The organism is Paracoccus sp. NIOT.M2S5SZ12, from assembly GCF_057748165.1.
In genome coordinates this window covers 1-54,712 of record NZ_JBYLFR010000006.1, presented here as the reverse complement: position 1 = coordinate 54,712, position 54,712 = coordinate 1, and the positions used below count along the sequence as shown (strand labels likewise).

Here is a 54,712-nt window from a genome sequence, read left to right as displayed (position 1 = left end):
TCACCAAGATCGCGCAGCGCCTGCCGGTGCGCATCGCCATCGACCCCGGCCAGGACGTGGCCGGGCTGACCGCGGGCATGTCGGTCGTGGTGCGCGCGACGCCCTAACCCGCGTCCTGCACCCGGTGCCGCCGCCGTCGCCCCGCGATGCCGGCGGCCACCGCGCCCGCGATCTCGGCGCAGGCGGTGATGCCCTGCACGAAGGGCCGGTCATGCATCAGCCAAGGCAGCGCCACCAGGCACAGCCGCCCCGTGAAGGGCCCCGCGTCCAGCAGGCTGTAATCCTGCCCGATCTCGGGGATCTCCTGCCCGCGCGCCACCAGTTCGGCGCGCAGCGTGGGCCAGGGCAGGTCGGCGCTGTCCATGGCCTTCTGCCCGCGCGCGTCGATGAAGACGTCGAAGGCCTCCTCGCGCCCGTCCAGCACGATGCGGGTCGTGTCACCGTCGCGGCGCAGGTCGTAATCCTCGCCCAGGGCCAGCAGCGACAGCACCCCCGCATCGCGCAGCGCCAGCAGGCGGCGGATCGATTCGGGCGGCACCGCGGAATAGTTGTCGACAAAGACCTTGCGCAGCCCCGCATCGAAGCGCGCCCGGTCCTCCTCGGACAGGTCCGGGACGACCTCCTCCACCGCCTCGTGCATCCGCAGCAGCGCATAGCGCCAGCCGACCGTGACGCGGTCGCGGTGGTTGCGGACCACCTCGGCCAGGTTGTCGCGCGCCCACCGGAAGGGGCAGGCCGCGTTCCGGGCCGCGAAATAGGCCTCGGCAAAGCCGTCCGCATCCAGCCCGCCCAGACCCATGCGCAGCGCCCAGGCCGGATCGGCCTGCATGATCTCGGCGCGCATCAGCGCAAAGATCCCGTCCAGCCCCTCGCCCGCCGCGATCCGCGCGGCCATGGCCTGCGGCGTCGCCACCGCCAGCGGCAGATAGGGGATCGGGCAGTAGAAATCCGCCTCGGGCAGGATGCCGCTGCGCGACATCAGCACGATGCGCAGATCGCCGGCCTCGGGGTCGCGCTCGAAGACCAGGGGTGCGGCGTCGTCGCCCTCGTCGTGGAAGCGGCCATGCTGGCAGGCGACGGCCATGGCCGCGTCGATCGCGCTCAGCGAGGTGCCCATGACGCCGACCCGCGCGGGCGGGATCTCGGCCTCGATCAGGCCCGACCAGGGGCTGGGAAAGAAGCTGTCGCTGGCCTTGTCGGCGCCCGGAAAGCGGTGGCCGGTCGCGACGATCACCCGGTCGAACGGCCCCTCGGACCCCGCATCGGTGACGACCGACAGGCCCTCGGGCGCGGCGGTGACATCGCGCATCGCGGCCCCCTCGCGCAGGCGGATGTCATGGCCCGCCGCTCGCCCCTCGCGCACCAGCCCCGCCAGCCCCTCACGGTAATAGGCCCCCAGAAGCAGCCGCGGCGTGAAGCTGCGCCGGTCCAGCGCCTCACGCTCCAGCCCAAATTCGGCCAGCCGCGCATCGGACTGCGCGCGCAGCCAGTCCAGATAGGTGGGACCCACCGGCGGAATTTCGATGCTGGCGATGTTGGCCAGCATCATGCGGGTGGCGCTTTTCGGAGAATAGGGCATCCCCTGCCCGGCCACCGGCGCCTTCTCGAACAGGGTCACCGACAGGGGCGTGCCGGCGGCCAGCAGGGATTGCAGGGTATAGATGCCGGTGGGTCCGGTTCCGACGATCGCGATGCGCGGGGATGTGCTGTCCATGCCGCCGAACGCGCCGTGCGGGCGGACGTTCCGGCATCAAATGTCAGGCGTCACCGGCGGGATGCGAAAGTTCAGCCGCGCGACGGCCCCGCCCCGCGGACCTGTCACCAGGTCCAGCACCCCGTCCAGCGCGGTCGCGAACTGGCGCGCGACGATCAGCCCCAGGCTGTCCGTCCGCTCCAGCGAAAACCCCTGCGGCAGGCCCGGCCCGCGGTCCGCGATCTCCAGCCGCGCGGTGGTGGCGCCCGCGCGGTCGGGCGCGTCGGCGGCCAGGGTCACCGCGATATGCACCTGCCCGTCGGCCGAGGGGCCGTGCTCGATCGCGTTCATGGCCAGCTCGCTGGCGATCAGGCCCAGGGGCACGGCCGTGTCATGCGGCAGACCCACCGGATCGGCACGCACCTGCAGATCGACATTGCCGGCGCCGGTGACCTCGACCACGTCGCGCAGCACCGCCGACAGGTATTCCGCGCCGTCCAGAACCTGCATGTCGGGCGAATGCAGCCGCCGCTGCAGCATCGAGATGGATCGGATGCGCGTCTGCGCGGCGATCAGCGCCTGGCGCGCGGTGTCGTCGGCCACCGCCTGCCCCTGCAGCCGCAGCAGCGCCGCCACCGTCGAGAGGTTGTTCGAGATCCGGTGCTGCAGCTCCGAGAACATCAGGCTGCGCGCATGGGCCAGCGCCGTGGCGCGCTGCTCGGCCGCCTGCCGCTTGCGCAGCGCCCGCTTCGCGGCGGTCAGGAACAGCACGTCCGTGCCGATGATCAGCAGATAGAAGCCCAGGGCCAGGATTGCGCCCGGCGTCAGCGCGAGGCTGTTCAGCGGCAAAACGAAGGCATGCCACGCGATGACGCCGCACACCGCCCCCACCACCAGCCCCGACCGCAGCGACGAGAAGACCAGCGTCAGCATGACCGCCGGAAAGAAGGTCAGGAAGGGAAAGCCCGGCGGCAGCACGTCGTCCAGCGCGTAACGCAGCGCGGTCGACACGGCCACGGCCAGCGTCGCGAAGACGATCTCGTGGCGCGGCGAACGTCGCGCCAGCAGCGCCCCCTCCAGCCCGCGCATCAGCCGGTTGCGCAGCCGCGCGGCAAGGATCGGTCTGCGGCCTGTCATGATCCCCCCTGCGCGCCCGGTGATTCGGGCGATTGAACCCTAGCAGGAATGATGACGGGGGGAACGCCCTGCCCCTGCGTCACCTCAGTCGTCACCGAACAGGCCCGGCGACATCTCCTGCCAGAAGGCGGCGATGCGGGCGGCGTTCAGCGGCGACATCCAGCCGTGGCGCTCGAAGTCGGCGCGGGCGGCGCGGTCGGTCAGCTGGCTGACGAACAGGCGGCGGTCGGCGTCGCGCTGCGTGGGGGTGCGGGCGCGGATCACCTCCTGGATGCGGCGCAGCCGTTCGGCCTGCGGGCTGGGCGCGGGTTCGGCCGGCGCCGGGTCGGGCGTCTCGAACCGCCCCTCCAGCGCGGCGCTCAGATAGCCGACCTTGCTGACCACGTTGCGCCGCCCCTCGACGTAATCCAGCTTGGCCGCGACCTGCGCCTCGCCATGCGAGGCCAGCCACTGCCGCGCCAGCCGGTCGCCGACGCCCAGCTCGCGCAGCCGCGCATAGACCGCGCCGTGGCGCGCGCCCTCCCCGTCATCCATGTCCAGGATGGCCAGCTGCGGGTTCTCGCGGATCAGGAAGCGGATCTGCGTGACGGCGCGCCCCTGCTTGCGGATGTCGGGGGTCAGGATGATGTTGCTGGTGCGGTTCACCTCGGCCACGGCGGGCTTGATGATCTTGGCGTTCAGCTGCTTGAAGACCTCGTAATAGGCCGACCCCTCGACCCCCATCAGGCGGCGGAACAGGTCCAGGTCCCACCAGCCCGTCGATCCGGTCCGCACGAAGCGGTAGCAGTTCTCATAGAGCGCCAGCGCATGCCCCGAGGTGAAGCGCCGCTGCATGTTCAGGTTGATCAGCGCAAAGACCTTGGGGTCGTGCAGCTTCTCGGCCAAGGCCGGGGAATAGGCGTATTCGCACACGCCCCCCTTCAGCTTGGCATAGCTCAGCAGGCTGGAGACCCCCCATTCCTGGCGGCCCTTCTCGTCCAGCATGTCCCATTCCGCGACCGTCTCGACCAGGCCGCGCAGCGACTGCTTCAGCGTGTCCATGTCGTTGCTGTTGTAGCCGATCATCAGGCACAGGGTGCGCGCGTCGATCTGGTGGCTCGGGCGCGTGGTCAGCGTGTCATAGGCGTTCAGCAGCAGGACATTGGACAGCTTGCGCTGCAAGAGCGTCAGCTTGCCCGAGACGTGGATCGCGGCCACGTGCTTCTTGACAGCACCGCGGCGCAGCGCGCCCGACAGCTGATCGCGGGGAATGTCGTCCATGGTCCTGCCCGGCGCCTCTGTTGCGCTCTCTCCTGCCCCATGCTGCCCCAAAAGGCACCCGTTCACAAGCGCGTTGCAGGCACCATCGGACGGCCGCGCCACGTCCCGGAAACGGGCACCCATGCGGTCGGGGGTCTCCGGAAGGGTGCCCGTTTCCGGGACCGGCAGGTCGCTTCGGGTCCGGTTTCGGCCCATCTCCGCGCCTTCGGGCCTCCATCCCGCCGATGGGAGCCCCTCCTCCCGAGAATCAGCCCCGCTGCCCCCGTATCCGGGCACCCGCCGTCCCGAATGCGGGTGCCATTTAAACCGTAAACGGGTTCCGGATTGCCGATAAACTTATAAAATAAAACAATATTTCGTTCTCAAAGATTCTAAAGCCCTTATACTTCTTACAAGCTTTGTGGGGTCTTTTTGCATCGAACAGGGCAGGGTTTCGCCGCGAAACCGGCCTTCGGGATTCCCATGCGAGGGTTGATGTGCGATAGTTTGCGAGGGACGCGTCCCCAATCGATACATCGCAGCAGGAACGAGATGTCAGGCAAAGAGCCTCTTCCCCCCTATTTCAACATCGATCCCGCCCGCGCCGCGCACCGCCTGTCCGAGCCGATCGGCACCGCCCGATTCGCCAAGGCCGCCGCCTTCGCGGCCCGGGGGCGGCAGGATCTGGCGGAGCGCGGCTATGCCCCGGACGGCCGCAAGCGCCTGCGCCGCTTCTCGACCTGGGAGGTGTGCCGTTACCTGATCCCGGTCGCGACCGCCCATTTCCGCCGCGTCCTGCGCAAGCATCCCGACCTTCCGCAGGGCGTTGGCGAGGGTAATTCGAAATGGTTCACGCTGGAGGACGTGCTGCGCCTGCGCGACCACTTCGCCCAGGAGGGTGCGGCCGACCGGGAATACCGCCCCTGGCGCCCCGAGGGCCTGCCGGCCAAGGTGCTGGCCGTCGCCAACTTCAAGGGCGGCGTGGGCAAGACCTCGACCGCCGCGCATCTGGCCATGTCGGCCGCGCTGGACGGCTACAAGGTACTGGTGATCGACCTGGACAGCCAGGGCAGCATGACCTCCATCATGGGCGGGCAGGTCAGCGACGAATGGTCCACCGCCTTCCCGCTGCTGGCCCGCGACTACGCGCTGGCGCTCCAGGATGAGAACCGTGTCCGCGAGGCATCCGGGCGCCCTGCCCTGCCCTTCGACGAGACGCTGACCGAGGCCCTGGGCATCGGCGCCCGTGACCTGATCCAGAAGACCCACTGGCCGAACATCGACCTGCTTGGCGCGCAGCTGAACCTCTACTGGGCCGAGTTCCAGGTGCCGGTCTGGCGCATGGGCGTGCGCGGCTGGCCGCTCTGGGACGCGCTGTCGAACGGGCTCGCGCGCGACGGGGTGCTGGACGACTATGACATCGTCATCATCGACACGCCCCCGGCCCTGGGCTACCTGACCATCAACGCGCTGGCCGCCGCCGACATCCTGCTGGTGCCCTTGGGCGCGACCTTCCTGGAGTTCGACTCGACCGGGCGCTTCTTCGACATGCTCTATTCGACCTTCGCCAGCGTCGAGGATGGAGAGAACAGCGCCCGCCGCCGCGACGGCCTGCCCGAGATGCGCTTCGAATGGGACGCGGTCCGCGCGATCATCACCCGGTTCGAGGCCGGTCAGCAGACCGATCTGGCCAATGTGATCCAGGCCTATTTCGGCGACTTCATGACCACTTACCGGCAGGAGCTGACCGCCATGGTCGGCCAGGCCGGAGAGCAGGTGAACGGCATCTACGAGGCCGATTACCGCGAGTTCAACCGCGACACCTATGTCCGGGGGCGCGAGACCTTCGACCGCACCTGGGCGGAGGTCAAGGAGCTGATCCTGGGCGCGTGGTGGCGCGACCTTCAGATGGCAGAGCAGGACGCAGAGGAGCCCGGACATGGTTAAGCGCAGGCGGCTGGAGACCCCCAGCACCGACGATCTGGACAGGATCGAGGCGCAGTTTCGCAGCGAAACCTTCGATCGTTCCGGCGCCGCCCGGGGCGTGGCGCCCATCGCGCAGGTCGCCGCCGACAGCGCGGCCCATGTCCAGACCGCGGGCGGCGATGCCCGCGCCGCCCGCGCGCGGGCCGAGGCCGATGCCGCGCGGCTGGAAGAGGCGCGTCAGGCCGGACTGCTTATGGTCGAGCTGCCGGTGGCGGCCATCGACGCGGATGCGATGATCCGCGACCGCATGACCATGGGCGAGGCCGAGATGATGGAGCTGCGCCAGTCGATCGCGGCGCATGGGCTGCGGCTGCCGATCGAGGTCTTCGCGCTGGAGGGCGAGGGCAGGGAGGGTCACACCCACGGCCTGCTGTCGGGCTATCGCCGGCTGCTGGCGACGCGGGCGCTGCTGGAGCTGACGGGGCAGGACCGCTATCGCACGATCCGCGCCATCGTCCGGCCGCGCGAGGAGGCGGGCGGGGCCTTCGTGTCGATGATCGAGGAGAACGAGGTCCGCGAGAACCTGAGCCATTTCGAGCGGGGCCGCATCGCGGTGATCGCCGCCAATCACGGCGCCTTCGCCAATACCGAGGATGCGGTGGACCGGCTGTTCGCCAGCGGGTCCAAGGCCAAGCGGTCCAAGATCCGGTCTTTCGCGCTGATCTTCGAGGAGCTGGGCGACATGCTGGAGTTCCCCGAACAGCTGACCGAGCGGCGCGGGCTGCAGCTGGCGACCGCGCTGCGGCAGGGAGCCGAGGCGCAGCTGCGTCAGGCCCTGTCCCATGCCAGCCCCCCGGATGCCGAGGCCGAATGGGCGGTCATCGAGCCGGTGATCCGCCGCGAGGAGCAGGGCATCCGCGACCCGGCCCGCGGCGGGCGGCCCAAGCGGGCGGCGTCGCCCCGCGCGCCGGTCCATGGCTGGATCGACGACCAGACCCTGCGGACCTCCAGCGGGGTGACGATCCGGCGGTCCTCGGACGGGCGCGGGCATCTGCTGCGGCTGGAGGGGGACGTGCTGACCGCCGACCTGATGGACAGCCTGATGCTGGAGATCCGCGCGCTGCTGGAGCGCTGACGGTTTCGCCGCGAAACCGCGGGGCAGGGGGCCGGACCCCCGCGCGCCGCGGAGAGGAAAGGGACGACCATGGACGAGGACGACAGCCCGGCCCGCCCGCGCCTGACCAGCGACACGCGTCAGGCGGGCTGGCGGCGGGCCAATCCGCTGAAATACAGCGCCCATCTGGAGGTGCAGAAGGCGCTCGCCTCGGGCGCCCTGGTCCGGCAGCCCTGCGAGGTCTGCGGGGCCGTTGCGGTGGACGCCCATCACGACCGCTATGACCGGCCGTTGGAGGTGCGCTGGCTGTGCCGCAGGCACCATATCCGCCTGCATCACTATGGCGAGGACATGTTCCCGGTCAGACGGCAGGCCGACGAACAGACATAATTCTCCATGAAATCATCAGGATGACCGATCTGGGAGAATAATAATCTCTTTTCACGACCGAAATAGGCGTTTTTATTCTGTTGCTAAACACGACTTTCTCGGTCGTTATTACGGTATGGAAACGCCGCATGCGGCCTGCAACGAAAGGGAAGACCCGATGACCTCGACCCATGCCCTGACCGAGCCCCGCCCGACGCTCTGCGCGGTCACGCTGATCGACCGGCGCACCGGGCGTCCGCATCGCGTGAACGGCGCCGCCCTGGTGGCGCTGAGCCGCGATCCGCATGCCGCCTCGGCCGACCTGCTGACCGGGCGCGACCCGCTGATCTGGTCGACCCGCATCCAGCCCCTGACCGCCGCGGCGCGCTGATGCGCAGCCTCCGCACCCGAAAGGACCGACCCATGCAGATCGTCACCATCTCGACCGGCACCCGCTCCTCGGCGCAGGGGCCCGAGGTCTCCACGGCCCCGGACGGGCGCGTCACCGTCCAGACCGGACGCGGCACGCTGACCGGCTGGCCCGTCGGCCGCCTGACGCCCACCGGCATCTGACCCCGCCGTCCCGTCGGCCGTCCTGTCGCCGGCGGGACCGCGCCATCCCCATTCCGATCCACGTCACGAGGACCCCGATGTTTCTTCGCCCCCTTGCCCTTGCGCTGGTGCTGCTGGCGCCCGCGGCCCAGGCCCAGAGCCTGCTGAACGTCAGCTATGACCCCACGCGCGAGCTGTATCGCGAGTTCAACGAGGCCTTTGCCGCCCATTGGGAGGCCGAGGGCAACCCGGCCCCGCAGATCGAGACCAGCCATGGCGGCTCGGGCGCGCAGGCGCGCTCGGTCATCGACGGGCTGGCGGCGCAGGTGGTGACGCTGGCCTTGGCCTCGGACATCGACCAGATCGCGGCGACGGGCAAGCTGCCGGAGGACTGGCAGACGCGGCTGCCGCACAATTCCAGCCCCTACACCTCGACCATCGTGTTCCTGGTGCGCGACGGCAACCCCAAGGGCATCCGCGATTGGGGCGACCTGACCGCCGAGGGCGTCGAGGTCATCACGCCCAACCCCAAGACCAGCGGCGGCGCGCGCTGGAACTATCTGGCGGCCTGGGCCTGGGCCGAGAAGAACGGCCTCGACCCGGCCGAGTTCCTGGGCCAGATATTCGCCAACGTGCCGGTCCTGGACACGGGCGCACGCGGCGCGACCACGACCTTCGCGCAGCGCGGCATCGGCGACGTGCTGCTGGCCTGGGAGAACGAGGCCTATCTGGCGCTGGAGGAGCTGGGCGAGGACCAGTTCGACATCGTGGTGCCCAGCCTGTCGATCCTGGCCGAGCCGCCGGTGGCGCTGGTCGATGCCAACATCGCCGATGACGCGCAGCGCGCGCTGGCCACGGCCTATCTGGAATACCTCTATTCGCCGGAAGGGCAGGCGCTGGCCTTCAAGCACTTCTACCGGGCCTGGGACGACAGCGCCGCCGACCCCGAGGATGTCGCCCGCTTCCCCGAGCTGGAGCTGGTCACCATCGACGAGATGGGCGGTTGGGCCAAGCTGCAGCCCGAGCATTTCGGCGACGGCGGCATCTTCGACCAGATCTACGTGGCGAAATGAGCGGCAGGCCCCTCGTCAGCCGCACGGCGATGCCCGGTCTCGGCCTTTCGGCCGGGATCACCCTGTTCATGCTGACGCTGGTGGTGTTCCTGCCCATCGGCGCACTGCTGTGGAAGGGGGCCCAGTTCGGGCCCGCCGCCATCTGGGACACGATCAACCGCGAACGGGTCTGGGCGGCGCTGTGGCTGTCCTTCCGGCTGTCCTTCCTGGCGGCCTGCTTCAACCTGGTCTTCGGCGTCATCCTGGCCTGGGTTCTGGTCCGCTACCGCTTTCCGGGGCGGCGCATCGTCGATGCCGCGGTCGATCTGCCCTTCGCCCTGCCCACCGCCGTGGCGGGCATCGCGCTGACCGCGCTCTATGCGCCGAACGGGGTGCTGGGCAGCCTGGCCGGTGATCTGGGCTGGCGCATCGCCTATACGCAATGGGGGATCTGGCTGGCCCTGGTCTTCGTGGGCCTGCCCTTCGTCACGCGCACCGTCCAGCCGGTGATCGAGGAGATCGAGACCGAGGTCGAGGAGGCGTCCGCCACGCTCGGCGCCAGCCGCGCGCATACGCTGCGCCGCGTGATCGCGCCGATGCTGATGCCCGCGGCGCTGACCGGCTTCGCGCTGTCGCTGGCGCGTGCGGTCGGCGAATACGGGTCGGTCATCTTCATCGCGGGCAACATCCCGCTGCGCACCGAGATCGCCCCCCTGCTGATCGTGATCCAGCTGGAGGAGTACAATTACGGCGCCGCCGCCGCGATCGGCCTCGCGATGCTGGCCATCAGCTTCGCCATGCTGCTGGCGATCAACCTCATCCAGATCTGGTCACGCCGGAGGATCGGTCATGTCTGACGCCACCCACGCCTTCCGCCGCGCGACCGAGGAGGCCCCCCTGGCCCGGTGGGCGCTGATCGCCGTCGCGGTGGGGGGGCTTCTGCTTCTGGTCGGGGCGCCGCTGGTCGCGGTCTTCGCCGAGGCCCTGTCGCGGGGCTGGGCCGCCGCGGTGGAAGGCCTGGCCAGCCGCGACGCGCAGGCCGCGATCCGCCTGACGCTGCTGATCACCGCCATCGCCGTGCCGCTGAACGCGGTCTTTGGCATCGCGGCCGCCTGGTTCATCACCAAGTTCGACTTTCGCGGCAAGGCCTTCCTGATCACGCTGATCGACCTGCCCTTCAGCGTCAGCCCGGTCGTGGCGGGCCTGTGCATCGTGCTGCTGTTCGGGGCGAACTCCGCCATCGGCGGCTGGCTGGTGGCCAGCGGCCATCCGATCGTCTTCGCTGTGCCGGGCATCGTCCTGGCCACGGTCTTCGTGACCTTCCCCTTCGTCGCGCGCGAGCTGATCCCCGTGATGATCGAGCAGGGCCGCGCCGAGGAGGAGGCCGCGCTGACGCTCGGCGCCTCGGGCTGGCGGGTGTTCCGCACGGTGACCCTGCCCAACATCCGGTGGGCGCTGCTCTACGGCACGCTGCTCTGCACCGCCCGCGCGATGGGCGAGTTCGGCGCCGTGGCCGTCGTCTCGGGCAAGATCCGCGGCCAGACCGCGACCATGCCGATCACCATCGAGATGTTCTACAACGAATACCTGTCGGTCGCGGCCTTCTCCATGGCGGCGACGCTGACGGGGCTGGCACTGCTGACGCTGCTGCTGAAGACCGCGCTGGAACTGCGCCATGCCGACGCGCTGTCGGCCACCCGCCGCCATTAGGGAAGGACTACCCATGCATATCCAGATCGACGAGATCGCCAAGGAATTCGGGACCACCACCGCGCTGCACCCGGTGTCGCTGTCCATCCCCTCGGGGGCGCTGGTGGCGCTGCTGGGGCCGTCGGGTTCGGGCAAGACCACGCTCCTGCGCATCCTGGGCGGGCTGGAGTTCCCGACCTCGGGGCGGGTGCTGTTCAACGGCCAGGACGCCACAGGCCTGTCGGTGCAGGACCGCCGCGCGGGGTTCGTGTTCCAGTCCTATGCCCTGTTCCGGCACATGACCGTCTTCGAGAACATCGCCTATGGCCTGCGCGCCCGGCCCCGCGCCAGTCGCCCCCCCGAGGCCGAGATCGAGCGTCGGGTGCTGAAGCTTCTGGACCTGATCCAGCTGCCGCAGATCGCCTCGCGCTATCCGACGCAGCTGTCGGGCGGCCAGCGCCAGCGCGTGGCCCTGGCCCGGGCGCTTGCGATCGAGCCGCGGATGCTGCTCTTGGACGAGCCCTTCGGCGCGCTGGACGCCAAGGTCCGCAAGGAGCTGCGCCAGGGCCTGCGCGACATCCATGACGAGACCGGGCTGACCTCGGTCTTCGTGACCCATGACCAGGACGAGGCGATGGCGCTGGCCGATCTGGTCGTGGTCATGTCGATGGGCCGGATCGAGCAGATCGGCAAGCCTGCCGACATCCGCGCCCGGCCCGCCACCGATTTCGTGCGCGACTTCATCGCCGCCTAACAGGGCGCGAACGCAGACCGCCCGACGGGCCGGAAGCACGCCGCTTCCGGCCCGTCGTCGTCAGGGGGCGGGGCAGGGGGGGATGAATCTTCTGCATGGGCGGGCTGCGGCCACCGCGATCTTCCAGGATCGGGCCGGCCTTTGGAATCGCCCGGACGGGCGCGGTGCGGTAATAAACGACTGCACAAGTCGTGTATTAGACCGACGCATTCCAGAGGGGACCGACATGACCCGCAAGATCCGCCTTGGCGCCTTCCTTCCCGGCGGCGGCCAGCATATCGCCAGCTGGCGCCATCCCGACCAGCCCGCCGACGGCGCCGTCGACCTGCAGTTCCATGTCGATCTGGCGCGCGAGGCCGAACGGGGCCTGTTCGACGCCTATTTCCTGGCTGACGGGCTGTCCGTCACCACGACCGAAGGCGGCGCGGCCCGCGTCGCGGGGCTGGAGCCGCTGACACTGTTCGCGGCGCTGTCCACGCAGACCACGCATCTGGGCTTCATCGCCACCGCCTCCACCACCTATGAGGAGCCCTACAACACCGCGCGCAAATTCGCCTCGCTGGACCTGATCTCGGGCGGGCGCGCGGGGTGGAACGTGGTGACGACCGCGACGGAAAGCTCGGCGCGCAACTTCAACCTGGACCGCCAGCACCCCCATGCGCATCGCTATCAGCGCGCGGCCGAGCATGTGGCGGTGGTGCGCAAGCTGTGGGACAGCTTCGAGGATGACGCGTTCATCCGCAACAAGGAGAGCGGCGCCTTCATCGACCGGGCCAAGCTGCACCGCGCCGACCACCGGGGCGCGCATTTCAGGGTCGAAGGCCCGCTGAACGTCGCGCGCTCCCCGCAGGGGCATCCGGTCATCGTGCAGGCCGGCCAGTCCGAGGACGGCCGGGGGCTGGCGGCCGCCACCGCGGAGGTGATCTTCACCGCCCATTCGCGCATCGGCACCGCGCAGGCCTTCTATGCCGACATCAAGGCGCGGGTTGCGGGGCAGGGGCGCGACCCGGACCATGTGCTGATCATGCCGGGCGTTTCGCCCTTCGTCGGCCGGACCGAGGCCGAGGCGCGCGAGAAATACGACCGCCTGACCGCCCTGATCCTGCCCGAGGAGGGCATCGCGCTGCTCAATGGTCTGACCGGCGGCACGCTGGACCTGACCGGATATGACATCGACGGCCCCCTGCCGCCCGCGCCTCCCACCGAAGGCATGAAGTCGCGCCAGGCCCTGATCCGCCAGATCGCGGACGAGAACGGCTATTCCATCCGCCAGCTCTACGAATGGGTCGCCTCGGCGCGCGGGCATTACACCATCGTGGGCAGCGCCATCCAGGTGGCCGACATGCTGGAGGAATGGTTCACCGGGGGTGCAGCCGACGGGTTCAACATCCTGCCGCCCTGGCTGCCCACCGGCCTGACCGATTTCGTGGATCTGGTGATCCCGGAGCTGCAGCGGCGGGGCCTGTTCCGCACCGCCTATGAGGGCCGGACCCTGCGCGCGAATCTGGGCCTGCCCTTCCCGGTGAACCGCCACGCCGCCGCGCGTGCGGCCGCCCAGGCCGCGGAGTGACGCCATGACGCTTCAGAATCTCGACACCCCCGCCCGCCGGGCCCGCGCGATCCCCGCGCCGCCTGTCCGCGCCTTCCTGTCCCGCTACGGGCTGGTCATCGCCTTCCTGGCCCTGTGACAGGTGGCGGGCCGCGCCGGATGGGTCAGCCCGGCCGTGTTCCCGCCGCTGGACCGGATCGCGGTCGCGCTGTGGACGGGCCTCGCCAGCGGCGCGCTGCTGGACGACATCGCGATCAGCCTGCAGCGGGCGGGCCTGGCCTTCGGCGCGGCGGTGGGTCTGGGCATCCCCTTGGGCCTGCTGATGGGGCAGCTGCGCCCGGTGGAACGCGCGCTGGACCCGATCCTGCAGATCTTCCGCCAGACCTCGGCGCTGGCGCTCTATCCGGTGTTCATCCTGCTGATGGGCCTGGGAGAGACCTCCAAGGTCTTCGTGATCTTCTGGGCGACGCTGTTCCCGATCCTGCTGGCGACCATCGGCGGCGTGAAGCAGGTCGACCGCAAGCTGGTCGAGATGGCCGAAAGCTATGGCGCGACCCGCCTGCAGGTGTTCCGCCGGGTGATCCTGCCCGCCTCGGTGCCCGCCATCTTCGTGGGCCTGCGCCTGTCGGCCACGACCGCGCTCCTGCTGCTGATCGCGGCCGAGATGATCGGCGCGAACAAGGGCATCGGATTTCAGGTCATGAATGCCCAGTACAATTTCCAGATCCCGCTGATGTTCGCGGCCATCTTCCTGATGGCGGGCCTGGGTCTGGCCGCCAACGGCATCCTGGTCCTGCTGCAGCGGCGGCTGTGCCGCTGGTCGCAGGACTGATCCCGCCCATTCTTCTCAAAGGAACCATCATGGTCATTCGTATCACCACCGTCGCCCTGCTTCTGTCCACCGCCGCGCAGGCCGAGGACGTCACCCTGCGCTATCTGGCCAGCCATGGCGGCCTCGGCGCGCATGAACTGGCCGAGGAGCTGGGTTACTTTGAGGGCACCGGCATCACGCTGGAAAACGTGGGCTATGCCTCGGGCGGGCCGGAATCGCTGATGGCGCTGGCCGGAGGCTCGGTCGAGATCGGCTCGGCCGCGACCTCCGCCGTGCTGAACTCCATCATCGGCGGCAACGACTTCGTCGCGGCCTATCCGACCCAAGGCATCAACGATCAGGTGCAGTCGATCTTCTACGTGCTGGAGGACAGCCCGATCCGGGGGGTCGCGGACCTGGAGGGCAAGACCGTCGCCGTGAACACGCTTGGCGCGCATCTGGACTATACCGTGCGCGAGGCGCTGCATCAGGCGGGCCGGGACCAGGCGGCCGTCAATCTGGTGACCGTGCCCGGCCCGCAGCTGGAACAGGTGCTGCGGTCGGGTCAGGTCGATGTCGCGGCCTTCGGCTATTGGCAGACCACCTTCGAGGGGGCGGCGCGGCAGGGCGGCGGCCTGCGCGCGATCTTCGACGATACCGACGTTCTGGGAGAGATCGCCGGCGGCTTCACCGTGCTGCGCCGCGATTGGGTCGAGGCCCATCCCGAGGCCGCGCGCATCTGGGTCGAGCAATCGGCCCGCGCGCTGGATTACGCCCGCGAGAACCCCGAGGAGACGCGCGAGATCCTGGCCCGCGCGCTGGAGGAGCGGGGCGAGAACCCCGAGGTCGCGGCCTTCTTCGCGGGCTACGGCGTGCGCGAGGGCGGGCGCGCCATCCCGCGCGACATCGACTTCTGGGTCGAGGTGCTGGAGCGCGAGGGCAAGGTTGCGCAGGGTCAGCTCTCCGCGGCCGACATCCTGCTCTCCGACGACACGGTGGCCGCGAAATAAGCGTCGCCACGATCCGCGGCGAGGTCGCCGTGCGCGGCCTGTCGAAATCCTATCCTCTGAACGGGGTGATGCGTCCGGTGCTGCGCGGGCTGGACCTGACGGTCGCGGGCGGCGAGGTGCTGGCCATCGTCGGCCCCTCGGGCTGCGGCAAGACCACGCTGCTGCGCCTGCTGGCGGGGCTGGAGGCGCCCGACCGGGGCGAGGTGCTGATCGACGGGCGGCCCGTGGCGGGCGTGGGGGCCGAACGCGCGGTGATCTATCAGGAGCCGCGCCTGCTGCCTTGGCTTTCGGTGCTGGACAACGTGGCCTTCGGGCTGGACCTGCGCGGCGTGCCCCATGCCGAGGCCCGCGAGCGGGCCCGCCAGTCGATCCGGCTGGTCGGGCTGTCCGCCTTCGAGGGGGCCTGGCCGCGCCAGCTGTCGGGCGGCATGGCGCAGCGCGTAGGCATCGCCCGCGCCCTGACCGTGCACCCCGAGATCCTGCTGCTGGACGAACCCCTGGGCGCGCTGGACGCGATGACCAAGCTGACCATGCAGGAGGAGCTGACCCGCATCTGGCGCGAGGAGGGCGTGACCATGATCCTAGTCACCCACGACCTGGAGGAGGCGATCTTCCTGGCCGACCGGGTGCTGGTCCTGTCGGCGGACGGCACGGCGCCCGCGCTGCTGCCGGTCGATCTGGCGCGGCCGCGCGAGCGCAGCGCGCCGGGCTTCGTGGCGATGCGCCGGGCGCTGATGGCGCGGTTCGGCCTGCATTGAGGACAAGGGCCGGCCGCCGCGCCGAGGGGGCGGGCGGCCGGAGTGACCGGCCCGGAGGGAGAGGACCGGGCCGGATCGGGGTCAGGCCAGGATGAAGTCGTCCTCGGCCAGCTGCGACAGGCGGGTGTTCTCCAGCGTCAGCACGTCCTCGTCGCCAAGCGCGATGACCGTGTTGCGCCCGATCTGGGTGGCGGCGTCCCACAGGTCGGCCATGTCGTCGAACAGATCGCCCGCGAACTCGATCACGTCGGCGGGGCGGAAGTCCAGGATGCGGTCCATGCCGAAGCCTTCGGCGAAGACGAAGCGGTCCGCCCCCGACCCGCCGGTCAGCGCGTCGTCGCCCGCGCCCCCCGTCAGGGTGTCGCGGCCCGCGCCGCCCTCCAGGCGGTTCGCGCCCCCGTCCCCCGTCAGCCGGTCCGCAAAGCCCGAGCCGATCAGGTTCTCGATCGAGATCAGCACCTCGCCGGTGACGACGCCGTTGACCGGTCCCTGCGCATGCCCGCCCGAGGCCGTGCCCGCGCCCAGGTCGATGCGCACGCCCGCATCGCTGCCCACATAGGAGGCCGTGTCATTGCCCGCGCCCCCGTCCAGCCAGTCATAGCTGGCCCCGCCGATCAGCAGGTCGTCGCCCGCCTCGCCGAAGGCCACGTCCGCGTCGCGGCCCATGTCCAGCGTGTCGTTGCCCGCGCCGCCGTTGAACCAGTCGCCGCCGCCCAGACCCCGCAGCAGGTTGTCGGCATCGTTGCCGATGAAGCGGTCGATGCGGTCGTTCGATCCGATCAGGTTCTCGATCGAGCTGAACGTGTCGCCGGTGGCGGTGCCGCCATAGGCCTCGTTGCGGGCCAGGTTCACCAACAGCTGGAACGGGCTCTCGCGGCTGTAATCGACCGTGTCGATGCCGTCGCCGCCGCGGAAGGCGTCCTGGCCCGCGCCGCCGCGCAGCAGGTCGTCGCCGGTGCCGCCCTGCAGGATGTCGTCGCCCGCGCCGGCCTCGATCGTGTCATTGCCCGCCCCGCCGACCAGCAGGTCGGCCCCGTCCTGCGATTCGACCGCGTCGGGGGGCGTGGGCTGGGTGTTGTTCTGGTCGCGGCTGGCCAGTAGGTCCAGACCGCCGATGATCAGGTCGTCCCCCGCGCCGCCCTGGATGGTGTCGCGCTGATTGCCGCCGTCCAGCGTGTCGTTGCCCGCCCCGCCGATCAGCAGGTCGTCGCCGTCAAAGCCCGCGACGCGGTCGTTGCCCGCATTGGCGATCAGTTCGTTGTCGCCCGCATTGCCCAGGACGACGTCGGCAAAGCGGCTGCCGATGCCGCGTTCGATGATGTATTCCCCCTGATCGGCATTGTGGCCGTCAAAGATCGCCACGTTGTCCTGATGCCCGTTCACGCTGGACCAGCGCCCGGCGCGCAGGTCCAGCACCGTGCGGTCGGTCGAGCCGGAGAAGTCCAGCGTGTCCGTGCCGCCCGTGTCGTGGATCACGAAGCCCGCATCGTTGGCCCCCCCTTCGGCGGCCAGGACGAAGCTCGTCTTGGTCGCGCCGAAGCCGTAGACGTCGTCGCCGGTGTTCAGCTGGATGTCCTGATAGGTCCGCGTGCCCTGCGCATCCACGGTGGAGAAGAAGCGGCGGATCACCGCCTCGATGTCGGCCATCATCGGCGTCGTCGCGAACCAGCGCGAGGTGGCGCCCACGTTGATGCCGTCATTGTAGGACATCATCGAATAGCGCTGCTGGTCATAGACCCAGATCGCCTGGTGCAGATAGGTGATCTGGTCGCCCGCGGGACCGGCATAGTTGTAGAAGCCCGGATGGTTCAGGCCGAATTCATGGCCGAATTCATGGATGAACGTGTCGAAGATGTAGCCGCCCGGTTCGGTCAGGAAGGGCTCGGTGTCGTGGAACTTCTGCCCCACGCTGACCAGCCGCCCGGCGGAGAAGGCCGAACCGTCGTTGCGCTCTCCGACCTCGGGGCTGACGACGGTCAGGTATTCGTCGCCGGTCACCAGCTCGAACTGCAGCGGCGTCACCGCCGACCAGGCCGCGAGCGCCCCCTCGGCCGCGGCGCGGTAGCCGGGATGGTTGTTCAACTCCTCCAGGTTCACGGTGATCGGCTCGGCCGCCATGGCCGGCGTCAGCGGCCGGTTCAGGCTGCCGAGACGGTCCATGAACGCCTCGTAGTCGGTCGACTTGCCGAAGGGGTTCTCGGGGGTCTGGTCGATCTGCTGCCAGTCCTCGGCGGTGAAGGGGTCGGCGCGCGGCACATAGGGGACGGGCACGACGGTGGGGTTGGCAAAGGCCTCCTCCAGCGCCTGGTGGTCCTGGGGCGTGTTCATGACGCAAATCACGCACATGGCGGTTCTCCTGTCTGTCGGACTTTTTCTTGGTGATGCAGGTCACGGGACTTGCACGATGTGCAGGCTGCGCGCGTTGCCGCTGTTCCCGCAACGGTTGTGACGACCCGGTCGCGGCCATGCGCTGAAAGGCGCCATACCGCGCGGTTCGAAACGACGGTTTCCTGCTCATGACGCTAGGGCATCCGGCCGGCGGATGGGCCGCCCTGCGCGGAACCGGCCTGTGGCGCGGCCCGTTCCCTAGGGTCCGGGCGATCGTCGCCCGGCGCGTCAGGAAAGACCGACCATGCCCGATTCCCAGCCCCGCCCCTCCCAGCCCCGCCCCTCCCAGCCCCGCGAATCCCGGACCGCCGCCGGTCCTTTGGAGCAGGCCGACAAGGATGCCGCCGCCGATGCCGCGCGCCATCGCCACCATCCCGTGGTGCGCACCCTGGGCGCGCTGAGCGAGGTGGCCGATCAGGTGCCGCTGTCGCTGGTCTGCGGGGCGGTGGGTCTGGGTGGCGCGCTGTCGGGGCGGGACGACATGCTGCGCGCCGGGGCGCGGATGATGGCCGCGCATGTGCTGGCCAACGTGGTCAAGCGCGCGATCAAGGACCGCTTCCGCCGGACCCGGCCCGTGGAGATGATCAAGGGGCGGCCCTATCGCTGCGAGCCGGGAGAGAGCCGGGGCGGGCACGAGACGTCCTTCCCCTCGGGGCACACGGCGGGGGCGGTGGCGGTGGCCGCGGTCGCGGCCCATGACCTGCCGCGCGCGGCGCTGCCGGCCTGGGGGCTGGCCGCGATGATCGCGGGCATCCAGGTGCCGCGGGGCAAGCACTATCCGGTCGACGTGGTGGCGGGCGCGGTCTTGGGCCTGGCCGCCGCGGGGGCGGTCCGGGCGCTGTGGCCTGCACGCGGGAAGGGCTGAATCGGGCCGGGTGACGCGCTGCGGGCGGGTTGTCATGGAACCGTCACACAAATACTGCACAAGCGTCACACGGAATCGATAGGTGGGGCGGGCATCGACCCATCCCACAGGAGACGACAGATGAAACATCTTGGCCTTACCGCCCTGTCCGTGATCGCGCTGACCGCGACCGGCGCCATGGCGCAGGCGCGCGAGCAGGTCCAGGTTGCCGGTTCGTCCACCGTCCTGCCCTATGCCACCATCGTGGCCGAGCTGTTCGGCGAGAACACCGATTTCGGCACGCCGGTCGTCGAATCCGGCGGCTCGTCCACCGGTCTGCGCCGCTTCTGCGAGGGCGTGGGCGAGAACACCATCGACATCGCCAATTCCAGCCGCGAGATCCGCGACAGCGAGATCGAGGAATGCGCGGCCAACGGCGTGACCGACATCATGGAGGTCCGCATCGGCTATGACGGCATCGTCTTTGCCAGCCCGGCCGGCGGCAACAGCTTCGCCTTCACCCCCGCCGACTGGTTCAACGCGCTCTCGGCCAAGGTCGTGCGCGACGGGGCCATCGTGGACAACACCGCGACCACCTGGTCCGAGGTGAACCCCGAGCTGCCCGACCAGGAGATCCTGGCCTTCGTGCCCGGCACCCGCCACGGCACCCGCGAGGTCTTCGACGAGAAGGTCATCGCGCAGGGCTGCGAGGACAGCGGCGCGCTGGAGGTCTTCACCGCCGAGATGGGCGAGGAGGAGGCCGAGGCCGCCTGCATGACGCTGCGCACCGACGGCCGCTCGGTCGACATCGACGGCGACTATACCGAGACGCTGGCCCGCATCGGGTCCTCGCCGAACGGCATCGGCGTGTTCGGCCTGTCCTTCTACGAGAACAACATGGACACGCTGCAGGTCGCGACCATGGGCGGCGTCACGCCCTCGACCGAGACCATCGCCTCGGGCGAATACCCGGTGTCGCGCCCGCTGTTCATCTATGTCAAGAAGGCGCATATCGGCGTCATCCCGGGCGTCAAGGAATTCGCCGAGTTCTTCGTGAACGACGCGATCGCCGGTCCCGACGGCCCGCTGGCCGCCTATGGCCTGGTGTCGGACCCCGAACTGGCCGCGACCCAGCAGGCCGTGGCCGACGAAACGACCATGCAGTGAGGCATGACCGGCCCGGCGCGCGCATCCCGCGCGCCGGGCCGACCCCTTTCGCGAAACCCCGAGGTTGATCCATGCCAATGTCCTGGGCCCTGCTGGCTGCCATCCTTCTGGCCGCGGCAGGCTTTTTCGTCGGACGCAGCCGCGCCTTCGCCGCAGGCGCCGGTGACGTGCGCACCCTGCACAGCCGCCCGACCTATCACGGCATGAACGCCGCGCTGTCGGTGATGCTGCCGGTGCTGACGGTCATGGTGCTGGCCTCGGGGCTGCGCATGGCCGGGGTGATCGGCCCCGAGGCCGCGGGCGTGGCGGGCCTTTTGGGCCTGGGGGCCGCGGTGGCGGGCCTGGGCTGGGCGGTGACCCGCGACGGTCGCGCCTTCCGCGCGCGCAACACGGTCGAGCGGATGGTGCTGGGCCTGATGGTCTTCTGTTCGATGATCGCCATCGCCACCACCATCGGCATCGTTCTGTCGCTGATCTTCGAGACGGCCAGCTTCTTCCGGCAGTACGACGCCCGCGACTTCTTCCTCAGCACCACCTGGTCGCCGCGCTTCGAGGGGAACTCGCAGCTGGGCGTGCTGCCGCTGCTGTGGGGCACGCTCTACATCAGCCTGATCGCGCTGCTGGTGGCGGTGCCCATCGGCCTTCTGGCCGCGATCTACCTGTCCGAATACGCAAGCCCCCGCCTGCGCGGCATCGCCAAGCCCGCGGTCGAGGTGCTGGCCGGCATCCCGACCATCGTCTACGGCCTCTTCGCGCTGGTCACCGTGGGGCCGCTGCTGCGCGACTGGATCGCGCAGCCGATGGGCCTCGGCTCGTCGGGATCGTCGGTGATGACTGCGGGGCTGGTTATGGGGATCATGCTGATCCCCTTCGTGAGCTCGCTCTCCGACGACATCATCAACGCGGTCCCCCAGAGCCTGCGCGACGGCGCCCTGGGCCTGGGCTCGACCCCGTCCGAGACGGTGCGCAGCGTCGTGCTGCCCGCCGCCCTGCCGGGCATCGTGGGCGCGATCCTGCTGGCCGCCAGCCGCGCCATCGGCGAGACGATGATCGTGGTCCTGGGCGCCGGCGCCGCCGCCACGATCAGCGCCAACCCCTTCGAGGCGATGACCACCATCACCGTCAAGATCGTCAGCCAGCTGACCGGCGACAACGACTTCTCCTCGCCCGAGACGCTGGTGGCCTTCGCCCTGGGCCTGACGCTGTTCGTCATCACCCTGGCCCTGAACGTCATCGCGCTCATCATCGTGCGCAAGTATCGCGAGCAGTACGAATGACCGATCATCCCCGCGCCACTGGTGCCAAGTCGCTCTATGTCCAGGACGCCCGCACCCGCCGCCGCAACGCCGCCGAGAAACGCTTCCGCGCCTACGGGCTGACGGCCATCGTCATCGCCTGCTTGATGCTGGCGGTGCTGGTCTTCACCATCGTGCGCGACGGCTCGGGCGCGTTCCGCCAGACCTACCTGTCGATCCCGGTGGCGCTGGACGCGCAGGTCCTGGACCCCAAGGGCAACCGCGACCCGGCCGAGATGGCGGGGGTGCTGACCCTGTCCTATGGCCAGGTGCTGGACCGCGCGCTGGATGCGGCCGTGGCCGATCTGGACCTGCGGATCGAGGGGCTGGAGAGCGGCGACATCGACGGCCTGATCTCGCGCGATGCATCCGCGCAGCTGCGCAACCGCGTGCTGGACGATCCCGAGCTGGTGGGCCAGACGGTGGACGTGGACGTCCTGGCGAACGGCCGCATCGACGGCTACTTCAAGGGCCGCGTCACCATGCAGTCGGCCGAACGCGACGGCAACACCTCGCCCGCGCAGCTGATGCTGGCCGACGCCCTGGCCGAGGAGGGGCTGCTGGTCACGCGCATGAACTGGGGCTTCCTGACGCTGGCCGACGCGTCCGACCAGCGCCCCGAGGCCGCGGGCCTGGGCGTGGCCATCCTGGGATCGCTCTACATGATGCTGGTCGTGCTGGTCCTGTCGGTGCCGATCGGGGTCGCGGCCTCGATCTATCTGGAGGAGTTCGCGCCCAAGAACCGCTGGACCGACCTGATCGAGGTCAACATCTCGAACCTGGCGGCGGTGCCGTCCATCGTGTTCGGCATCCTGGGCCTGGCGGTCTTCATCAACTTCGCGGGCCTGCCCGCATCGGCGCCCATCGTTGGCGGGCTGGTGCTGACGCTGATGACCCTGCCCACCATCATCATCGCCACCCGCGCGGCGCTGAAGGCGGTGCCGCCCTCGATCCGCGACGCGGCCCTGGGCGTCGGCGCCAGCCGGATGCAGACGGTGTTCCACCACGTCCTGCCGCTGGCCGCGCCCGGCATCCTGACCGGCACGATCATCGGCCTGGCCCAGGCCCTGGGCGAGACCGCGCCGCTGCTGCTGATCGGCATGGTGGCCTTCGTGCGCGAGTTCCCCGCCGCCCCGCCGGAGGGTCTGTTCGATCCGGCATCCGCCCTGCCGGTCCAGGTCTACAACTGGACGCAGCGCAGCGATCCGGCCTTCGTCGAGCGCGCCTCGGGCGCCATCATCGTCCTGCTGATCTTCCTTCTGTGCATGAACCTGCTGGCGATCTTCCTGCGCCGCAAGTTCGAGCGCCGCTGGTGATCGGCCCACAGGAGAGCCACCATGTATGACACCATCCGATCGGAGTGCGCCTTGAGCCAGCAGGACATCAAGATTTCGGCCCGCAACGTCCAGGTCTTCTACGGCGAGAAGCAGGCCATCAAGGACCTGAACGTCGAGATTCTGGACAAGACCGTCACCGCCTTCATCGGCCCGTCGGGCTGCGGCAAGTCGACCTTCCTGCGCTGCATCAACCGCATGAACGACACGATCGACAGCGCCCGGATCGAGGGCGAGATCACCATCGACGGCGAGAACATCTACGACCGCCGCATCGACCCGGTGCAGCTGCGCGCCAAGGTCGGGATGGTGTTCCAAAAGCCGAACCCCTTCCCCAAGTCGATCTATGACAACGTGGCCTATGGCCCGCGCATCCACGGCCTGGCCCGCAGCCGGGCCGAGCTGGACGAGATCGTGGAACGCAGCCTCCGCGGCGCGGCGCTGTGGAACGAGGTCAAGGACCGCCTGTCCGAGCCGGGCACCGGCCTGTCGGGCGGCCAGCAGCAGCGCCTGTGCATCGCGCGCGCGGTGGCCACCTCGCCCGAGGTGCTGCTGATGGACGAGCCGTGTTCCGCGCTGGACCCCATCGCCACCAGCCAGGTCGAGGAGCTGATCGAGCAGCTGCGCACGCAGTTCTCGGTCGTCATCGTGACCCACTCGATGCAGCAGGCCGCCCGCGTCAGCCAGAAGACCGCCTTCTTCCACCTGGGCAGCCTGGTCGAATACGGCGATACGGACGACATCTTCACCAAGCCGCGCGACAGCCGGACCGAGGCCTATATCTCGGGCCGGATCGGCTGATCGAAAGGATCTGACATGAACCGCGACAAGCATATCTCCTCGGCCTTCGACCGCGACCTGGAAACCATCCAGGCGATGGTTGTGAAGATGGGCGGCATGGTCGAGGCGGCCATCACCGACGCCGCCGCTGCGCTGGACACCCGCGACGAGGAGCTGGCCGACGAGGTCCGCCGCCGCGACAAGGCCATCGACGCGATGGAGATGCAGATCAACGAGGACGCCGCCCGCCTGATCGCGCTGCGCGCCCCCACCGCGACCGACCTGCGCATGGTGCTGGCCGTGATGAAGATCTCGGCCTCGCTGGAGCGGGTGGGCGATTACGCCAAGAACATGGCCAAGCGCACCGAGGTCCTGTCGCAGATGCCCGCCATCAACGGTTCGGGCATCGCGCTGCGCCGGATGAGCCAGGCGGTGAACAAGATGCTGCAGGACGCGCTGGACAGCTACATCCGCCGCGATGCCGACCTGGCCCATGACGTGCGCCAGCGCGACCTGGAGGTGGACCAGATGTACAACGCGCTGTTCCGCGAGTTTCTGACCCACATGATGGAGGACCCGCGCAACATCACCCCCTGCATGCACCTGCATTTCATCGCCAAGAACGTCGAGCGGATGGGCGATCACGCGACCTCCATCGCCGAGCAGGTGGTCTATCTGGTGACCGGCGACCTGCCCGACGACGCGCGTCCGAAAAGCAGCAGCGTCGTGGCCCCCGCGGCGGAGGCCTGACCCGTGTCGCGCCAGGCCCCCTGTGTTCTGGTCGTCGAGGATGAGGGCGCGCAGCGCGAGGTCCTGCACTACAACCTGGAGGCCGAGGGCTTCGACGTGGTGGTGGCCGACAATGGCGAGGACGCGCTGCTGCTGGTCGCCGAGGAGCAGCCCGACCTGATCGTGCTGGACTGGATGCTGCCCAAGGTGTCGGGAATCGAGGTCTGCCGCCAGGTCAAGGCCGACCCCGCCACCCGCGGCATCCCCATCATCATGCTGTCGGCGCGCAGCGAGGAGGTGGACCGCGTCCGCGGCCTGGAGACCGGGGCCGACGACTACGTGGTGAAGCCCTATTCCGTGGTCGAGCTCTTGGCCCGCCTGCGCACCCAGCTGCGCCGCACCCGCCCCGCGACCATGGGCGAGCGGCTGACCTTCGACGACATCATCCTGGACGCGGCCGAACACCGCGTCTTCCGCGCGGGCCAGCCGCTGCATCTGGGTCCGACCGAGTTCCGGCTGCTCTCCACGATGATGGAAAAGCCGGGCCGCGTCTGGACGCGCGAACAGCTGCTGGACCGGGTCTGGGGGCGCGACATCTATGTCGACACGCGCACCATCGACGTGCATGTGGGCCGGCTGCGCAAGGCGCTGATGAAGAACGGCGGCGACGATCCGCTGCGCACGGTGCGCGGCGTGGGCTACGCTCTGGGCTGACGCGCAGGCTTGCTTCCGCCCGCCGTTGGGCATAGTCGCGGCCCTGACCACGGTTGGGATGATCGACATGATCCGACGCGCCTTGCGATCACTGGGCCCCGCCATCCCGGCAGGCCGCCCCGCAGAGGCGCTGCGCGCGGGCGCGGGTGCGGGGGCGCTGATCGGTCTGCTTGCCGCGGGCGCGGTCGTCGTCGCGGCCTCGGCCGAGGTGCATCTGGGCCTGTTCCTGATCGCCCCCTTCGGCGCCAGCGCCGTCCTGATCTTCGCCGTGCCCAGCAGCCCGCTGGCGCAGCCCTGGTCGGCGGTGGTGGGCAACACCGCCTCGGCGGCGGTGGCGCTGGTCGTCTGCGCGCTGGTCGCCCACCCGATGCTGCGCATCCCCTGCGCGGTGGGCGCGTCCATCGCCACGATGATCGCGCTGCGCGCCCTGCACCCGCCCGGCGGCGCGGTGGCGATGACGGTCGCGCTGTCGCCCGACGTGGTCGCGCAGGGCGGCCTGTGGTTCCCGCTGTGCCCGGTCGCGCTCGGCACCGCGATCCTGGTGGCGGCGGGCATGATCTACGGGCGCGCGACCGGGCGGCGCTATCCGTTCCGCCAGTTCGACCAGCCCAATCCCCAAGGGACCGCCGACCCCCCGCCGGCCGAACGTCTCGGCCTGTCGGAGGAGGAGCTGGAGGGAATCCTCGCGCGCTATCGCCAGTCGCTGAACCTGGGCGTCGAGGACCTGGCCCGGCTGATCGCGGCGGCCGAGCTGACCGCAGCGGGGCATCGCACCGGCGACGGCCGGGTGTGGGACATCATGTCGCGCGACCTGGTCACGGTCGGCCCGCGGACCCCCCTGCACGCGGTGGCGCAGCTGTTCCTGCGCCACGGCTTCACCGCGCTGCCCGTCGTGGCGCCGGGCGGCGACTGGCTGGGCGTGATCTATCAGCGCCACCTGCTGGCCGGGGCGCGGTTCGGGCGAACCGGCCCGTGGCGGCCGGTGCCGCGTGCCGATGCGATCATGCAGCGCGACGTGCCGGTGACGTCCCCCGACACGCCCATCGCCGCGCTGCTGCCGCAGATGGCGGACGGGCGCTGCGACGCGGTCCCGGTCCTGGAGGAGGGGCGCATCACCGGCATCGTCACCCGGACCGACCTGATCGCCGCGCTGGCCCGGCTGAGCCTGGGCGGCGTCTGAGCCCCCGGCTGCTGCCGAAAAAGAACGCCCGTCCGTCCGCCGCGCCGACCGCCGGAACGCCGTCGCGACCGCCGGCGCCTGTCCCGTCCGCGCGTTTCGCGTGCCCCGCGTGCGGTGGAACGGCGGCCCTGACCGCCGGGCGGGGGCTGGGCGGAGCGCCCTTGTCCGGCGCGCGGGCGCGGCCTAGCTGGCGGGAACAGCAGGGAGGCGCGCCATGTCGATCGAAATTGCCGGACTGACCAAGCGGTTCGACCGGACCGATGTCCTGCGCGGCATCGATCTGTCGGTCGAACCCGGAGAGCTTCTGGCGCTGCTGGGCCCGTCCGGGTCGGGCAAGACCACGCTTCTGAAGATCATCGCCGGGCTGGAATGGCCCGATGCCGGGCAGTTGCGGGTCGAGGGGCAGGACTGGCTGGCGCTGGCCGCCCGCGACCGACGCATCGGCTTTGTCTTTCAGCATTACGCCCTGTTCCCCCACATGACGGTGCGCGACAATATCGGCTTCGGCCTGTCCGTCCTGCCGCGCGGTCAGCGCCCGACCCGCGCCCAGATCGCCGCCCGCGCGGACGAGCTGATGGCGTTTCTGCAGATCGACCACCTGGCCGATCGCTTTCCGGGGCAGCTGTCGGGCGGTCAGCGTCAGCGGGTGGCGCTTGGCCGCGCGCTGGCGATCAAGCCGCGGGTGCTGCTTCTGGACGAGCCCTTCGGTGCGCTGGACGCCGCGATCCGCCGCGACCTGCGCCGCTGGCTGCGCGGCGTGCACGAGGCGACCGGATCGACCACGATCTTCGTCACCCACGACCAGGAAGAGGCCTTCGAGCTGGCCGACCGCGTGGTGGTCATGGGCGAGGGCCGGATCGAGCAGATCGGCCATGCCGACGCCATCCACGATGCCCCGGCCACCCCCTTCGTCGCGCGCTTCATGGGGGCTACGGTCCAGCTGCCCGTCACCGTCACGGCGGGCCGCGCGCAGGGGCCGGGGCTGGATCTGTCCGCGCTGCCGCAGGTCGCATTGCGCGACGGCGCGGCGCAGCTGTTCGCGCGCCCGGCCGATCTGCGCGTCGCGCCGGACGGGGATGGGCCTTGGCGCGTCCAGACCCTGGCCAGCACCGGTGCCGAGCTTCGCCTGACCGTCGCCCATCCGGGCGGCGCCGAGGCCGAAATCCAGATGCCCCGCCGCGGCGCCCCGACGCTGAGCCGCGGCGCGCCCGTCACGCTGGCCGTCCAGGCCGCAACGATCTTTGCCGATGCCCCGATGCAGAAGGAAACCGCCTGATGAGACTGCCCCTGATCGCCACCGCCCTGGCCCTGACCCTGTCCGGCCCCGCCCTTGCGCAGGACAAGCTGCTGAACGTCAGCTATGACATCGCGCGCGAGCTGTTCGAGGCGCTGAACCCCGTCTTTGCCGAGAAGTGGCAGGCCGATACCGGGCGCAGCCTGACCATCGACATGTCGCATGGCGGATCGTCGCGCCAGGCCCGCGCCATCCTGGAGGGGCTGCCGGCCGATGTCGTGACCTTCAACCAAGAGACCGACGTGGACGTGCTGGCCGAGGGCGGCCTCTTGCCCGAGGACTGGCGCGACGCGCTGCCCAACGGGGCGTCGCCCTATTACTCGCTGCCCGCCTTCCTGGTGCGCGAGGGCAACCCCAAGGGGATCGAGGATTGGGACGACCTGGCCCGCGACGACGTGGCGCCCGTGTTCCCCAACCCCAAGACCAGCGGCAATGCGCGCTATACCTACCTGGCGGCCTATGCCTATGCGCTGGCGCAGAACGGCGGCGATCAGGCGGCGGCGCAGGAGTTCGTGCGCGCCGTCTTTGACAACGTGCCGGTCTTCGATACGGGCGGGCGCGCGGCCACCCAGACCTTCGCCGAACGCGGCATCGGCGACGTGCTGGTGACCTTCGAAGCCGAGACCGGCCAGATCGCCAAGCAGTACGAGGCGCAGGGATTCGAACGCGTGACGCCCTCAATGAGCCTCTTCGCGGCCTTCCCCGTGGCCGTGGTCGCCGAGAATGCCGAGGACAACGGCACGACCGATCTGGCCACCGCCTATCTGGACTGGCTCTACACCCCCGAGGCGCAGCGCATCCTGGCCCAGAACCACTACCGCGTCACGGATGAGACCGTCGCCGCGGAAGTCGCCGACACCCAGGCCCCGGTGGAACTGGTCACCGTGGACGACGTCTTTGGCGGATGGGACCGCGTGCGCGAGGAGCACCTGGCCGACGGCGCGATCCTGGACCAGGTCTTCGTGAACCGATGACCACGGCCACGGCCCCGATCCGCGCCAAGCGCGTCCTGCCCGGCTTTACGCTCAGCTTGGGCACGACGCTGCTGTACCTGGTGCTGATCGTCCTGATCCCCATCGCGGCGCTGATCCTGAAGGGCGCGCAAATCGGGCCCGCGGGTTTCTGGGCCATCGTCAGCAGCGACCGGGCGCTGGCCGCGTTCCGCGTCACGCTGACGGCGGCGGCCATCGCCACGGCCTTCAACGCGGTCTATGGCCTGCTGATGGCCTGGGTGCTGGTGCGCCACGACTTTCCGGGCAAGCGCATCCTGGACGCGCTGATGGATGTGCCCTTTGCGCTGCCCACCGCGGTGGCGGGTCTGTCGCTGACGGCGCTGTTCTCCGCCAACGGCTGGTTCGGGCAGGTGCTGCACCCCCTGGGCGTGCCGGTGGTCTACACGGTGCTGGGCATCGCGCTGGCCATGGCCTTCACCTCGATCCCCTTCGTGGTGCGCACGGTCCAGCCGGTGCTGGAGGATCTAGACCCCGCGCTGGAACAGGCGGCCGAGACCCTGGGCGCGACGCCGTGGCAATCCTTCGCCCGCGTGGTGTTCCCCGCCATCCTGCCCGCCTGGCTGGCCGGCTGCACGACCGCCTTCGCCCGGTCCCTGGGCGAATTCGGCGCCATCGTCTTCATCGCCGGAAACCTGCCCGGAGAGACCGAGATCGCGGCGCTCCTGGCCTTCATCCGGCTGGAGGAGTTCGACTACAACGGCGCGGCGGCCATCGCGCTGGTGCTGCTGGGCTTCGCGCTGGTGCTGCTGGTCCTGTCGAACATCCTGCAATCCTGGGCCGCCCGCCACCGCGAGGCCAGCCGATGACGCCCCGTCGCCCCGCCCGGTCGGGCCGCCTGCTGGTGGCCACGGCCGTGGTGCTGACGCTGCTGATCGTGGTGGCGCCGCTGGTCTTCATCTTCGCCCGCGCCTTCTCCGAAGGCTGGCGGGTCTATGCCCAGAACATCCTGCATCCCGACACGCTGCACTCCATCTGGCTGACCAGCCTGGTCGCGCTGATCGTGGTGCCGGTGAACATCGCCTTCGGCATCGCCGCCGCATGGGCTGTGGCCAAGCACCGCTTTCCGGGGCGCGGCATCCTGGTCACCATGATCGAGATCCCCTTCTCGATCTCTCCGATCATCGCGGGCATCTGCTATCTGCTGCTCTATGGCCGCCAGGGGCTGCTGGGGCCGTGGCTGCGCGAGGTCGACCTGCAGGTCATGTTCGCGCTGCCCGGCATCGTGCTGGTGACGCTGTTCGTGACCGCACCCTTTGTCGCGCGCGAGGTGCTGCCCCTGATGCAGGCGCAGGGGACCGATCAGGAACAGGCTGCGGTGACGCTTGGCGCGTCGGGCTGGCAGGTGTTCCGCCGCGTGACCCTGCCCAACATCAAATGGGCGCTGCTCTATGGTGCGGTGCTGTGCACGGCGCGCGCGGTGGGCGAGTTCGGGGGCGTCTCCGTGGTGTCGGGCAACATCCGCGGCCAGACCAACACGCTGCCTTTGCACATTGAGCTGCTGTTCAACGACCTGAACGCGGTGGGCGCCTTTGCGGCGGCGTCCACGCTGACGCTGCTGGCGCTGGTCGCGCTGGTCCTCAAGGCGGTGCTGGAGGGGCGGCGCGGCTGAGCGGCTTGTCCGCCGGGCGGGGCATTCCTAGGTAGAGGGCCACAACACCGGAGCACGCCATGAGCCACGACAGCCTCGAACTGCGATCCACCATCACCGCCGACGCGCAGCTGCGCCTGGAGCTGGTGCCCGTCACGCTGCCCGATCCGGGTCCGGGCCAGCTGCTGGTGCGCATCGAGGCGACGCCGGTCAACCCGTCGGATCTGGGCCTGCTGTTCGGACCGGCCGACCTGTCGGCGCTGGAGCAGGGCGGCACCGCCGAGGCACCGGTCCTGACCGCCCCCGTCCCGCAGGGTGCCATGGCCGCGATGCGCGCCCGGATCGATCAGTCCATGCCCGTGGGCAACGAGGGCGCGGGCACCGTCATCGCCGCGGGTCCCGACCAGACCGACCTGATCGGCCGCCGCGTCGCGATGATGGGCGGGGCCATGTATGCCACGCACCGCCTGATCGACGCGCGCGAGGCCCTGCCCCTGCCCGAAGGCGCGGAGGCCGAGGCGGGGGCGGCGCTGTTCGTGAACCCGCTGACCGCACTCGGCTTCGTGGAGACGATGCGCGCGCAGGGCCATACCGCGATGGTCCATGCCCCGGCCGCGTCGAACCTGGGCCAGATGCTGGTGCGGATCTGCCGCGACGACGGTATCGGGCTGGTCAACATCGTGCGCAGCGCCGAACAGGCCGCGATGCTGCGCGATCTGGGCGCGACCCATGTCGTCGACAGCAGCACCGACAGCTTCCGCGCCGATCTGGAGCAGGCCATCGCCGAGACGGGCGCCACGCTGTCCTTCGACGCGATCGGCGGCGGAGAGACGACCAGCATCATCCTGAACGCGATGGAGGCCGTGGCCGCCCGGTCCATGGACCGCTATGACCGCTACGGGTCGGGTACGTTCAAGCAGGGCTACATCTATGGCGCGCTGGATACCGGACCGTCGGTGCTGCGCCGGGGCTTCGGCTTCAGCTGGCAGATCGGCGGCTGGCTGCTGTTCCAGCAGCTGCAACGGCTGAACCCGGCGGTGGTCGAGGCGATGCGCGCCCGGGTGGCGCGCGAGATGACCACGACCTTTGCCAGCGCCTATACCGCGCGCGTATCCTTGGCCGAGGCGCTGAGCCCCGACACCGCCCGCGCGATGAACCGCAAGGCCACGGGCGCGAAATACCTGATCCGGCCCTGAGGGCCGTATCATCCGCAGGTGGTCAGGATCGCGACCGGGAACAGCGTGAACAGCGTCGAGACCAGTCCGATCCAGGCCGTCAGCGCGATGATGCGCCGCTCGCGTCCCCGGCCCTTGGGCAGCGCGCGGACCAGAACCCCGTGCAGCAACAGCCCGGCCAGCCAGACCAGCAGCATCGCGCCCCGGTGCAGGTCCGGCCCGCCGGGCAGCATCGGCCTGCCCGTCCACCCCAGGGCGCAGCCAGTCCCGTGCAGCGCATAGATCAGCGCGAAAAGCGCCGCCCACAGCACGGGTCCCGCCAGGGCGCGCGTGGCCCAGCCCATCACAGCACCTCCTGCGCGGCGACGACCGCGACCGACAGGGCCGATGTCGCCAGCCAGAACCCCTGGAACGCCGCCCAGGCCGGGGCCGCACCCCGACGGTCGCCGCCCATGCGGCCGGTCTGCGCGTCCCGTAGGGTGCGCAGCGCCAGCATGGTGCAGACCAGCCCATGCGCCCCCGCAAAGCCCAGGGCCACCGCCCGGAGCGCGTCGCGCGCATGGGCGCGCGGATCGTCCAGTCCCCAGGCCAGCGCCGCCAGCGCCAGAAGCGCCGCGCCGCACCCGGCCAGCCCCAGACCGGCCCAGGTGACGGCGGCCCGGGTGCCGCGCGCGGCCTCGGTCCGCCCGGTGGCGATGCGGCCCGCGGCCATCCCCGCCAGCGCCACAAGCGACGCGGCCAGCATCGGGCCTGCCTCCAGCCCGCTGACCGGGGCGGGCCAGCCCGGTGCCACCACGGTCAGAAAGCCCAGTCCGAACAGCAGCGACGCGTAGAGCGTCCCGTCCGCCACCAGCAGCGCCAGAACCCCGGTCCGCGCCAGCGTGTCGCGGCGCTGATAGTGCAGCGGCAGCGTCAGGCCCGGTGCGACCTGGGCCGGGGCATGGTCGCGGTCGGTCCCCATGATCGCGCCCCACCGCCAAGCGGCCAGCATGGTCAGCCCGATCCCCACCGGCGCCAGCCAGTAGAGCCCCGCCAGCATCGCCGCGAAGAAGCTGCCGATCGCGGCGGCGGTCCACAGCGGCAGCCGCGTGCTGGTCGCCAGAACCGCGACATGGTCGGGCCGCCCGCTGGCCGGATCGATGACCAGCGTCTCGCGCAGGCCGCGCGGGGCGCCGGGCAGCAGCCCCTCGCCCCGCGCCAGGGGCAGGAGCGCGGTGGCGTCCGACAGATGCGGTCCGGGCAGCGAGGCGAAGTTGTAGGAGGGCGCGGGCAGCGGCATGGCCCAGTCCAGCGTCGGCGCGTGCCACGGGTTGCGGCGGCTGCGCCGGCCGAACAGCGCCTGCATGGCCACGTCGAAGGCGAAGAGCGCGAACCCCGCCGCCTGGATCATCCCGAAGATCGAGGAGATCAGGTTCAGCCATTCCCATTCGGGATTGCCCGGATAGGTCGCGATGCGGCGCGGCATGCCCAGAAGCCCGGTCAGGTGCATCAGGAAGAAGGTGCCGTGAAAGCCGATCAGGATCAGCCAGAACGCGGCCTCTCCCAGGCCCCGCACCCGCCAGCGCCCGCAGATCAGTGGCATCCAGTAGCTGACCGCGGCCAGCATCGGAAAGACGAAGCCGCCCACCAGGACGTAATGCAGATGCGCGGTGACGAAGGCCGTGTCATGCGCCTGCCAGTTGAAGGGCACCATGGCCAGCATCACGCCGGTCAGCCCGCCCATGACGAAGGTGACGAAGAAGCCCATCACGTACATCATCGGCAGGCGGAAGCTGACCTTGCCGTCCCACAGCGTGCCGATCCAGGCAAAGACCTGCACCGCCGTGGGCACCGCCACCAGCGCCGATGCCGCGCTGAAGAAGGCCAGCGCCATATGCGGGATGCCCACGGTGAACATGTGATGCACCCAGAGCCCGAAGGACAGGAACACCAGCCCCGCGATGGCCGCCACGATCGCGCCATAGCCCAGGATGGTGGTGCGCGCCATGATCGGGATGATCGTGGACAGCGCCCCCGCGGCGGGCAGGAAGATGATGTAGACCTCCGGGTGGCCGAACAGCCAGAAGAGGTGCTGCCACAAGAGCGGATCGCCGCCCCGCGCGATGTCGAAGAAGGGCCAGTCGAAGGCGCGCTGCAGCTCCAGCAGGATCGACCCCAGGATCAGCGGCGGAAAGCCCACCAGCATCATCGCCGCCGTGCCCAGCAGGTACCAGCCCATCAGCGGCATCCGGGTCAGCGGCATATGCGCGGCGCGGCAGCGCAGGATGGTCACGGTGATCTCGACCGCCGCGGCCATGGCGCTGATCTCGACGAAGGTGACGCCCAGCAGCCAGACATCGGCGTTGATGCCGGGCGAATGGGTGCGGTCGGACAGCGGCGTGTACATGAACCAGCCGTCATGCGGGGCGACCCCCGCGACCAGCGACAGCACGATCACCGTGCCGCCGAACAGATAGCACCAGTAGCCAAGCGCCGAGAGCCGCGGAAAGGCCATGTCCCGCGCGCCCAGGATCTTGGGCAGAAGCCACAGCGCCAGTCCCTCCAGCATGGGGATGGCAAAGAGGAACATCATGATGCTGCCATGCATCGTGAAGATCTGGTTGTAGAGTTCCACGTCCAGGAAGGCGCCGTCGCGGGTGGCCAGCTGCGCGCGGATCAGCATGGCCAGCACGCCGCCGATGGCGAAGAAGACGAAGGACGTCGCCATGAAGCGCAGCCCGATCGTGCCGTGATTGACCGAGGACAGGAAGCCCCGCCAGCCCGGCTCGTCCGCCCAGGCCCGGTCCAGTTCCCGGTGCAGGGCCAGGGCGCGCTGCGCGGGGTTCGGGGCGATGTCGTGATCGGTGAACATCGGGTCCAGGGGGGCGATGGCGTGGTCTGGACGCGGGGTCATGGGCGCGGCTCCGCGATCTGATGGTCGGACATGTCGGGGACGGGACCCGCGGGGTCGTAGGCCACGACGGTGAAGCGCATCGCGCTGTGGCCCAGCCCGCAGAATTCGGCGCAGAGCCCCTCGAAGGTGCCGGGGCGGTCGGCGCGCAGGCGGTGGATGTTGGTGTGGCCGGGGATCGCGTCCATCTTGCCGCCCAGCTGCGGGACCCAGAAGCTGTGGATCACGTCCTCGGCCTCCAGGACCACGTCGAAGTCGCGGCCCGCCGGGACATAGAGCGTGTCGCGCGTCGCGACCGGCCGGCCGTCGGGACCGGGCTGCACGAAGCGCCAGCCCCATTGCGCCGCGCGCGCCTCGATGCGCAGCGCGCCGTCGGGCCGGGCCAGCATCCGTTCCCCCAGCCACAGCGACAGGCCCAGAAGCACCGTCAGCACCGCCATGGAGAACCCCAGGCCCCAGCCCCAGATCCAGACCCGTTCGGACCGCCGCGCGCCGTTGTTGCGCACCGCCGCGACCAGTAGCGTCAGGACCAGCGCGGTGATCGCCGCCGATCCGGCCAGCATTGTCCACCACAGGGTCGCGATGTCGCGGGCGGCGGGTCCGGCGGGGGCCAGCGTGCTCAGCGCGCGGTCGCATCCGCCCAGCAGGGGAACCGTCAACGCCGCCCAAACCTTGTGCCTTGGCCCCATGCCCCGCAACCCCCTGACCAAGCGAGAGATAACATGCGCCAGAAACGCAGCTGGAAACAGCGCCGCCGCCTGTCCGACCCGATCGAGGAGCATGTCGCCTTCAACGACACCGAGACCAAGATCGCCCTGTCCGGCCATCCGCTGCATGCGATGATGGTGGCCTTTCCCATCGCGCTGGCCTTCTCCACCCTGGGGGCGGATGCGATGTACTGGCTGACCGCGGACGCGTTCTGGCCGCGGGTCGCGCTGTGGGCCACGGGGGCGGCCTTCGGTCTGGGCGTGCTGGCCGGCATCGCGGGCACGATCGAGCTGCTGATGGTGCCCGGCATCCGCATCCGCGCCTCCAGCTGGACGCATTTCATCCTGGCGGTGATGCTGCTGTCGCTTCTGGGGCTGAACTGGGGCTATCGGCTGCCCGAGCCGCAGGGGGCGGTGCTGCCCTGGGGCATCCTGCTGTCGGCGCTGACCGCGCTGATGACCGGGATCACTGGCTGGCACGGCGGCAAGCTGGTCTTCGACTATCAGATCGGGACCAAGCGCGATCATGGCCGGGCCTCCGCGCCATAGGGTTCCAGAAGGAAGCCGGGCAGCCAGTCCTCGGTCCAGGCCAGGTCCGGCTTGGCCAGGACCAGCCACAGCACCCCGGCCATCAGCGGCAGGCCCAGCCACAGACCCCAGAGCGCCGAGGGCATGCGGTGCAGGCCCCGGTTCTCTCCGGACGACAGGACCAGATGGCCGATCCAGGCATGGACCAGCGTCATCCCCGCGACCAAAGCCAGCTTGGCCACGAACCACAGGTCGAACACCTGCCCCGCAAAGATCAGCGCCGTACCTGCCGCGATGGCGATGACCGCCGCGGGGGTCGCGAAGCCGATATAGCCGTAATGCGTGATCAGCCGGAATTCGGCATAGCGCGCCTCGGTCTGGCCGCTGCCGGAATGGCGCCGCCAGATCGCGCCATAGACATGCAGCAGCACCGGCAGCGCGACCAGCGCCGCGCACCAGCACAGCATCGCCGCCAGATGCAGGTATTTCAGCGCGGCCACCATCATCGTGCGACCTCGGCCCGCCAGGCCCGGCCCAGGATCAGCGCCGCGATGGCCGCCATGGGGACAAAGCCCGGCACCCACATGATCAGCCCCGCCAGCTGCTGGTCCGCCAGCGGCGGCAGGCCCCAAGGCAGCGTCGTGCCCAGATGCGGGACATAAAGGATCGCGGGCGCGAAGGTCAGAGCCGCACCCAGAAGCCCCATCACCCCGGCCAGGCCGCCGATCAGCCCGGCGCGGCGCAGCGCCTCGGGCGCGGTGGGGCGGGGGGCCAGAACGGCCGACCAGAACGCCCAGGCCGGCAGCAGCATCGCCGCCTGCATCAGCCAGTAGAGCCCGTCCGACGCCCAGATCGCGGCATAGAGATCGGGCAGGTGCCACGCGATCATCGCGCCTGTCAGCGCCGCGAGCGACAGGCCGGCCGGCACCCGCGCCATCGCGGGCCAGGCCACCGCCAGCGCCGGGGCGGCCACCGCGATCAGTAGCAGGTGATGCACCGTCCGCGCCGAGAACAGCGCCACCGTCAGCGCGCAGAGCGGCGAGACGAAGGCCACTGCCAGCGCCGCCACCGCCAGCATGCCCGCCCCCCTCTGATCGCGCCGCATCAGCCACAGGGCCAGCAGGGCCAGTCCGATCAGGACGGCAGGGTCCAGGTTCCAGCTGCGCCACAGCTGGTCGGGCACCGGGGCGGGGCCGCAATAGGGCATGGGCGTCATCCTGTCAGGCGGGTGCGGGGGGCGGGCAAAGTCCTTTCCCAACAACGCCCTGCGCATCGGGTTCCCTGCCCGGGGCGGAACAATGCGCCCGGCGTTGCGTTGCCGCCGCATGGACCGACCCCAGACCGACCGCCCCGCCACCCATCCCGCCCGCCATGTCGATGCGGCGGACGCGCCTTGGGCCGTGCGTGCGCAGGCGGCGGGCTGGGTCGCGCTGGCCCTCGCCGCGCTGCTCTTGCCCTTCGCGGTGATCCTGGCCGGGGACCCGCCGCGGGGCGATCCGCTGACGCGCAACCTGGCCTTTACCCTGGGCTTCGGCGCGCTGGCGCTGATCGCGATGCAGTTCGCGCTGACCGGACGGCTGAAGCCGCTGACCCGGCCCTTCGGCGCGGACATCCTGCCGGTCTTTCACCGCTTCCTCAGCTGGGGGGCGGTGGCGCTGATGCTGGGGCATTTCGGGATGCTCTATGTCTGGCATCAGGACGACATGGGGGTGCTGAACCCGCTGCAGGCGCCGCTGCACATGACGGCGGGGCGGGTGGCGCTGTTGTGCTTCCTGACGCTGATCGCCAGTTCCGAGCTGCGCAAGCGGGTCGGGCTGGACTATCTGTGGTGGCGTCGGCTGCATCTGGGGCTGGCGCTGACCGGCTTCGCGGCGGCGATCTGGCATGTGCTGGGAGCGGGTCATCTGACTGCGGAACCCGTGACCCGGGCGCTCTGGCTGGGCGCGACGCTGGCCTGGGCCGGGCTGATCCTGCACACCCGCGTGCTGCGCCCGATCCATCAGGCCCGCAACCCCTGGCGCGTGGTCGAGAACCGCGACGAGGGCGACGGCATCCGCAGCCTGGTCCTGGAGCCGCAGGGGCGGCCGCTGCGCGACTGGCTGCCGGGGCAGTTCGCTTGGCTGTCGGTGGGGCAGGGGCCGTTCTCGCTGCGCGAGCATCCCTTCACCATCTCGACCGCGCCGGACAAGGGTCCCGAGATCCGCTTCTCCATCAAGCCCCTGGGTGATGACAGCGCGCGTCTGGCGCGCACGCCGGTCGGCACGACGGCCTGGATCGACGGCCCCTATGGCGTCTTCAGCATCGACCGCGAGGCCGATGCGCCGGGCTTCGTGATGATCGCGGGCGGGGTCGGCATCACGCCGATCCTGGCCAACCTGCACGCGATGCAGGAGCGCCGCGATCCGCGCCCGGTCCACCTGATCTACGCCAATGACAGCTGGGAGGAGATCGCCTTCCGCCGCGATCTGGAGCGGATCGCCCGCGACATCGACCTGACCGTGACCCATGTGATCGAAAACCCGCCGGAGGGCTGGGACCCCGCGCCACATCGCGGCGTCCGTGGCCGCGTCGATGCCGATCTGTTGGCGCGGCACCTGCCGCAGGACAGCCGCGACTGGCCGCACATGATGTGCGGGCCGGCCCCCATGCTGGCCGCCGCGCGCAAGGCGCTGCGGGGGATGGGGGTGCCGCTGTCCGCGATCCACAGCGAAATCTTCGAGATGGTGTGAGCGATGCGACCGCGCCTTGCCCTGATCCTGGCCCTGACGCTGATCGCCGTGACGCTGGCGGCGGCCGTGACCACCGCGCTGATCCTGACCGGCTGAGGGGGCCTCAGGCCCCCGTCACGCGCCAGATCACGTCGCCCACGTCATCGGCCACCAGCAGCGAGCGGCCGTCCGCGCCGATGGTGACGCCCACCGGCCGGCCGAAGGCCGTGCGTTCGTCGGGCGACAGGAACCCCGTCAGGATGTCGCGCGGTGCGCCCGAGGGCCTGCCATCCGCGAAGGGCACGAAGATCACCCGATAGCCGCTGAGCGTCGATCGGTTCCACGATCCGTGCTGGCCGATCACCATGCCGTCCGGGAAGCCGGGCAGGGTGCCCGCGGGCATCCAGCACAGGCCAAGCGACGCGGTGTGACCGCCCAAGGCATAGTCCGGCGTGATCGCGCGCGCGACCAGGCCGGAATCCTGCGGCACTCGGTCGTCCACCGTTTGCCCCCAGTAGCAGTAGGGCCAGCCGTAGAAGCCCCCGTCCCGGACCGAGGTCAAATAGTCGGGCGGCGTCTCGTCCCCCAGCCCGTCGCGTTCGTTCACCACCGTCCACAGCGCGCCGGTCGCGGGCTCCCAAGCCATGCCCACGGCATTGCGCAGCCCGCTGGCGAAGATGCGCGACTGGCCCGTCTCCAGGTCCAGATGCCAGATGGCGGCGCGGCCTTCCTCGGCCTCCATGCCGTGATCGCCGATATTGCTCAGCGAACCGACGCCCGCATAGAGGCTGCGCCCGTCCGGCGACAGGATCAGGCTGCGCGTCCAGTGGCCGTTCGGCTTGAAGGTCGTCAGCCGCCGCCCCGGCGCGTCGATGCGCGTGGCACCCTGCGCATAGGGGAACTCGACGATGCCGTCGGTATTGCCCACGAAGAACCGATCGCCCGCCAGCGCCATGCCGAAGGGCTGGTTCTGGTTCTCCAGGAAGACGTGGCGCTGTTCGGCCACCCCGTCGCCATCCGCGTCGCGCCACAGGGTGATGCGGTTCGCGCTGTCGCCGATGGCGCGGACGCGGCGCATCGTGGCCTGGGCCGCATGGTCCATCAGGCTGCGCGGCTTGGCGGGCTGCTCCTTCGATTCGGCGACCAGCACGTCGCCGTTGGGCAGGACCTCGATCCAGCGGGGATGGTCGAGGCCGGTGGCGAAGGCGTTGACCCGAAGGCCCGGCGCCGCATCCGGCACATGCCCGTTCAGCCAGCCCCCCGCGACCGGCATCTTCAGCGTCATGATGCCCTGCGGCCTGGCCTCGGGAATGGCGGGGGCGGTGCCCACCGCCTGGACGCGCGGCGCGTTGCGGCGCCGCATCGCCACCATCGCGCCCCCGACCAGTGCCGTCGCCCGTGCCAGAATGTCCATGATCCGCCCCCCGCCTGATATGCAGCCGACACTCTAGCGGGCATTTCGGCGGCGTCAAACCGACCGGCCCGCGGCCTTTCGCCCGACCGCCCCCCGGTTGCAAGCGCCGCCCCGCCGCGCCACCATGAACGGCCAGCCATGACAGGAGCCCCGCGATGTGCAACCGATGCGCCCATACCATCCACGCCGCCCGCCATCACATGGGCTGGGATAACGGCCTGACCCCGGTCGAGACCGTCGCCCCCGGCACGACGCTGCGGGTCGAATGCCTGGAGGCCTCGGGCGGACAGCTGAGCCGCGACAGCACCGCCGCCGACATCGCGGGCCTGGATTTCGCGCGCATCAACCCGGTCAACGGCCCGATCCGCGTGGACGGGGCCGAGCCGGGCGACGCGCTGAAGATCACCCTGGTCGATTTCGCCCCGCAGGCCCAGGATGGGCAGGGCTGGGGCTGGACCGCCAACATTCCGGGCTTCGGCCTGCTGGCCGACCAGTTCCCCGAACCGGCGCTGACGCAATGGCGCTATGACGCAGGCACGCTGGCCCCGGCGCTGTGGGGGACGCATGGCCGGGTCGGGCTGAAGCCCTTTGCCGGCACGATCGGCGTGGCCCTGGCGGAACCCGGCACCCATTCCATCGTCCCGCCGCGCCGCACGGGCGGCAATCTGGACATCCGCGACCTGTCCCGCGGGGCGGAGCTGTATCTGCCGGTCGAGGTGGCGGGGGCACTGTTCTCCGTCGGCGACACCCATGCCGCGCAGGGCGACGGAGAGGTCTGCGGCACCGCCATCGAAAGCCCGATGGATGTCGTCCTGACGCTGGACCTGGTCAAGGGCGCGAACCTGGCCATGCCGCGCTTTACCACGCCCGGCCCGGTCACGCCGCATCTGGATGCCAAGGGATACGAGGTCACTACCGGCATCGGCCCCGACCTGATGACCGGCGCGCGCCAGGCGGTCCAGCAGATGGTCGAGCTGCTCTGCGCGCGCCACGGCATGCCCGCGGTCGAGGCCTACATGCTGGTCTCGACCTGCGGCGACCTGCGGATCTCGGAGATCGTGGACATGCCGAACTGGGTTGTGTCCTTCTACTTCCCGCGCTCGGTCTTCGAATGAGGGACCCGCACCCTTGGGCGGCGGGGCTGGAGAGCCTGCACGATCAGGTCTGGCTGCGCCTGCAGCGCGGGGTGGCCGACCGGCACGCCGCCGCGCGCCACCCGGTGCTGGCCACGGTGACGCCAGCGGGCATGCCTCAGGCGCGCACCGTGGTGCTGCGCGCCGCCGACCCCGAGGCCCGGCTGCTGGAGGTGCATACCGACATCCACTCGGCCAAGATCGCCGATCTGCGCGCCAACCCGCAGGTCGCGCTGCATGTCTGGGACGCGGGCGCGCATCTGCAGACCCGGATCGAGGCGCGTGCGACCATCCTCACCGGCGATGCGGTCGCGGCCATCTGGGCGCGCGTGCCCGACCCGTCGCGGCAGAGCTATGGCACCCGGCCCGCGCCCGGCACGCCCATCGCCGATGCGCTGGCCTATGACAAGCCCGCCGATCCGGCGGCCTTCGCGGTGTTGCGCTTAGACGTGCTGGCGATCGACGCGGTGCATCTGGGCCAGCGGCACCGCCGCGCGCGGTGGCGGTGCGGGACGGACTGGCGCGGGGAATGGCTGGCGCCGTGAGGCGGCTCAGCGCACCAGATCGGCCAGGCTGCGCAGGTCGGGCTCGGCCACCTTCGGCACGATCCGATAGGCCGCGTTGACGAAGCAGAAGACCGCAAAGCCGACCAGGCCCAGGCAGATGGCGATGACCAGAAGCCGCCCGTGGCTCTGGCCAGCCAGCCAGGAGAAGGCCTCGCCCACGCCGCCCGCCTGGCTGGGGTCCACGCGCCAGGCCGCGAAGGCGAACAGCAGGCCGACGATGGCGATGACCGCGCCCTGCGCCATGACCCCGGCCTTCAGCACCATGTTCCAGCGGGTGGTGAAGCGGTTGGCCTGCAAGTGCTTGCGGTATTCGTTCCGCCAGCCCTGGCGCAGATAGTGCCCGCCCGCGCCGATGATCACCACCGCCGCCAGCGCGACCAGCCAGCGCCCCAAGGGCCAGGACATGACCGTGCCGACATGGCGCGGGATGCTGGACCCCTCCTCTCCGTCACCACCCGCGAAGAGCAGCGAAAAGGCCGTGACGCCGATGGCCAGATGCGCCGCGCCGGTGACGATCATGCCAAGGCGCGCGGTGATGCCCTTGGCGTCGGTGCCGTAATCCTCCAGGTCGAAGACGGCGTCCAGGACGCGCCAGATCGCATAGGCCAGCATCCCCAGCAGGATCAGGAACAGCAGCACCCCGCCGCCCCAGCTGCCGTCGAGCCAGTCCAGCGCCTCGCCTGTGTCCTGCGCCTGCCCGCCGCGCCTCAGCGAATAGAGCGAGGCCCCGGCCACCGCCAGATAGACCAGCCCCCGCCCGCCATAGCCCACGCGCATGACCGGAATGGCCCAGCCCAGCTTTCGTGATGTCCGATCGTTCATGTCCGTCCCCCGTGGTGATCCGCGCGTCATGGCCTGCGCCCGGCCGGATCGTTCGGGGGCACAACACGGCGCCCGCCCGTTTGGGTCCGCCTGAAAGACCCGTCGGTGGCCGGGAGCGGACGGTCACAGTGTCGTGCCGCCATTGAACTTCCGGCGATGGACGGGGTTTCCTGTCCGACATCAAAACGGAGAGTTCACGCCATGAAGAGATCCCTTGCCGTCCTGCTGACGACCCTTGCCTTGGCCACGCCCGCGCTGGCCCAGCAGGCGATGGACCATTCCGCCCATGGCGGGACGGCGCAGATGGACCATTCCGCCCACGGCGCGATGACCGCGCCCGAGGCGCAACCCGGCGACACGCCCGCCACGACCGCCTATCGCGAGGCCATGGCCGAGATGCACGAGAACATGGCCGTGGACTATACCAACGACGCGGATGTGGACTTCATGCGCGGCATGATCCCGCATCACCAGGGCGCCATCGACATGGCGCGCATCGTGCTGGAGCACGGCACCGACCCCGAGGTCCGCGCGCTGGCCGAGGAGGTCATCGCCGCGCAGCAGGCCGAGATCGACATGATGGAGGCCTGGCTGGCCGAACACGACCGCTGAGGCGGCTTGCGGATCGCGTCGCGGCGCTGTCTTCTGGACCGACAGGGACAGGGGGCGACGATGACAGAGTTTTCCTTCGACACGCCGGGGTCGATCCGCGTCGAATGGGGCGGGGCGACGCGGTTGGGCGCGCTGATGGCGGACTGGTTCGCGGCGCGGTCGGTGCTGATCGTGACCGACGCGCATCTGCACCGCATGGGCGTGCTGGACCCGGCCAAGGCGTCGCTGGCCGCGCATGGCTTTGCGGTGGCGGTGTTCGATGCGGTCGTGGCCGACCCGCCCGAGGCGCTGATCGGCACCTGCGTCGCCCAAGGACGGGCGGCGGGGGTGGATGTCGTGCTGGGCCTGGGGGGCGGGTCGTCCATGGACGTGGCCAAGCTGGTCGCGGTGATGCTGGCGGGCGAACAGCCGCTGTCCGAGCTCTACGGCATCGGCAAGGTCACCGGGCCGCGCCTGCCGCTGGTGCAGGTGCCGACCACCGCCGGGACCGGGTCCGAGGTCACCAACATCACCATCCTGACCACCGGCGGCACGACCAAGATGGGGATCGTGTCCGACAGGCTCTACGCCGACCGGGTGCTGCTGGATGCGGCGCTGACGGTCGGCCTGCCCCCCCAGCAGACCGCCGCCACCGGCATCGACGCCATGGTCCACGCGATCGAGGCCTATACCGGGCGGCACCGCAAGAATCCGCTCTCCGACATCTTCGCGCGCGAGGCGCTGCGCCTGCTGTCGCGCCACCTGCCCACCGCCTGCCGCGACGGGACCGACCGCGCCGCGCGCGAGGGAATGCTGCTGGGGGCCGCCATGGCGGGGCAGGCCTTCTCGAACAGCCCGGTCGCGGCGGTCCATGCGCTGGCCTATCCGCTTGGCGGGCATTTCCATTTGCCGCACGGGCTGACCAACGCGCTGATGCTGGGTCCGGTGCTGCGCCACAACATGGCGGCCGCCGCGCCGCTTTATGCGGAGCTGGCCGAAGTGGTGGGCGCGCCCGGTTCCGGCCCGGCGGAGCAGCGCGCGCAGGCCTTTGTTGCGACGATGGAGGATCTGATGGACCGCTCCGGCGCGCCGCGCCGCCTGCGCGACGTGGGCGTGCCCGAGGACAGCCTGCCGCGCCTGGCCCGCGACGCCATGCTGCAGACGCGTCTGCTGCAGAACAATCCGGTGCCTGTGGACGAGGCCGCGGCGCTGGCCCTCTACCGCGCGGCGTTCTGAGCGGTCAGGGCGTCAGCCGCGGGCGGTCGCTGTCATCCTTCAGCGCGACGCCGGTCGCCCCGATCCGGCGGCCTTCGGCCACCAGCCAGGCCAGCCGGCGCGCGGCATCATCGGCGGACAGGCCGCCGCGGGCATGGATGTTCGATACGCAGTTGCGCGCGCTGTCGCGCAGCCCCGGCCGCGGGTTCAGCGTCAGATAGGCGCCCATGCTGTCTGCGACCGACAGGCCCGGCCGCTCTCCGATCAGCATCAGCACCATGCCCGCGCCCATCGCGGCCCCGATCGCGTCGCCAAGCGCCACCCGCGCGCCCTGCGCCAGCACCACCGGCCGGTCCGCCAGTTCCGGCAGATGCACCGCCAGCGCCCGCATCAGGGGCACCGCCTGCGCCATGACCGCCGGGGCCGACAGGCCGTCGCCGATGACCACCTGCAGGGGCGGCGCGCTGCGCGGCAGGGCGCCTTCGGCCAGCTGGCGGCCCAGATCGGGGCGGCGCAGATAGGTGGCGCGGTCGGTCGCCCGGCTGGCCGCATGCAGGACGGGCAGGGGGGCCAGGCCGCGTTCCAGCGCGGCCCAGTCCACGCTGCCGTGGATGGCGTCGCGGGCGGCGGCGTGATCCTCCTGGAAGGTCAGCAGGTCGGCCAGCCGCGTGGGCCCCGCCCCGGCCTCCAGCCGGACCCGCGCCGGGGTCAGCGCGGCCAGGCGCGGACGGTCCAGCCCGCTCATGCCGGCAGCCCCAAGCGGCGCGCGAGCGACACCGTGTCGGCCCGCGCGTCCAGGCCGAAATCCTGCAGCCAGCGCTCGAATTCCGGCGCCGGGCGCAGGCCGGTCACCTCGCGCAAGTATGCGATGTCCTCGAAGGCCAGGCTCTGATAGCCCAGCATCACGTCATCGGCCCCCGGCACCGCGATCAGGAAACCGACGCCGGCCTGCGCCAGAAGCGTGGCCAGCGTGTCCATGTCGTCCTGATCGGCCTCCACATGGTTGGTGTAGCAGACATCGACACCCATCGGCAGGCCCATCAGCTTGCCGCAGAAATGGTCCTCCAGCCCGGCGCGGATGATCTGCTTGCCGTCATAGAGGTATTCCGGCCCGATGAAGCCCACGACCGTGTTCACCAGCAGCGGCCCGAAGGCGCGGGCGACGGCTTGGGCGCGGGCCTCCATCGTCTGCTGATCGACGCCGTGATGCGCCTCGGCCGACAGGGCCGAGCCCTGGCCGGTCTCGAAATACATCACGTCCTGGCCGACGGTGCCCCGCTTGAGCGACAGGCCCGCCTCGCGCGCCTCGGCCAGCAGCGATAGGGTGATGCCAAAGCCCTCGTTCGCGGCCTGGCTGCCCGCGACCGACTGGAAGATCAGATCGACCGGCGCGCCGCGCCCGACCAGCTCCAGCGCGTTCGTGACATGGGTCAGCACGCAGGTCTGGGTGGGAATGGCCAGCGCCTGGCGCATCTCGTCCAGCGCCACCAGCAGATCGTGGCCGTTGGCCAGGCTGTCGGAGGCCGGGTTGATGCCGATGACCGCGTCGCCCGCGCCCTGCAGCAGCCCGTCCAGCACCGCGACCGCGATGCCGCGCGGATCGTCGGCCGGGTGGTTCGGCTGCAGGCGCGACGCCAGCCGTCCCGCGCCGCCGATGGTGTTGCGGAAGGCGGTCGTCACGCGCGCCTTGCGCGCCACGCGGATCAGGTCCTGGTTGCGCATCAGCTTGCTGACGGCCGCGACCATCTCGGGCGTCAGGCCGCGCGCGACCCCCGCCAGCGCCACCGCGTCGGCTGCGGGCGACAGCAGCCAGTCGCGCAGATCGCCCACGGTCATCGCGCGCAGGGGGGCGAAGGCCGCCGCGTCATGGCCGTCGACGATCAGCCGCGTGACCTCGTCGATCTCGTAGGGGACGGGCGGGTTGTCCAGCAGGTCGGTCAGGGCCAAGTCCATCAGCACCCGACGCGCCGCCACCCGCTGCAAGGCGCTCTCGGCCGCGATCCCGGCCAGCTGGTCGCCCGACCGTTCGGGCGAGGCGGCGGCCAGCACCGCGCGCAGGTCGGCAAAGGCAAAGCGTTCGCCCCGCACCACGGCCCTCAGTGCCATCCTGTCCCCTTTCTGTCCGGTCCGACGCCGCCAGTTGGCGCCATTCCGCCGCGAAGGTCCAGCCCCCCGCGGGACCTAGCAGCCTATCCCGCGCGTTCGACTCGGGACTGACGCCAAAAGAGGACCCATCATGGACAGGACGCATCTGGAACGCTGCATCGCGCTAGCCGCCGAGGCGCTGGAGGCGGGCGACGCGCCCTTCGGCTCGGTCCTGGTCGGCCCCGACGGCACCGTGATGCGCGAGGCGCGCAACCATGCGGTGACGCAGGACCCGACCCGGCACCCCGAGCTGGAGCTGGCGCAATGGGCCGCGCGGACCCTGCCCGAGGATGTGCGCCGGGGCTGCACCGTCTATACCTCGGGCGAGCATTGCGCGATGTGCGCGGCCGCCCATGCCTGGGCGGGGCTGGGACCGATCGTCTATGCCAGCTCCACCCGGCAGCTGGTCGGCTGGCTGGAGGAGTTCGGCGCCGCGTCGTTCCCGGTCACGCCCCTGGACATCGGCCAGGTCGCGCCCGGCATCCCGACCACGGGACCCGTCGCCGGCCTGGATGACCGCGTGCGCGAACTGCAGGCGCGGTTCCGCGCGCGCACGACCTGACGGCAGCAGGCCGGATCAGCCCGTGCGGCGGGTGCTGGCCCGCGGGATCAGCCGGAACCCCAGATCGACCGCATGCCCGCGCGGCGCGCCCGGACCGCGCAGCCGGTCGCGGATCAGGGTCACCGCATGGCGGCCCATGGCCATCCGGTCGGTCGCGACCGAGGTGATGGGCGGCTCGGCCGCGGCCATCATCTCGTGATCGTTGAAGCCGCAGATGCCGAGGCGGGTCGGCACCGCGATGTTGCGCCGCCGCGCCTCGAACAGCACCCCGAGCGCAAGGTCGTCATTGTTGCACAGGACCGCGTCGGTCCGTGGCAACCGCGCCATCAGGTCCGCGAACAGCCGGCAGCCCAAGCTGACCGATGACGGCTCGGGCGTGGTGACGACCGGGTCGCCGCCCGCCAGCCCGGCGCCCTCCAGACAGGCGCGGAACCCGGCCAGGCGGCGCTGGCTGCGCGGGTCCATCTGCGCGCCCAGAAAGGCCGGCGCGCGGTATCCTTGCGCCAGCAGATGCTCCGCCGCGGCCCGCGCCCCGTCGAAATGCGACAGGCCCACGGCCAGGTCGATCGGGTCGGGGCCAACCTCCATGATCTGCACCACCGGGCATTCGGCGCTCGCCAGCAGGGCGCGGGCCGCGGGCGACTGGTCATGGCCCGCGACGATCAGCCCGGCCGGTCGCTGCGACAGGAACACGCGGATCAGCTGTTCCTCAGTCACGGGGGAATAGCGCGTGGTGCCCAGCTGCACGACCAGGGGGCTGCCCTGCAGCCCCTCGTCGATGCCGCGCATCACATCGGCAAAGACGTTGTTGCTGACCGAAGGGATGATGACCCCCACGATGTCGGTGCGCCCCGAGGCCAAGGCCCGCGCCGCAGGGTTCGGCACATAGCCCAGATCGCGGATCGCGCGCGTGATCCGGTCGCGCGCCTCGGGCGACACCTTGGAGGGGTCGCGCAGGGCACGCGAGACGGTGATAGGGCTGACATCGGCAGCCAGGGCGACTTCGGATAGCGTGATCCGGGGCGTTTTGCTCATGATCGCGCCAGATTAGCCGTGGCGGCGGAAAAAGAAAGCGGCTTGACCGATGACAGCGCTGTCATGCATGATTGCGCTGTCATCGGGAGGAGACATCATGAAGGCGCGGCCGATTCTGGTCATGGGCATCTGCGGCACGGGCAAGTCGACCGTGGCCCGCGGCATCGCCGACCGCATCGGCGGCAGCTTCATCGAGGCGGACCTGTATCACGACCAGGCCAGCGTGGATCGCATGCGCGCGGGCCGGCCCCTGACCGACGACATGCGGTGGGGCTGGCTGGACCGGCTTGGCGTGGCGGCGGCCACCGCCCCGGCGCGGGCGGTGCTGGCCTGTTCGGGCCTCAGCATGGCGCATCGCGACCGGCTGCGCGCCGGGGCGGGACCCTTCGACATCGTGTTCCTGCACGGCGACCGCGACCTGATCGCGGCGCGCATGGCCGCACGGCAGGGTCATTACATGCCCGCCAGCCTGATCGACAGCCAGCTGGCCGCGCTGCAGCCCCCCGATCCCGCCGCCGAGGGCGCGCTGTGGATCGACGTGGCGCTGCCTGCGGACCAGATCATCGACCGCGCGGTGGCGTCCCTGACCGACCCGCGCCCAGTTTCAACCGGAGGAGAGAGACCATGACCAAGATGACCCGTTTCCTGCTGTCGGCCGGCGCCGCGCTGGCCCTGGCCGCGCCCGCCATGGCGCAGGAGTTCAGCCTGCGCTTTCAGTCGTCCGACCCCTCGGGCAACCCCAACTTCGTCCTCCAGCAGGGCTGGGCCGCGGATGTCGCCGAAAAGTCGGGCGGCCGCATCGCCATCGACCTGATGCCGGTCGAATCCATCGTCGCCCATAACGAGACGCAGGACGCCATCGCCACGGGCATCCTGGACGGGCATGTGACCGACCTGTCCTATTTCTCGGGCAAGGACCCGGCCTTCGGGCTGATGGGTAACCCGGTCGGCGCTTGGTCGGACCCCGAGCAGATGCTGGACTTCGTCGAGAACGGCGGCGGGGCCGAGCTGCTGAACCAGATCATGAACCCCTACGGCCTGCAGTTCATCGGCGCCACCACGCCCGGGCTTGAGGCGCTGGTCAGCGCCGTGCCGCTGGACGGGGTCGATGATCTGGCCGGCGTCAAGATCCGCGCGCCCGAAGGGCTGGTCCAGTCGGTCTTTGCCGCCGCAGGCGCGGCACCGGTGAACCTGCCCGGCTCCGAGGTCTTCACCTCGCTGGACAAGAAGGTCATCGACGCGGCCGATTACAGCGTGCTGTCCACCAACCAAGCCCAAGGCCTGAACGAGGTCGCGCCCCATCCCGTCTATCCGGGCTTCCATTCCATGCCCCTGGTCGAGATCTCCATGAACAAGGCGAAATGGGACGCCCTGCCCGAGGATCTGCAGCAGCTCATGACGCAGTCGGTGCGCGACTTCGCCCGCGTGCAGGTCGCGGCGCTGGCCGAGGCCGATGCGGCCGCCGTGGCCGAGGCCGAGGCCGGCGGCACCATCACCATCCACGACTGGCCCGCCGAGGAGCGCGCCAAGTTCCGCGCCATCGCCATGGGCGAATGGGAGAAGGTCGCCAGCCAGTCGCCCGCGGCGCAGCAGGTCTATGACGCGCTGACCGCATACCTGACCGAAAAGGGCCTGGTGCAGTAAGCGCCGCCGGACCGGGCGTCCGCGCCCGGTCCCATCCAGGGAGGAGGAGATGATGGACGCAACCGAAGCCATTGCGCGCGAGGAACACGAGGCCGTGCCCCAATCGGGGCGCCTTGGCCGGGTGATCGACCGGCTGGCGATCATCCCGGCCCTGGGGCTGGTGGTCGCCATGCTGATCCTGATCCAGGAGGTCGTGCTGCGATACGTGTTCGGCCGCCCGACGATCTGGGCGCATGAGACGACGGTGTTCCTCTGCGCGATCTCCTTCGTCTATGGGGGTCTGCTGTGCACCGCGCGCGACCGCCACATCCGGGTCGTGCTGGTCTATGACCTGCTGCCGCACGCCGCGCGGCGCGTGGCCGACATCCTCATCTCTGCGGTCTGCGGCCTGTCCTCGGGCGCCTTTGCCTGGGCGGCCTGGCAGATGGTCAAACGGTCGGCCTGGCGTCCCGACGGCAGCTTTCACCTGGAGACCTCGGGCTCGGCCTGGAACCCGGCCTATCCGGGCGTGCTCAAGGTGCTGCTGATGGTGGCGCTGGCGGTCATGGCGCTGCAATTCGCGATCCTGACCGTCAACTATGCCCGCGGGCACAGGGGAGCCCGCTGATGGAGATCTTCGGTTCGCTGCAATCCCTGGGGATCGAGGCCGGGACGGGCATCCTCTTCGCGCTGCTGCTGCTGCTGCTGCTGACGGGCATCCCCTTGGCCTTCGTCACGCTGCTGGTCACGCTGATCTTCGCGCTCGGCTGGTTCGGCCCGAACGTGGTGCCGCTGATCACCAGCCGCGTCTACACCTTCGTGTCCAGCTTCGTCTTCGTGTCAGTGCCGATGTTCGTGCTGATGGCCGCGATCCTGGACCGCAGCGGCATCGCCCGCGACCTGTTCGAGGCGATGCGCCTGGTCGGCGGCCGCATCCGCGGCGGCGTCGCGGTCCAGACCATCTTCGTGGCCGTCATCCTGGCCGCCATGTCGGGCATCATCGGCGGAGAGGTCGTCCTGCTGGGCCTGATCGCGCTGCCGCAGATGCTGGCGCATGGCTATGATCGCAAGCTGGCCATCGGCGTCGTCTGCGCGGGCGGCAGCCTGGGGACCATGGTGCCGCCGTCGATCGTGCTGATCATCTATGGCCTGACCGCGAACGTGTCGATCGGCGATCTGTTCACGGCGGCCTTCATCCCCGGCATCATGCTGGCGCTGCTGTATGTGTCCTATGTCCTGGCGCGGGCTTGGCTGACGCCGGGCGACGTGCCGCCCGCCGTCACCGCGCGCGTGCCCCGGGCCGAAAAGCTGCGCCTGCTCAAGGGGCTGTTCCTGCCGATCCTGGTCGTCATCATGGTGCTTGGCTCGATCTATGGCGGCATCGCGTCCGTGACCGAGGCCAGCGCCGTGGGCGTGGCGGGGGTCCTGCTCTCGACCGTGATCCGGGGCGAGTTCACCTGGGACCTGCTGCGCGGCGCGGCCATGCAGACGCTGCAGACGGTCGGCATGATCGTCTGGATCGGCATCGGCGCATCCGCGCTGGTCGGCGTCTTCAACCTGATGGGCGGGATTAACTTCGTCTCGGGGCTGATCACCGGGATCAGCGACAACCCGACGGTCATCATCCTGTTCATGATGGCGATCCTGTTCGTGCTGGGCATGTTCCTGGACTGGGTCGGCATCGCGCTGCTGACCATGCCGATCTTTGTGCCGATCATCGTCGGCCTGGGATACGACCCGGTCTGGTTCGGGGTGCTGTTCGCGATGAACATGCAGGTCAGCTTCCTGTCGCCGCCCTTCGGGCCTGCCGCCTTCTACCTGAAATCGGTGACCCCGCCGGACATCTCTCTGGGAGAGATCTTCCGCGCCCTGCTGCCCTTCATCGGGCTGCAGATCCTGGCGGTGGGGATGCTGATCCTGTTCCCGGCCCTGGCGATGTACTGACGGGCCTTCATCCTGGCGCAACCGTCGCGGCGCAGACGGTCCGGGGACGGGCGGGGCATGTCCCGCCCGTCTCCGACATTCCATCAGGACAGGACCATCATGAGACCTCTTCTTCTTTGCGCCATCCTCTCGGCCCTGCCGACCGGCGCGGCCGCGCAGACGCCCGATGCCCGGCTGAACGCGCTTTACGGCAGCATGACGGCGCGGATCGGCGACGACGCGGCGGGTCGGGACCGGCTGGTCGCGGCGCAGCGCGCCTGGATCACCTTCCGCGACGCCGAGTGCCGCTTTCGGACCGGCGGCATCGACGGAAGCGCCGCCCCGATGGCCCTGCGCGCCTGTCTGGCGGATCTGACCCTGCGGCGCGTCGCCGATTTCGAGGGCCTTCTGGACTGCCCCGAGGGCGATCTGGCCTGCCCGCTGCCCCGCGCCGACTGATCGTCGCGCCGGACCGCGATCAGCGCGGGCGCAGTGCGTCGAAGGCCCGGTCCAGCCCCTGGCCTAGGGACGCGTCCCGGCCGGGGGTGAAATGCGCCAGCGCGGCGTCCAGGCAGGCGAAGGCGGCATGGACCAGTGCATCCGCCTCCAGCCGCCGCGCATCCGCATCGCCAAGGCGGCGCGCGATCTCGGGCGACAGCTGGACCGCCCAGGCCCCGTGCTTTTCCAGCGTGTGGGCGCGCAGGCTGGCGGTGGCATTGACCACGCGCATGGTCCGTGCCGCGCCCTCGGGGTCGCGGTCGACGCTGCGGACCAGCACGTCCAGACCGCGCCGCAGCGACAGCCAGACATCCTCGTCCACGGGCCGGGCCGCCACGGCCTGAAGGATCGCGGCCCCGAAGGCGGCGTGGCCTGCGACCACTACATCCTCCTTCGTTGCGAAGTAGCGAAAGAAGCTGCGCCGCGAGATGCCCGCGGCCGCGGCGATCTCGTCGACGGTCACGCGATCGAACCCCCGCGCCTCGAAGAGGGCAAAAGCGGTCTCCGCGATGGCGGCGGCCACGGCCTCGGCCTTGATCGTGCGCAGCGAACGGCCGGGATCGGCAGGCGTCACAGGCAGTGACACTCCATGCTTATAGTGGCACCCAGTGCCATATCATACGCCAAGTGCCAAAAACGGCCCGGCCCGCGGAGGAGACGACCATGGACGTCCGACGTCAAGAGAGCATCCTGCCCCGCCGCCGCCTTGGTCGCGACGGGCCGGTCGTGTCGGCCATCGGCTACGGAGCCATGGGCATCACCGACTTCTACGGGGCGGACGCCGCCAGCGACGCGCTTGCCACGATCCGGGGCGCCCTGAGATCGGCGTGACCTTCTTCGACACCGCCGAGATGTATGGCTGGGGCCTGAACGAACGCATCGTCGGCCAAGCGCTGGCCCCGGTGCGCGACGCGGTGGTGATCGCGACCAAGTTCGGCTGGACGCGCGACTATGGCCTGGACAGCCGCCCCGACCATATCCGGCAGGTGCTGGACAGCAGCCTGCGCCATCTGGGGGTGGATCACGTCGATGTCCTCTATCAGCACCGGGTCGACCCGGCCGTGCCGATCGAGGATGTGGCGGGCACGGTGGGCGACCTGATCCGGGCGGGCAAGGTCGGGCACTTCGGCCTCAGCGAGGCGGGGCCCACCACTATCCGCCGCGCCCATGCGGTCCAGCCCGTCGCGATGCTTCAGACCGAGTATTCGCTGTTCGAACGCGATGTCGAAGGGCTTTTTCCGCTGCTCAGGGAACTTGGCATCGGCTTCGTCCCCTATGCCCCGCTCGGTCGCGGCTTCCTGACCGGAACGGCGCGACCGGCTGCCCTGCATGATCCCGACGACATGCGCCGCCACGATCCCCGCTGGCAGCCCGGCGCGTTCGAACGAAACCTGGCCGCGGTACGCGCGCTGTCCGAACTGGCCCATGCGCGCGGCGCGACGGTCGCGCAGCTGGCCTTGGCCTGGCTTCTGGCGCAGGGCGACGACATCGTCCCCATCCCGGGCACGCGCGGCATCGCCCGGCTGGAGGAGAATGTCGGCGCGGCACGGCTGACGCTCTCGGACGGGGATCTGCGCCGGATCGCGGCGATCCTGCCGTCGGGCGGGTTCGGCGCCCGCTATCCCGACGCGGTGATGCCCCAACGGACCTGACCACATGGACCTAACACGCCCGGACCCGACCGGCAGGACATCGACATCCGCGGCCGGAGCGGGGACAATGGCGCGCGTCCGGGGCCATCCCTGATCCACCCGTCGCGGCGATCTCTCCGCCCGTCGCCCGGATGCCAACAAGGAGACGATACTTTCCGATGTCCGACCCCTGCATCATCTGCGTGGCCATCACCGGCAGCGTTCCGACCAAGGCCGACAACCCGGCCCTTCCCGTCACCGTCGCCGAGCAGATCGAATCGACCCACGAGGCCTTCGAGGCCGGCGCCGCCATCGTCCACGCCCATGTCCGCGACGACGCGGGCCGGCCCACCAGCGACCCCGACCGTTTTGCCCTGCTGCTGGAGGGGGTCCGCCGCCACTGCCCCGGCATGATCGTGCAGCTGTCCACCGGCGGGCGGTCGGGTGCGGGCCGCGAGCGGGGCGGCATGCTGCCGCTGCGGCCGGACATGGCCAGCCTGTCGGTCGGGTCGAACAACTTTCCGACCCGCGTCTATGAGAACAGCCCCGAGCTGGTCGACTGGCTGGCCGCGCAGATGGCGGCCCATGGCGTCATGCCCGAGATCGAGGCCTTCGATCTGTCCCATATCCTGCAGGCCCATGCGATGTGGCGCGACGGGCGGCTGACGACCCGACCCTATGTGCAGTTCGTGATGGGGGTCAGGAACGCCATGCCGGCCGACCGGGCGGTGTTCGACTTCTACATCGCGACGATGCGGCGGCTGTTCGGCGCGGATGCGCCCTGGTGCGCGGCGGGGATCGGCGCGAACCAGATCGTGTTGAACGAATGGGCGGTGGCCGCCGGGGGCCATGCGCGCACGGGGCTGGAGGACAACGTGCGCCTGGACCGCACGCGGCTGGCGCCCTCCAACGCCGCGCTGGTCCGGCGGGTGGCGGAGCTGTGCGACCGCCATGAGCGGCCCGTCGCGACCTGGCGGGAGGCCCGCGCGATCCTGGGCCTGCCCGAGGTCGCCGCGGCGTGACGGCCTGCGCGGCGGTTCCGCGCCGACCCGCTGCGGCGACCGTTGATCCGTGCCGGCTGCCGGTGCCTAATCGGCGCGTGGCACCAGGACAGGAGGATCTGCCATGACCGAGGATCGGATCGAGATCGAGGCGGTGACCGCCGCGCCACCCGCCATGGCCTGGGTGGCCTATACCGACCCCGAGCATGTCCGGCGGTGGAACTTCGCCTCGGACGACTGGCACTGTCCGGCGGCGCGGGCGGATCTGCGGCCGGGCGGGACGTTCTCGTCGCGGATGGAGGCGCGGGACGGCAGCATGGGCTTCGATTTCGAGGGCATCTATACGGCGGTCGTAGAGAATCGGCGGATCGACTATGCCTTCGGCGACCGCGCCGCCGTGGTCGAGTTCCTGCCGGAGGGAGAGGGCACCCGCGTGCGCATCCGGTTCGACCCCGAAGGCGACCATCCGCGCGACCAGCAGGGCGTTGTTGCAGAAAGGCGGCTTGAGGCGTGACTTCCCCTTTCCCCTTTAGGTTCAGGCGACGCGGGCGACCTCGGCTGTGCCG

At 70.3% G+C, this 54,712-nt stretch carries 58 protein-coding genes (1 of these 58 cut by a window edge); 43 read left to right on the top strand and 15 right to left on the bottom strand.

Translation table 11 applies throughout. The features are described from left to right. Positions 1-107, top strand: partial view of an HlyD family secretion protein gene (locus tag AC2SGK_RS07235; RefSeq protein WP_488322918.1) — the end only. The gene continues 919 nt to the left of window position 1, outside the view; 107 of the gene's 1,026 nt are visible here — the last part of the coding sequence; its start codon lies off the left edge, out of view; its stop codon occupies positions 105-107. On the opposite strand, the gene AC2SGK_RS07230 is transcribed toward AC2SGK_RS07235, so the two are convergent. The 3 genes from AC2SGK_RS07230 to AC2SGK_RS07220 form a co-directional block, all read right to left on the bottom strand. Further along, positions 104-1,714, bottom strand: coding sequence for an FAD/NAD(P)-binding protein (locus tag AC2SGK_RS07230; protein ID WP_488322917.1), 1,611 nt, complete (start codon positions 1,712-1,714; stop codon positions 104-106). The genes AC2SGK_RS07235 and AC2SGK_RS07230 overlap by 4 nt on opposite strands. A gap of 36 nt (positions 1,715-1,750) precedes the next feature. Then, complete coding sequence (locus AC2SGK_RS07225; RefSeq protein ID WP_488322916.1) at positions 1,751-2,830, bottom strand: sensor histidine kinase; 1,080 nt, start codon at positions 2,828-2,830, stop codon at positions 1,751-1,753. 84 nt (positions 2,831-2,914) lie between these two features. Then, on the bottom strand, positions 2,915-4,090 hold the full coding sequence (locus AC2SGK_RS07220; RefSeq protein ID WP_488322915.1) for a replication initiation protein: 1,176 nt from the start codon (positions 4,088-4,090) through the stop codon (positions 2,915-2,917). 531 nt (positions 4,091-4,621) lie between these two features. Here AC2SGK_RS07220 and AC2SGK_RS07215 point away from each other — a divergent pair. From AC2SGK_RS07215 to AC2SGK_RS07155, 13 genes are all read left to right on the top strand, one after another. Continuing rightward, complete coding sequence (locus AC2SGK_RS07215) at positions 4,622-6,016, top strand: AAA family ATPase (protein WP_488322914.1); 1,395 nt, start codon at positions 4,622-4,624, stop codon at positions 6,014-6,016. Further along, positions 6,009-7,130 carry a ParB/RepB/Spo0J family partition protein gene (locus tag AC2SGK_RS07210; protein ID WP_488322913.1) on the top strand — a complete coding sequence of 374 codons (1,122 nt, stop codon included), beginning with the start codon at positions 6,009-6,011 and terminating at the stop codon, positions 7,128-7,130. The genes AC2SGK_RS07215 and AC2SGK_RS07210 overlap by 8 nt, the downstream gene beginning before the upstream one ends. A gap of 69 nt (positions 7,131-7,199) precedes the next feature. Then, positions 7,200-7,499, top strand: coding sequence for a hypothetical protein (locus tag AC2SGK_RS07205; RefSeq protein ID WP_488322912.1), 300 nt, complete (start codon positions 7,200-7,202; stop codon positions 7,497-7,499). Positions 7,500-7,656: 157 nt separating this feature from the next. Further along, positions 7,657-7,869: a hypothetical protein gene (locus AC2SGK_RS07200; RefSeq protein WP_488322911.1), complete on the top strand. Its 213-nt coding sequence runs from the start codon at positions 7,657-7,659 to the stop codon at positions 7,867-7,869. A 32-nt stretch (positions 7,870-7,901) separates the two neighbouring features. After that, positions 7,902-8,051, top strand: coding sequence for a hypothetical protein (locus AC2SGK_RS07195; protein WP_488322910.1), 150 nt, complete (start codon positions 7,902-7,904; stop codon positions 8,049-8,051). A gap of 77 nt (positions 8,052-8,128) precedes the next feature. After that, positions 8,129-9,103 (top strand): sulfate ABC transporter substrate-binding protein, encoded by a 975-nt coding sequence (locus tag AC2SGK_RS07190; RefSeq protein WP_488322909.1) that lies wholly within the window; start codon positions 8,129-8,131, stop codon positions 9,101-9,103. After that, positions 9,100-9,939: a sulfate ABC transporter permease subunit CysT gene (cysT, locus tag AC2SGK_RS07185; protein ID WP_488322908.1), complete on the top strand. Its 840-nt coding sequence runs from the start codon at positions 9,100-9,102 to the stop codon at positions 9,937-9,939. The genes AC2SGK_RS07190 and cysT (AC2SGK_RS07185) overlap by 4 nt, the downstream gene beginning before the upstream one ends. Next, entirely contained in the window at positions 9,932-10,792 is an 861-nt protein-coding gene (cysW, locus tag AC2SGK_RS07180; protein WP_488322907.1) for a sulfate ABC transporter permease subunit CysW, read from the top strand. Before cysT (AC2SGK_RS07185) ends, cysW (AC2SGK_RS07180) begins: the two co-directional genes overlap by 8 nt. Positions 10,793-10,805: 13 nt before the next feature. After that, positions 10,806-11,525, top strand: coding sequence for a sulfate/molybdate ABC transporter ATP-binding protein (locus AC2SGK_RS07175; RefSeq protein WP_488322906.1), 720 nt, complete (start codon positions 10,806-10,808; stop codon positions 11,523-11,525). Positions 11,526-11,751: 226 nt separating this feature from the next. Then, positions 11,752-13,095 (top strand): LLM class flavin-dependent oxidoreductase, encoded by a 1,344-nt coding sequence (locus AC2SGK_RS07170; protein WP_488322905.1) that lies wholly within the window; start codon positions 11,752-11,754, stop codon positions 13,093-13,095. A 121-nt stretch (positions 13,096-13,216) separates the two neighbouring features. After that, positions 13,217-13,906 (top strand): ABC transporter permease, encoded by a 690-nt coding sequence (locus AC2SGK_RS07165; RefSeq protein ID WP_488322904.1) that lies wholly within the window; start codon positions 13,217-13,219, stop codon positions 13,904-13,906. Positions 13,907-13,935: 29 nt separating this feature from the next. Beyond that, positions 13,936-14,895, top strand: a complete 960-nt coding sequence (locus tag AC2SGK_RS07160) for an ABC transporter substrate-binding protein (RefSeq protein WP_488322903.1) — start codon at positions 13,936-13,938, stop codon at positions 14,893-14,895. Between the two features lie 29 nt (positions 14,896-14,924). Then, complete coding sequence (locus AC2SGK_RS07155; RefSeq protein WP_488322902.1) at positions 14,925-15,653, top strand: ABC transporter ATP-binding protein; 729 nt, start codon at positions 14,925-14,927, stop codon at positions 15,651-15,653. Between the two features lie 81 nt (positions 15,654-15,734). Here AC2SGK_RS07155 and AC2SGK_RS07150 read toward each other — a convergent pair whose 3' ends face one another. Then, the gene (locus AC2SGK_RS07150; protein WP_488322901.1) at positions 15,735-17,981 is read right to left on the bottom strand and encodes a M10 family metallopeptidase C-terminal domain-containing protein; all 2,247 of its coding nucleotides are present in this window, start codon (positions 17,979-17,981) and stop codon (positions 15,735-15,737) included. Between the two features lie 304 nt (positions 17,982-18,285). On the opposite strand from AC2SGK_RS07150, the gene AC2SGK_RS07145 reads away from it, so the two are divergent. From AC2SGK_RS07145 to AC2SGK_RS07085, 13 genes are all read left to right on the top strand, one after another. Then, positions 18,286-18,906 carry a phosphatase PAP2 family protein gene (locus AC2SGK_RS07145; protein WP_488322900.1) on the top strand — a complete coding sequence of 207 codons (621 nt, stop codon included), beginning with the start codon at positions 18,286-18,288 and terminating at the stop codon, positions 18,904-18,906. 120 nt (positions 18,907-19,026) lie between these two features. Then, positions 19,027-20,052, top strand: coding sequence for a substrate-binding domain-containing protein (locus AC2SGK_RS07140; RefSeq protein WP_488322899.1), 1,026 nt, complete (start codon positions 19,027-19,029; stop codon positions 20,050-20,052). 71 nt (positions 20,053-20,123) lie between these two features. After that, on the top strand, positions 20,124-21,329 hold the full coding sequence (gene pstC / locus AC2SGK_RS07135; protein ID WP_488322898.1) for a phosphate ABC transporter permease subunit PstC: 1,206 nt from the start codon (positions 20,124-20,126) through the stop codon (positions 21,327-21,329). Then, entirely contained in the window at positions 21,326-22,663 is a 1,338-nt protein-coding gene (gene pstA, locus AC2SGK_RS07130; RefSeq protein WP_488322897.1) for a phosphate ABC transporter permease PstA, read from the top strand. Before pstC ends, pstA begins: the two co-directional genes overlap by 4 nt. Before the next feature lie 21 nt (positions 22,664-22,684). Next, positions 22,685-23,482 (top strand): phosphate ABC transporter ATP-binding protein PstB, encoded by a 798-nt coding sequence (gene pstB / locus AC2SGK_RS07125; protein WP_488322896.1) that lies wholly within the window; start codon positions 22,685-22,687, stop codon positions 23,480-23,482. A 15-nt stretch (positions 23,483-23,497) separates the two neighbouring features. Continuing rightward, positions 23,498-24,211 carry a phosphate signaling complex protein PhoU gene (phoU, locus tag AC2SGK_RS07120; RefSeq protein ID WP_488322895.1) on the top strand — a complete coding sequence of 238 codons (714 nt, stop codon included), beginning with the start codon at positions 23,498-23,500 and terminating at the stop codon, positions 24,209-24,211. Positions 24,212-24,214: 3 nt separating this feature from the next. Next, on the top strand, positions 24,215-24,904 hold the full coding sequence (phoB, locus tag AC2SGK_RS07115) for a phosphate regulon transcriptional regulator PhoB (RefSeq protein ID WP_488322894.1): 690 nt from the start codon (positions 24,215-24,217) through the stop codon (positions 24,902-24,904). A 67-nt stretch (positions 24,905-24,971) separates the two neighbouring features. Next, positions 24,972-26,084, top strand: coding sequence for an HPP family protein (locus AC2SGK_RS07110; protein WP_488322893.1), 1,113 nt, complete (start codon positions 24,972-24,974; stop codon positions 26,082-26,084). Between the two features lie 214 nt (positions 26,085-26,298). Further along, entirely contained in the window at positions 26,299-27,360 is a 1,062-nt protein-coding gene (locus tag AC2SGK_RS07105) for a sulfate/molybdate ABC transporter ATP-binding protein (RefSeq protein ID WP_488322892.1), read from the top strand. Continuing rightward, positions 27,360-28,352, top strand: a complete 993-nt coding sequence (locus AC2SGK_RS07100) for a sulfate ABC transporter substrate-binding protein (RefSeq protein ID WP_488322891.1) — start codon at positions 27,360-27,362, stop codon at positions 28,350-28,352. Before AC2SGK_RS07105 ends, AC2SGK_RS07100 begins: the two co-directional genes overlap by 1 nt. Continuing rightward, positions 28,349-29,197 (top strand): sulfate ABC transporter permease subunit CysT, encoded by an 849-nt coding sequence (gene cysT / locus AC2SGK_RS07095; RefSeq protein ID WP_488322890.1) that lies wholly within the window; start codon positions 28,349-28,351, stop codon positions 29,195-29,197. Before AC2SGK_RS07100 ends, cysT (AC2SGK_RS07095) begins: the two co-directional genes overlap by 4 nt. Next, complete coding sequence (cysW, locus tag AC2SGK_RS07090) at positions 29,194-30,000, top strand: sulfate ABC transporter permease subunit CysW (protein WP_488322889.1); 807 nt, start codon at positions 29,194-29,196, stop codon at positions 29,998-30,000. The genes cysT (AC2SGK_RS07095) and cysW (AC2SGK_RS07090) overlap by 4 nt, the downstream gene beginning before the upstream one ends. 59 nt (positions 30,001-30,059) lie before the next feature. Further along, positions 30,060-31,175 (top strand): zinc-binding dehydrogenase, encoded by a 1,116-nt coding sequence (locus AC2SGK_RS07085; RefSeq protein ID WP_488322888.1) that lies wholly within the window; start codon positions 30,060-30,062, stop codon positions 31,173-31,175. An 8-nt stretch (positions 31,176-31,183) separates the two neighbouring features. Here the strand turns inward: AC2SGK_RS07085 and AC2SGK_RS07080 are convergent, their stop codons facing one another. The 3 genes from AC2SGK_RS07080 to AC2SGK_RS07070 are packed head-to-tail and all read right to left on the bottom strand — an operon-like array spanning position 31,184 to position 34,703. After that, positions 31,184-31,498, bottom strand: a complete 315-nt coding sequence (locus tag AC2SGK_RS07080; RefSeq protein WP_488322887.1) for a hypothetical protein — start codon at positions 31,496-31,498, stop codon at positions 31,184-31,186. Continuing rightward, a complete protein-coding gene (ctaD, locus tag AC2SGK_RS07075; RefSeq protein WP_488322886.1) occupies positions 31,498-34,047 on the bottom strand; it encodes a cytochrome c oxidase subunit I in 2,550 nt (849 codons plus the stop codon). The genes AC2SGK_RS07080 and ctaD overlap by 1 nt, the downstream gene beginning before the upstream one ends. Beyond that, complete coding sequence (locus tag AC2SGK_RS07070; protein WP_488322885.1) at positions 34,044-34,703, bottom strand: cytochrome c oxidase subunit II; 660 nt, start codon at positions 34,701-34,703, stop codon at positions 34,044-34,046. Before AC2SGK_RS07070 ends, ctaD begins: the two co-directional genes overlap by 4 nt. Positions 34,704-34,766: 63 nt before the next feature. On the opposite strand from AC2SGK_RS07070, the gene AC2SGK_RS07065 reads away from it, so the two are divergent. Next, a complete protein-coding gene (locus tag AC2SGK_RS07065; protein ID WP_488322884.1) occupies positions 34,767-35,300 on the top strand; it encodes a DUF2231 domain-containing protein in 534 nt (177 codons plus the stop codon). Here AC2SGK_RS07065 and AC2SGK_RS07060 read toward each other — a convergent pair. Continuing rightward, positions 35,276-35,785, bottom strand: coding sequence for a CopD family protein (locus AC2SGK_RS07060; RefSeq protein ID WP_488322883.1), 510 nt, complete (start codon positions 35,783-35,785; stop codon positions 35,276-35,278). The two genes, AC2SGK_RS07065 and AC2SGK_RS07060, sit on opposite strands and share 25 nt — an antisense overlap. Continuing rightward, positions 35,782-36,495, bottom strand: a complete 714-nt coding sequence (locus AC2SGK_RS07055; RefSeq protein WP_488322882.1) for a cytochrome c oxidase assembly protein — start codon at positions 36,493-36,495, stop codon at positions 35,782-35,784. The genes AC2SGK_RS07060 and AC2SGK_RS07055 overlap by 4 nt, the downstream gene beginning before the upstream one ends. A gap of 109 nt (positions 36,496-36,604) precedes the next feature. Here AC2SGK_RS07055 and AC2SGK_RS07050 point away from each other — a divergent pair, with 109 nt between their 5' ends. Further along, the gene (locus tag AC2SGK_RS07050; RefSeq protein WP_488322881.1) at positions 36,605-38,008 is read left to right on the top strand and encodes a ferredoxin reductase family protein; all 1,404 of its coding nucleotides are present in this window, start codon (positions 36,605-36,607) and stop codon (positions 38,006-38,008) included. 103 nt (positions 38,009-38,111) lie between these two features. Here the strand turns inward: AC2SGK_RS07050 and AC2SGK_RS07045 are convergent, their stop codons facing one another. Further along, a complete protein-coding gene (locus tag AC2SGK_RS07045; RefSeq protein WP_488322880.1) occupies positions 38,112-39,401 on the bottom strand; it encodes a PQQ-dependent sugar dehydrogenase in 1,290 nt (429 codons plus the stop codon). Between the two features lie 155 nt (positions 39,402-39,556). Between AC2SGK_RS07045 and AC2SGK_RS07040 the strand changes: the two genes are divergently transcribed. Both AC2SGK_RS07040 and AC2SGK_RS07035 read left to right on the top strand, forming a co-directional pair. Continuing rightward, positions 39,557-40,516, top strand: coding sequence for an acetamidase/formamidase family protein (locus AC2SGK_RS07040; protein ID WP_488322879.1), 960 nt, complete (start codon positions 39,557-39,559; stop codon positions 40,514-40,516). Beyond that, entirely contained in the window at positions 40,513-41,079 is a 567-nt protein-coding gene (locus tag AC2SGK_RS07035) for a pyridoxamine 5'-phosphate oxidase family protein (RefSeq protein ID WP_488322878.1), read from the top strand. Before AC2SGK_RS07040 ends, AC2SGK_RS07035 begins: the two co-directional genes overlap by 4 nt. A 6-nt stretch (positions 41,080-41,085) precedes the next feature. On the opposite strand, the gene AC2SGK_RS07030 is transcribed toward AC2SGK_RS07035, so the two are convergent. Continuing rightward, positions 41,086-41,922, bottom strand: coding sequence for a DUF1206 domain-containing protein (locus AC2SGK_RS07030; protein ID WP_488322877.1), 837 nt, complete (start codon positions 41,920-41,922; stop codon positions 41,086-41,088). A gap of 201 nt (positions 41,923-42,123) precedes the next feature. Here AC2SGK_RS07030 and copM point away from each other — a divergent pair, with 201 nt between their 5' ends. Beyond that, on the top strand, positions 42,124-42,534 hold the full coding sequence (gene copM / locus AC2SGK_RS07025; RefSeq protein WP_488322876.1) for a CopM family metallochaperone: 411 nt from the start codon (positions 42,124-42,126) through the stop codon (positions 42,532-42,534). A 60-nt stretch (positions 42,535-42,594) separates the two neighbouring features. Further along, a complete protein-coding gene (locus tag AC2SGK_RS07020) occupies positions 42,595-43,749 on the top strand; it encodes an iron-containing alcohol dehydrogenase (RefSeq protein WP_488322875.1) in 1,155 nt (384 codons plus the stop codon). 4 nt (positions 43,750-43,753) lie between these two features. On the opposite strand, the gene eutC is transcribed toward AC2SGK_RS07020, so the two are convergent. After that, positions 43,754-44,473: an ethanolamine ammonia-lyase subunit EutC gene (gene eutC, locus AC2SGK_RS07015; RefSeq protein WP_488322874.1), complete on the bottom strand. Its 720-nt coding sequence runs from the start codon at positions 44,471-44,473 to the stop codon at positions 43,754-43,756. Continuing rightward, positions 44,470-45,834, bottom strand: coding sequence for an ethanolamine ammonia-lyase subunit EutB (locus tag AC2SGK_RS07010; protein WP_488322873.1), 1,365 nt, complete (start codon positions 45,832-45,834; stop codon positions 44,470-44,472). The genes eutC and AC2SGK_RS07010 overlap by 4 nt, the downstream gene beginning before the upstream one ends. A 130-nt stretch (positions 45,835-45,964) precedes the next feature. Here AC2SGK_RS07010 and AC2SGK_RS07005 point away from each other — a divergent pair, with 130 nt between their 5' ends. Further along, complete coding sequence (locus AC2SGK_RS07005) at positions 45,965-46,435, top strand: deaminase (RefSeq protein ID WP_488322872.1); 471 nt, start codon at positions 45,965-45,967, stop codon at positions 46,433-46,435. 15 nt (positions 46,436-46,450) lie between these two features. Here AC2SGK_RS07005 and gntR read toward each other — a convergent pair whose 3' ends face one another. After that, positions 46,451-47,470: an HTH-type transcriptional regulator GntR gene (gene gntR, locus AC2SGK_RS07000; protein ID WP_488322871.1), complete on the bottom strand. Its 1,020-nt coding sequence runs from the start codon at positions 47,468-47,470 to the stop codon at positions 46,451-46,453. Positions 47,471-47,567: 97 nt separating this feature from the next. Between gntR and AC2SGK_RS06995 the strand changes: the two genes are divergently transcribed. The 5 genes from AC2SGK_RS06995 (at position 47,568) to AC2SGK_RS06975 (ending at position 51,475) form a co-directional block, all read left to right on the top strand. Beyond that, positions 47,568-48,098, top strand: a complete 531-nt coding sequence (locus AC2SGK_RS06995) for a gluconokinase (protein ID WP_488322870.1) — start codon at positions 47,568-47,570, stop codon at positions 48,096-48,098. Next, positions 48,095-49,114: a TRAP transporter substrate-binding protein gene (locus tag AC2SGK_RS06990; RefSeq protein ID WP_488322869.1), complete on the top strand. Its 1,020-nt coding sequence runs from the start codon at positions 48,095-48,097 to the stop codon at positions 49,112-49,114. The genes AC2SGK_RS06995 and AC2SGK_RS06990 overlap by 4 nt, the downstream gene beginning before the upstream one ends. 52 nt (positions 49,115-49,166) lie before the next feature. Further along, the gene (locus AC2SGK_RS06985; protein ID WP_488322868.1) at positions 49,167-49,721 is read left to right on the top strand and encodes a TRAP transporter small permease subunit; all 555 of its coding nucleotides are present in this window, start codon (positions 49,167-49,169) and stop codon (positions 49,719-49,721) included. Further along, positions 49,721-51,037, top strand: coding sequence for a TRAP transporter large permease (locus AC2SGK_RS06980; RefSeq protein WP_488322867.1), 1,317 nt, complete (start codon positions 49,721-49,723; stop codon positions 51,035-51,037). Before AC2SGK_RS06985 ends, AC2SGK_RS06980 begins: the two co-directional genes overlap by 1 nt. 99 nt (positions 51,038-51,136) lie before the next feature. Next, on the top strand, positions 51,137-51,475 hold the full coding sequence (locus AC2SGK_RS06975; RefSeq protein WP_488322866.1) for a lysozyme inhibitor LprI family protein: 339 nt from the start codon (positions 51,137-51,139) through the stop codon (positions 51,473-51,475). 19 nt (positions 51,476-51,494) lie between these two features. Here the strand turns inward: AC2SGK_RS06975 and AC2SGK_RS06970 are convergent, their stop codons facing one another. Continuing rightward, complete coding sequence (locus AC2SGK_RS06970) at positions 51,495-52,100, bottom strand: TetR family transcriptional regulator (protein WP_488322865.1); 606 nt, start codon at positions 52,098-52,100, stop codon at positions 51,495-51,497. 77 nt (positions 52,101-52,177) lie between these two features. Here AC2SGK_RS06970 and AC2SGK_RS06965 point away from each other — a divergent pair, with 77 nt between their 5' ends. The 4 genes from AC2SGK_RS06965 (at position 52,178) to AC2SGK_RS06950 (ending at position 54,660) form a co-directional block, all read left to right on the top strand. Further along, a complete protein-coding gene (locus AC2SGK_RS06965) occupies positions 52,178-52,345 on the top strand; it encodes a hypothetical protein (protein ID WP_488322864.1) in 168 nt (55 codons plus the stop codon). Next, entirely contained in the window at positions 52,342-53,166 is an 825-nt protein-coding gene (locus tag AC2SGK_RS06960; protein WP_488322863.1) for an aldo/keto reductase, read from the top strand. The genes AC2SGK_RS06965 and AC2SGK_RS06960 overlap by 4 nt, the downstream gene beginning before the upstream one ends. A 158-nt stretch (positions 53,167-53,324) precedes the next feature. Then, positions 53,325-54,167: a 3-oxoadipate:acetyl-CoA acetyltransferase gene (locus tag AC2SGK_RS06955; RefSeq protein ID WP_488322862.1), complete on the top strand. Its 843-nt coding sequence runs from the start codon at positions 53,325-53,327 to the stop codon at positions 54,165-54,167. A gap of 103 nt (positions 54,168-54,270) precedes the next feature. Next, positions 54,271-54,660, top strand: coding sequence for an SRPBCC domain-containing protein (locus tag AC2SGK_RS06950; protein WP_488322861.1), 390 nt, complete (start codon positions 54,271-54,273; stop codon positions 54,658-54,660). Positions 54,661-54,712: the final 52 nt, after the last annotated feature.

Coding starts and splice junctions, on each gene's coding strand:
- pstA (WP_488322897.1), top strand. CDS start 21,326: ATGACCGATCATCCCCGCGCCACTGGTGCCAAGTCGCTCTATGTCCAG.
- AC2SGK_RS07045 (WP_488322880.1), bottom strand. CDS start 39,401: ATGGACATTCTGGCACGGGCGACGGCACTGGTCGGGGGCGCGATGGTG.
- gntR (WP_488322871.1), bottom strand. CDS start 47,470: ATGAGCAAAACGCCCCGGATCACGCTATCCGAAGTCGCCCTGGCTGCC.
- AC2SGK_RS07020 (WP_488322875.1), top strand. CDS start 42,595: ATGACAGAGTTTTCCTTCGACACGCCGGGGTCGATCCGCGTCGAATGG.
- AC2SGK_RS06995 (WP_488322870.1), top strand. CDS start 47,568: ATGAAGGCGCGGCCGATTCTGGTCATGGGCATCTGCGGCACGGGCAAG.
- AC2SGK_RS06975 (WP_488322866.1), top strand. CDS start 51,137: ATGAGACCTCTTCTTCTTTGCGCCATCCTCTCGGCCCTGCCGACCGGC.
- AC2SGK_RS06985 (WP_488322868.1), top strand. CDS start 49,167: ATGGACGCAACCGAAGCCATTGCGCGCGAGGAACACGAGGCCGTGCCC.
- cysW (WP_488322907.1), top strand. CDS start 9,932: ATGTCTGACGCCACCCACGCCTTCCGCCGCGCGACCGAGGAGGCCCCC.
- AC2SGK_RS07035 (WP_488322878.1), top strand. CDS start 40,513: ATGAGGGACCCGCACCCTTGGGCGGCGGGGCTGGAGAGCCTGCACGAT.
- eutC (WP_488322874.1), bottom strand. CDS start 44,473: ATGAGCGGGCTGGACCGTCCGCGCCTGGCCGCGCTGACCCCGGCGCGG.
- cysT (WP_488322908.1), top strand. CDS start 9,100: ATGAGCGGCAGGCCCCTCGTCAGCCGCACGGCGATGCCCGGTCTCGGC.
- AC2SGK_RS07065 (WP_488322884.1), top strand. CDS start 34,767: ATGCGCCAGAAACGCAGCTGGAAACAGCGCCGCCGCCTGTCCGACCCG.
- AC2SGK_RS07010 (WP_488322873.1), bottom strand. CDS start 45,834: ATGGCACTGAGGGCCGTGGTGCGGGGCGAACGCTTTGCCTTTGCCGAC.
- AC2SGK_RS07055 (WP_488322882.1), bottom strand. CDS start 36,495: ATGACGCCCATGCCCTATTGCGGCCCCGCCCCGGTGCCCGACCAGCTG.
- AC2SGK_RS07215 (WP_488322914.1), top strand. CDS start 4,622: ATGTCAGGCAAAGAGCCTCTTCCCCCCTATTTCAACATCGATCCCGCC.
- AC2SGK_RS07220 (WP_488322915.1), bottom strand. CDS start 4,090: ATGGACGACATTCCCCGCGATCAGCTGTCGGGCGCGCTGCGCCGCGGT.
- AC2SGK_RS07145 (WP_488322900.1), top strand. CDS start 18,286: ATGCCCGATTCCCAGCCCCGCCCCTCCCAGCCCCGCCCCTCCCAGCCC.
- AC2SGK_RS07105 (WP_488322892.1), top strand. CDS start 26,299: ATGTCGATCGAAATTGCCGGACTGACCAAGCGGTTCGACCGGACCGAT.
- AC2SGK_RS07040 (WP_488322879.1), top strand. CDS start 39,557: ATGTGCAACCGATGCGCCCATACCATCCACGCCGCCCGCCATCACATG.
- AC2SGK_RS07005 (WP_488322872.1), top strand. CDS start 45,965: ATGGACAGGACGCATCTGGAACGCTGCATCGCGCTAGCCGCCGAGGCG.
- cysW (WP_488322889.1), top strand. CDS start 29,194: ATGACGCCCCGTCGCCCCGCCCGGTCGGGCCGCCTGCTGGTGGCCACG.
- AC2SGK_RS07225 (WP_488322916.1), bottom strand. CDS start 2,830: ATGACAGGCCGCAGACCGATCCTTGCCGCGCGGCTGCGCAACCGGCTG.
- AC2SGK_RS07100 (WP_488322891.1), top strand. CDS start 27,360: ATGAGACTGCCCCTGATCGCCACCGCCCTGGCCCTGACCCTGTCCGGC.
- AC2SGK_RS06950 (WP_488322861.1), top strand. CDS start 54,271: ATGACCGAGGATCGGATCGAGATCGAGGCGGTGACCGCCGCGCCACCC.
- AC2SGK_RS07030 (WP_488322877.1), bottom strand. CDS start 41,922: ATGAACGATCGGACATCACGAAAGCTGGGCTGGGCCATTCCGGTCATG.
- AC2SGK_RS07210 (WP_488322913.1), top strand. CDS start 6,009: ATGGTTAAGCGCAGGCGGCTGGAGACCCCCAGCACCGACGATCTGGAC.
- AC2SGK_RS07080 (WP_488322887.1), bottom strand. CDS start 31,498: ATGGGCTGGGCCACGCGCGCCCTGGCGGGACCCGTGCTGTGGGCGGCG.
- AC2SGK_RS07050 (WP_488322881.1), top strand. CDS start 36,605: ATGGACCGACCCCAGACCGACCGCCCCGCCACCCATCCCGCCCGCCAT.
- AC2SGK_RS07195 (WP_488322910.1), top strand. CDS start 7,902: ATGCAGATCGTCACCATCTCGACCGGCACCCGCTCCTCGGCGCAGGGG.
- AC2SGK_RS07200 (WP_488322911.1), top strand. CDS start 7,657: ATGACCTCGACCCATGCCCTGACCGAGCCCCGCCCGACGCTCTGCGCG.
- AC2SGK_RS06990 (WP_488322869.1), top strand. CDS start 48,095: ATGACCAAGATGACCCGTTTCCTGCTGTCGGCCGGCGCCGCGCTGGCC.
- AC2SGK_RS07190 (WP_488322909.1), top strand. CDS start 8,129: ATGTTTCTTCGCCCCCTTGCCCTTGCGCTGGTGCTGCTGGCGCCCGCG.
- AC2SGK_RS06955 (WP_488322862.1), top strand. CDS start 53,325: ATGTCCGACCCCTGCATCATCTGCGTGGCCATCACCGGCAGCGTTCCG.
- AC2SGK_RS06980 (WP_488322867.1), top strand. CDS start 49,721: ATGGAGATCTTCGGTTCGCTGCAATCCCTGGGGATCGAGGCCGGGACG.
- AC2SGK_RS07140 (WP_488322899.1), top strand. CDS start 19,027: ATGAAACATCTTGGCCTTACCGCCCTGTCCGTGATCGCGCTGACCGCG.
- ctaD (WP_488322886.1), bottom strand. CDS start 34,047: ATGACCCCGCGTCCAGACCACGCCATCGCCCCCCTGGACCCGATGTTC.
- AC2SGK_RS07205 (WP_488322912.1), top strand. CDS start 7,200: ATGGACGAGGACGACAGCCCGGCCCGCCCGCGCCTGACCAGCGACACG.
- AC2SGK_RS07110 (WP_488322893.1), top strand. CDS start 24,972: ATGATCCGACGCGCCTTGCGATCACTGGGCCCCGCCATCCCGGCAGGC.
- AC2SGK_RS07160 (WP_488322903.1), top strand. CDS start 13,936: ATGGTCATTCGTATCACCACCGTCGCCCTGCTTCTGTCCACCGCCGCG.
- AC2SGK_RS07060 (WP_488322883.1), bottom strand. CDS start 35,785: ATGATGGTGGCCGCGCTGAAATACCTGCATCTGGCGGCGATGCTGTGC.
- AC2SGK_RS07230 (WP_488322917.1), bottom strand. CDS start 1,714: ATGGACAGCACATCCCCGCGCATCGCGATCGTCGGAACCGGACCCACC.
- AC2SGK_RS07175 (WP_488322906.1), top strand. CDS start 10,806: ATGCATATCCAGATCGACGAGATCGCCAAGGAATTCGGGACCACCACC.
- AC2SGK_RS06965 (WP_488322864.1), top strand. CDS start 52,178: ATGGACGTCCGACGTCAAGAGAGCATCCTGCCCCGCCGCCGCCTTGGT.
- pstB (WP_488322896.1), top strand. CDS start 22,685: ATGTATGACACCATCCGATCGGAGTGCGCCTTGAGCCAGCAGGACATC.
- cysT (WP_488322890.1), top strand. CDS start 28,349: ATGACCACGGCCACGGCCCCGATCCGCGCCAAGCGCGTCCTGCCCGGC.
- copM (WP_488322876.1), top strand. CDS start 42,124: ATGAAGAGATCCCTTGCCGTCCTGCTGACGACCCTTGCCTTGGCCACG.
- pstC (WP_488322898.1), top strand. CDS start 20,124: ATGCCAATGTCCTGGGCCCTGCTGGCTGCCATCCTTCTGGCCGCGGCA.
- AC2SGK_RS07150 (WP_488322901.1), bottom strand. CDS start 17,981: ATGAACACGCCCCAGGACCACCAGGCGCTGGAGGAGGCCTTTGCCAAC.
- phoU (WP_488322895.1), top strand. CDS start 23,498: ATGAACCGCGACAAGCATATCTCCTCGGCCTTCGACCGCGACCTGGAA.
- AC2SGK_RS07085 (WP_488322888.1), top strand. CDS start 30,060: ATGAGCCACGACAGCCTCGAACTGCGATCCACCATCACCGCCGACGCG.
- AC2SGK_RS07170 (WP_488322905.1), top strand. CDS start 11,752: ATGACCCGCAAGATCCGCCTTGGCGCCTTCCTTCCCGGCGGCGGCCAG.